This is a genomic window from Rothia sp. HMSC065C03, from assembly GCF_001837295.1.
Classification (GTDB): Bacteria; Actinomycetota; Actinomycetes; order Actinomycetales; family Micrococcaceae; genus Rothia.
Genome location: NZ_KV832006.1, coordinates 848819 through 906489, shown reverse-complemented (window position 1 = coordinate 906489; position 57671 = coordinate 848819). Strand labels below are relative to the sequence as shown.

General features: G+C 59.2%; 46 protein-coding genes and 1 other RNA gene (1 of these 47 cut by a window edge). 36 read left to right on the top strand and 11 right to left on the bottom strand.

What is annotated here, in order from left to right:
• Positions 1 to 1940, top strand: partial view of an S-layer homology domain-containing protein gene (locus HMPREF2605_RS09165; protein ID WP_070848129.1) — the 3' portion only. It extends 577 nt beyond the left edge of the window; only the last 1940 of its 2517 coding nucleotides appear in the window; its start codon lies beyond the left edge, outside the window; the stop codon is at positions 1938 to 1940.
• A gap of 121 nt (positions 1941 to 2061) precedes the next feature.
• Here the strand turns inward: HMPREF2605_RS09165 and HMPREF2605_RS09160 are convergent, their stop codons facing one another.
• The 4 genes from HMPREF2605_RS09160 to HMPREF2605_RS09560 form a co-directional block, all read right to left on the bottom strand.
• Entirely contained in the window at positions 2062 to 2826 is a 765-nt protein-coding gene (locus HMPREF2605_RS09160) for a PspA/IM30 family protein (protein WP_070543768.1), read from the bottom strand.
• 265 nt (positions 2827 to 3091) lie between these two features.
• The gene (locus HMPREF2605_RS09155; RefSeq protein WP_070848127.1) at positions 3092 to 5161 is read right to left on the bottom strand and encodes a TPM domain-containing protein; all 2070 of its coding nucleotides are present in this window, start codon (positions 5159 to 5161) and stop codon (positions 3092 to 3094) included.
• Between the two features lie 268 nt (positions 5162 to 5429).
• Positions 5430 to 7844, bottom strand: coding sequence for a non-ribosomal peptide synthetase subunit (locus tag HMPREF2605_RS09150; protein ID WP_070848125.1), 2415 nt, complete (start codon positions 7842 to 7844; stop codon positions 5430 to 5432).
• Positions 7845 to 8158: 314 nt separating this feature from the next.
• Positions 8159 to 8326 (bottom strand): hypothetical protein, encoded by a 168-nt coding sequence (locus HMPREF2605_RS09560; RefSeq protein WP_168167599.1) that lies wholly within the window; start codon positions 8324 to 8326, stop codon positions 8159 to 8161.
• Between the two features lie 380 nt (positions 8327 to 8706).
• Between HMPREF2605_RS09560 and HMPREF2605_RS09145 the strand changes: the two genes are divergently transcribed.
• Positions 8707 to 10035, top strand: coding sequence for a S1C family serine protease (locus HMPREF2605_RS09145; protein ID WP_070848123.1), 1329 nt, complete (start codon positions 8707 to 8709; stop codon positions 10033 to 10035).
• 210 nt (positions 10036 to 10245) lie between these two features.
• On the opposite strand, the gene HMPREF2605_RS09140 is transcribed toward HMPREF2605_RS09145, so the two are convergent.
• Together HMPREF2605_RS09140 and HMPREF2605_RS09135 are read right to left on the bottom strand one after the other, a co-directional pair.
• Positions 10246 to 10893 carry a uracil-DNA glycosylase family protein gene (locus HMPREF2605_RS09140; protein WP_070848121.1) on the bottom strand — a complete coding sequence of 216 codons (648 nt, stop codon included), beginning with the start codon at positions 10891 to 10893 and terminating at the stop codon, positions 10246 to 10248.
• Between the two features lies 1 nt (position 10894).
• Positions 10895 to 11362, bottom strand: coding sequence for a tRNA (cytidine(34)-2'-O)-methyltransferase (locus tag HMPREF2605_RS09135; RefSeq protein ID WP_070848119.1), 468 nt, complete (start codon positions 11360 to 11362; stop codon positions 10895 to 10897).
• A 201-nt stretch (positions 11363 to 11563) separates the two neighbouring features.
• On the opposite strand from HMPREF2605_RS09135, the gene HMPREF2605_RS09130 reads away from it, so the two are divergent.
• From HMPREF2605_RS09130 to secA, 10 genes are all read left to right on the top strand, one after another.
• A complete protein-coding gene (locus HMPREF2605_RS09130; RefSeq protein ID WP_070848117.1) occupies positions 11564 to 12811 on the top strand; it encodes a cysteine desulfurase family protein in 1248 nt (415 codons plus the stop codon).
• Between the two features lie 193 nt (positions 12812 to 13004).
• Positions 13005 to 14228, top strand: a complete 1224-nt coding sequence (mnmA, locus tag HMPREF2605_RS09125) for a tRNA 2-thiouridine(34) synthase MnmA (RefSeq protein ID WP_070848115.1) — start codon at positions 13005 to 13007, stop codon at positions 14226 to 14228.
• Between the two features lie 101 nt (positions 14229 to 14329).
• Positions 14330 to 14719 carry a chorismate mutase gene (locus tag HMPREF2605_RS09120; protein ID WP_049342203.1) on the top strand — a complete coding sequence of 130 codons (390 nt, stop codon included), beginning with the start codon at positions 14330 to 14332 and terminating at the stop codon, positions 14717 to 14719.
• A gap of 150 nt (positions 14720 to 14869) precedes the next feature.
• Positions 14870 to 16177: a uroporphyrinogen decarboxylase/cobalamine-independent methonine synthase family protein gene (locus HMPREF2605_RS09115; RefSeq protein WP_070848113.1), complete on the top strand. Its 1308-nt coding sequence runs from the start codon at positions 14870 to 14872 to the stop codon at positions 16175 to 16177.
• 55 nt (positions 16178 to 16232) lie between these two features.
• Complete coding sequence (gene mtrA, locus HMPREF2605_RS09110) at positions 16233 to 16934, top strand: MtrAB system response regulator MtrA (protein WP_012903206.1); 702 nt, start codon at positions 16233 to 16235, stop codon at positions 16932 to 16934.
• 34 nt (positions 16935 to 16968) lie between these two features.
• Positions 16969 to 18723 (top strand): MtrAB system histidine kinase MtrB, encoded by a 1755-nt coding sequence (mtrB, locus tag HMPREF2605_RS09105; RefSeq protein ID WP_070848111.1) that lies wholly within the window; start codon positions 16969 to 16971, stop codon positions 18721 to 18723.
• Positions 18724 to 18958: 235 nt separating this feature from the next.
• Positions 18959 to 20665, top strand: coding sequence for an LpqB family beta-propeller domain-containing protein (locus HMPREF2605_RS09100; RefSeq protein ID WP_070848109.1), 1707 nt, complete (start codon positions 18959 to 18961; stop codon positions 20663 to 20665).
• Positions 20666 to 20705: 40 nt separating this feature from the next.
• On the top strand, positions 20706 to 21632 hold the full coding sequence (locus tag HMPREF2605_RS09095) for a ComF family protein (RefSeq protein ID WP_083324875.1): 927 nt from the start codon (positions 20706 to 20708) through the stop codon (positions 21630 to 21632).
• A 209-nt stretch (positions 21633 to 21841) separates the two neighbouring features.
• Complete coding sequence (hpf, locus tag HMPREF2605_RS09090; protein WP_239662278.1) at positions 21842 to 22483, top strand: ribosome hibernation-promoting factor, HPF/YfiA family; 642 nt, start codon at positions 21842 to 21844, stop codon at positions 22481 to 22483.
• 372 nt (positions 22484 to 22855) lie between these two features.
• Positions 22856 to 25471, top strand: coding sequence for a preprotein translocase subunit SecA (gene secA, locus HMPREF2605_RS09085; protein WP_070848105.1), 2616 nt, complete (start codon positions 22856 to 22858; stop codon positions 25469 to 25471).
• A gap of 124 nt (positions 25472 to 25595) precedes the next feature.
• Here secA and HMPREF2605_RS09080 read toward each other — a convergent pair whose 3' ends face one another.
• Together HMPREF2605_RS09080 and HMPREF2605_RS09075 are read right to left on the bottom strand one after the other, a co-directional pair.
• Positions 25596 to 26273 carry an Rv3235 family protein gene (locus HMPREF2605_RS09080; RefSeq protein WP_049342198.1) on the bottom strand — a complete coding sequence of 226 codons (678 nt, stop codon included), beginning with the start codon at positions 26271 to 26273 and terminating at the stop codon, positions 25596 to 25598.
• 94 nt (positions 26274 to 26367) lie between these two features.
• Positions 26368 to 27330: a LysM peptidoglycan-binding domain-containing protein gene (locus HMPREF2605_RS09075; protein ID WP_070593942.1), complete on the bottom strand. Its 963-nt coding sequence runs from the start codon at positions 27328 to 27330 to the stop codon at positions 26368 to 26370.
• Between the two features lie 213 nt (positions 27331 to 27543).
• On the opposite strand from HMPREF2605_RS09075, the gene HMPREF2605_RS09070 reads away from it, so the two are divergent.
• Positions 27544 to 28206, top strand: a complete 663-nt coding sequence (locus tag HMPREF2605_RS09070; protein ID WP_236146102.1) for a histidine kinase — start codon at positions 27544 to 27546, stop codon at positions 28204 to 28206.
• Positions 28207 to 28389: 183 nt separating this feature from the next.
• Here HMPREF2605_RS09070 and HMPREF2605_RS09065 read toward each other — a convergent pair whose 3' ends face one another.
• Positions 28390 to 28623: a helix-turn-helix domain-containing protein gene (locus tag HMPREF2605_RS09065; RefSeq protein ID WP_044150292.1), complete on the bottom strand. Its 234-nt coding sequence runs from the start codon at positions 28621 to 28623 to the stop codon at positions 28390 to 28392.
• A 361-nt stretch (positions 28624 to 28984) separates the two neighbouring features.
• Between HMPREF2605_RS09065 and HMPREF2605_RS09060 the strand changes: the two genes are divergently transcribed.
• From HMPREF2605_RS09060 to HMPREF2605_RS09050, 3 genes are all read left to right on the top strand, one after another.
• On the top strand, positions 28985 to 29677 hold the full coding sequence (locus HMPREF2605_RS09060; protein WP_049337893.1) for an SAF domain-containing protein: 693 nt from the start codon (positions 28985 to 28987) through the stop codon (positions 29675 to 29677).
• Positions 29674 to 31329: a CpaE/TadZ family protein gene (locus HMPREF2605_RS09055; RefSeq protein WP_070848104.1), complete on the top strand. Its 1656-nt coding sequence runs from the start codon at positions 29674 to 29676 to the stop codon at positions 31327 to 31329. Before HMPREF2605_RS09060 ends, HMPREF2605_RS09055 begins: the two co-directional genes overlap by 4 nt.
• A gap of 338 nt (positions 31330 to 31667) precedes the next feature.
• Positions 31668 to 33242 (top strand): sensor histidine kinase, encoded by a 1575-nt coding sequence (locus HMPREF2605_RS09050; RefSeq protein ID WP_070634486.1) that lies wholly within the window; start codon positions 31668 to 31670, stop codon positions 33240 to 33242.
• Between the two features lie 153 nt (positions 33243 to 33395).
• Here HMPREF2605_RS09050 and HMPREF2605_RS09045 read toward each other — a convergent pair whose 3' ends face one another.
• The gene (locus tag HMPREF2605_RS09045; protein WP_005505386.1) at positions 33396 to 33644 is read right to left on the bottom strand and encodes a WhiB family transcriptional regulator; all 249 of its coding nucleotides are present in this window, start codon (positions 33642 to 33644) and stop codon (positions 33396 to 33398) included.
• 472 nt (positions 33645 to 34116) lie between these two features.
• Between HMPREF2605_RS09045 and HMPREF2605_RS09040 the strand changes: the two genes are divergently transcribed.
• On the top strand, positions 34117 to 34557 hold the full coding sequence (locus HMPREF2605_RS09040; protein WP_070848102.1) for an alpha-N-acetylglucosamine transferase: 441 nt from the start codon (positions 34117 to 34119) through the stop codon (positions 34555 to 34557).
• A gap of 50 nt (positions 34558 to 34607) precedes the next feature.
• Here the strand turns inward: HMPREF2605_RS09040 and HMPREF2605_RS09035 are convergent, their stop codons facing one another.
• Positions 34608 to 39140 carry an FtsK/SpoIIIE domain-containing protein gene (locus tag HMPREF2605_RS09035; RefSeq protein WP_246828198.1) on the bottom strand — a complete coding sequence of 1511 codons (4533 nt, stop codon included), beginning with the start codon at positions 39138 to 39140 and terminating at the stop codon, positions 34608 to 34610.
• Between the two features lie 644 nt (positions 39141 to 39784).
• On the opposite strand from HMPREF2605_RS09035, the gene glf reads away from it, so the two are divergent.
• From glf to HMPREF2605_RS08940, 19 genes are all read left to right on the top strand, one after another.
• Positions 39785 to 40972: a UDP-galactopyranose mutase gene (gene glf / locus HMPREF2605_RS09030; protein WP_070848099.1), complete on the top strand. Its 1188-nt coding sequence runs from the start codon at positions 39785 to 39787 to the stop codon at positions 40970 to 40972.
• Between the two features lie 2 nt (positions 40973 to 40974).
• Complete coding sequence (locus HMPREF2605_RS09025; RefSeq protein ID WP_070848097.1) at positions 40975 to 42981, top strand: glycosyltransferase; 2007 nt, start codon at positions 40975 to 40977, stop codon at positions 42979 to 42981.
• The gene (locus tag HMPREF2605_RS09020) at positions 42978 to 43859 is read left to right on the top strand and encodes an ABC transporter permease (RefSeq protein WP_070848095.1); all 882 of its coding nucleotides are present in this window, start codon (positions 42978 to 42980) and stop codon (positions 43857 to 43859) included. Before HMPREF2605_RS09025 ends, HMPREF2605_RS09020 begins: the two co-directional genes overlap by 4 nt.
• 4 nt (positions 43860 to 43863) lie before the next feature.
• Positions 43864 to 44637: an ABC transporter ATP-binding protein gene (locus HMPREF2605_RS09015; protein ID WP_044150294.1), complete on the top strand. Its 774-nt coding sequence runs from the start codon at positions 43864 to 43866 to the stop codon at positions 44635 to 44637.
• 439 nt (positions 44638 to 45076) lie between these two features.
• Complete coding sequence (locus HMPREF2605_RS09010) at positions 45077 to 46339, top strand: TadA family conjugal transfer-associated ATPase (protein ID WP_070848093.1); 1263 nt, start codon at positions 45077 to 45079, stop codon at positions 46337 to 46339.
• Positions 46339 to 47193 carry a type II secretion system F family protein gene (locus HMPREF2605_RS09005; protein ID WP_049345774.1) on the top strand — a complete coding sequence of 285 codons (855 nt, stop codon included), beginning with the start codon at positions 46339 to 46341 and terminating at the stop codon, positions 47191 to 47193. Before HMPREF2605_RS09010 ends, HMPREF2605_RS09005 begins: the two co-directional genes overlap by 1 nt.
• Positions 47190 to 48122, top strand: coding sequence for a type II secretion system F family protein (locus HMPREF2605_RS09000; RefSeq protein ID WP_049345773.1), 933 nt, complete (start codon positions 47190 to 47192; stop codon positions 48120 to 48122). Before HMPREF2605_RS09005 ends, HMPREF2605_RS09000 begins: the two co-directional genes overlap by 4 nt.
• 108 nt (positions 48123 to 48230) lie before the next feature.
• Positions 48231 to 48458: a hypothetical protein gene (locus HMPREF2605_RS08995; RefSeq protein ID WP_005505403.1), complete on the top strand. Its 228-nt coding sequence runs from the start codon at positions 48231 to 48233 to the stop codon at positions 48456 to 48458.
• The gene (locus HMPREF2605_RS08990; protein ID WP_049344011.1) at positions 48458 to 48913 is read left to right on the top strand and encodes a TadE family protein; all 456 of its coding nucleotides are present in this window, start codon (positions 48458 to 48460) and stop codon (positions 48911 to 48913) included. The genes HMPREF2605_RS08995 and HMPREF2605_RS08990 overlap by 1 nt, the downstream gene beginning before the upstream one ends.
• The gene (locus HMPREF2605_RS08985; RefSeq protein WP_083309201.1) at positions 48879 to 49385 is read left to right on the top strand and encodes a pilus assembly protein TadE; all 507 of its coding nucleotides are present in this window, start codon (positions 48879 to 48881) and stop codon (positions 49383 to 49385) included. The genes HMPREF2605_RS08990 and HMPREF2605_RS08985 overlap by 35 nt, the downstream gene beginning before the upstream one ends.
• Positions 49348 to 49908, top strand: a complete 561-nt coding sequence (locus tag HMPREF2605_RS08980; protein ID WP_083308755.1) for a pilus assembly protein TadG-related protein — start codon at positions 49348 to 49350, stop codon at positions 49906 to 49908. The genes HMPREF2605_RS08985 and HMPREF2605_RS08980 overlap by 38 nt, the downstream gene beginning before the upstream one ends.
• Before the next feature lie 260 nt (positions 49909 to 50168).
• Positions 50169 to 51296, top strand: coding sequence for a peptide chain release factor 2 (prfB, locus tag HMPREF2605_RS08975; RefSeq protein WP_049327697.1), 1128 nt, complete (start codon positions 50169 to 50171; stop codon positions 51294 to 51296).
• A gap of 19 nt (positions 51297 to 51315) precedes the next feature.
• Complete coding sequence (gene smpB / locus HMPREF2605_RS08970) at positions 51316 to 51810, top strand: SsrA-binding protein SmpB (protein WP_005508591.1); 495 nt, start codon at positions 51316 to 51318, stop codon at positions 51808 to 51810.
• Between the two features lie 127 nt (positions 51811 to 51937).
• Positions 51938 to 52402, top strand: a complete 465-nt coding sequence (locus HMPREF2605_RS08965; RefSeq protein WP_070848092.1) for a DUF4190 domain-containing protein — start codon at positions 51938 to 51940, stop codon at positions 52400 to 52402.
• A 238-nt stretch (positions 52403 to 52640) separates the two neighbouring features.
• On the top strand, positions 52641 to 53522 hold the full coding sequence (locus HMPREF2605_RS08960; protein WP_070848090.1) for a DUF4190 domain-containing protein: 882 nt from the start codon (positions 52641 to 52643) through the stop codon (positions 53520 to 53522).
• Between the two features lie 313 nt (positions 53523 to 53835).
• Positions 53836 to 54208: a transfer-messenger RNA gene (ssrA, locus tag HMPREF2605_RS08955) on the top strand.
• Positions 54209 to 54902: 694 nt separating this feature from the next.
• Positions 54903 to 55265: a hypothetical protein gene (locus HMPREF2605_RS08950; RefSeq protein ID WP_065425615.1), complete on the top strand. Its 363-nt coding sequence runs from the start codon at positions 54903 to 54905 to the stop codon at positions 55263 to 55265.
• A 167-nt stretch (positions 55266 to 55432) separates the two neighbouring features.
• Positions 55433 to 55882, top strand: a complete 450-nt coding sequence (locus HMPREF2605_RS08945) for an 8-oxo-dGTP diphosphatase (RefSeq protein ID WP_049333302.1) — start codon at positions 55433 to 55435, stop codon at positions 55880 to 55882.
• A 1118-nt stretch (positions 55883 to 57000) separates the two neighbouring features.
• Positions 57001 to 57603 (top strand): hypothetical protein, encoded by a 603-nt coding sequence (locus tag HMPREF2605_RS08940; protein ID WP_070738811.1) that lies wholly within the window; start codon positions 57001 to 57003, stop codon positions 57601 to 57603.
• The last annotated feature ends 68 nt before the right edge of the window (positions 57604 to 57671 follow it).

Below are 57671 nucleotides of genomic sequence, written 5' to 3'. Positions count from 1 at the left end.
CTGGTACCACCTCGCAGTACCACGTCTACGCTGAGGGCGTGGACTTCTCCAAGCCCGTTGGCGTGGTCTTCTACTTCGACGGCGACTACTGGCGTAACGACCAGTCCAAGGTCTACGACCCCTCCGGTGAGCTGGCTCAGATGGCTGCATCCGCAGCGGCACAGAACATGCTGTTCGTGCCCGTCATCTCCCCGGACACCAACCGTTACGATGCTGGCGTGACCTGGTGGGAAAACATGGACCGTAACGGCGAGTTCTTCCGCTCCTTCGCTTCCTCCTTCATCGCGGCTAACGGCGTGGACTCCTCCAACGTGTGGACCATGGGCTACTCCGGTGGCGCTGAGTTCATCACCTACGAGCTGAACACTAAGCCCCAGACCTGGCGCAATGGCGGCGGCTCCATTATGGTCGCTGGCGGCGGCCTGGACGAGGGCACCCCCTCGGATGCGCTGAAGTCCCAGCCCATGTTCTGGTACGCAAACTCGAACGATGGCTCCGGCGAGACCTACCCGCAGACCTGGAGCGCACGAGGCGCCGTTGAGGGCGGCTACAACGCCTACCGCAACGCCGGCTACACCAACGCTTCCGCGACCGTTCTGAACGGCTCGGGCCACTTCGACTACAACTTCTCGCAGATTCTGAGCAACTCGCTCTCCAAGGGCAAGGCAACCGCCGCTCCCAAGGTCGAGCAGAAGACCGAACAGAAGGCTGAGCAGAAGCAGCAGAACACTCAGCGTGCCCGCACCATGAGCTCCGCAACCTACCAGAGCTACACCTCCCCGGCGGGCACCACCTCCCAGTACCACGTGTACGCGAACAACCTGGACTACTCCAAGCCCGTTGGCGTGGTCTTCTACTTCGACGGTGACTACTGGCAGCGTGACGAGTCCAAGGTCTACACCCCCGACGAGGGCATGCTCGCGGCGATGGGCAAGATCGCTAATGCCCGCAACATGGTCTTCGTGCCTATTATCTCCCCGGACACCAACGCATCCGGCAACGGCATCACCTGGTGGGAAGACATGAACACCAACGGTGAGTTCTTCCGCTCCTTCGCTTCCTCCTTCATCGGCCAGAACAACCTGGACGCTTCCCAGGTGTGGACCATGGGCTACTCCGGTGGCGCTGAGTTCATCACCTACGAGCTGACCGACCACAACACCGCATGGCGTAACGGTGGCGGCTCCATCATGGTTGCAGGCGGCGACTCGGACGGCTCCGTGGACGCTGATGCAACCACTAAGGGCTTGCCTATGTACTGGTGGGTTGGCGCGAACGACACCTCCGGTAACACCTACCCCGTCACCTGGAGCGCACGTGGCGCAGTCGAGTCCGGCTACAACGCATACCTGGGCGCTGGCTTCTCCGACGCCCGCGTGAAGCTGATTGACGGCTTCAGCCACCACGACTACGACCTGCCGCACATCCTGGCGTCCTCCCTGGACTTTGCGGGTAAGACCCCCGCGCTGGGCTACAGCGACCTGTCCGACTCGAACCCGAACTACAACGAGATCAGCTGGAACTCTGATCACCGCATCATGCTCGGCTTCGCGGACGGCACCTTCCGCCCGAACGCATCGGTCAACCGTGCACAGCTGGCAACCTACCTGTACCGCGTGGCTGGTCGCCCCGCAGTGAACGCACCGGCTGTTTCGCCGTTCAGCGATGTTCCGGTCAACCACCCCGCGTACAAGGAGATCTTCTGGCTGAGCCAGCAGGGCATCAACGGTAGCGACTTCCGCCCCCTGGAGGCCGTCACTGAGTCCACCATGGCTGAGTTCATGTACCGTGCAGCTGGCTCCCCGGCACAGGCTCAGGGCGGCTACGCGTCCCAGGCTCTGGCATGGGCTGCCTCCAACGGCATCGGTACCGGCTCCACCTCCTCGGCAGCCATCACCCGTGACGCTATGGCAGGCTACCTGTACATCTACGCTAACTAAGGCGCACGGCCCCTAACGCATAAAGAACCGCCCCGCTCCTGAAATTCAGGAACGGGGCGGTTCTTTCTATAGGTTTAGCTCAAGAAGCTATACGCTAGACCAAGCTTAGAAGATCCTAGGCTTAGAGGGTCTGGGTGGGGGATTCCACAGCCAGGGGAGCCGGAGCTGCCGGAGCGTTCTTTGCCTTCAGAGCAGCCAGGCGAGCGTCCAGCTCGGTGTCGCGCTCCATCTGGTCCAGGGTGTTGAACTGTGCGTCCAGGGAGGAAGCTGCCAGCTCCTGCTGACCGATGACGCGTGCCTCTTCGCGGCGAACCTTCTCTTCGAAGCGGCTCATCTCGCTGGTCGGGTCCAGAACGTCGAACGCCTTCAGAGCGTCGTTCACCTGGGTCTGAGCTGCTGCAGTCTTCTGACGTGCGGTCAGCTCATCGCGCTTGTACTTGACCTCTTCAAGCTTGGAGCGCATCTTCTCCAGGCCGTCCTTGAGCTGGTTGACAACCTGAGTCTGAGAAGCCAGCTGAGGCTCAACAGCCTGCGCAGCCTTCTCAGCCAGCAGCTGCTTGTTCAGAGCAATCTTCGCGAGGTTATCGAACTTGTCAGCGTTGGCAACGTCGCCAGCTGCGCGGAACTCATCAGCCTTGTTAGAAGCTGCCAGAGCCTTGGTGCCCCACTCCTGAGCGGTCTTGACGTCCTCAGCGTGGTCCTTCTCGAGCAGACGCAGGTTGCCGATGGTCTGTGCTACTGCAGCCTCCGCCTCGCGGATGTTGTTGGTGTAGTCACGAACCATCTGGTCCAGCATCTTCTCCGGGTCCTCAGCTGCATCAATCAGAGCGTTGATGTTTGCCTTAGCGAGCTGTGCAATACGGCCGAAGATGGTCTGCTTAGCCATAATCTCCTACTTTCTGTTCACGGGCTGCGGGGGAGCACTACGCTCCTCGTGAGCCGTGCCCGTATAACTAATTATGTGGCAGATTTCTGGGTGCATGCTGTGAAAATGATGCACGCCTGATTTCTGCAACCTAAACTTTTGGTAAATTACCTCAGGTGTTTTCCGACTGGGGAAGAAAGCGGTGAGGTAAGCTATCCACCCCGCCGGTCAGACTGTAGAAAAACCTACAGAAACCGACCGACAGAATCGGTAGCATCGGAGGCGGTTAGAAGCTACCGCCGTCACCACCGCCGCTACCCCAATCGCCGCCACCGCCGCTGAAGCCGCCGCCCCAGCTGCCGCCGCTACTACCACCACTGCTGTGGCCGCCGCTGCTACCCCAGCTACTGGTGCCGGAGTTCATCGCGGTCATCAGAGCGCCCAGCAGCAGGCCCTTCGCCAGGTCACCGCCGAAGCTACCGCCGCCGCGGTCGTTCTGGTTGTTGTAGTAGTTGCCGACCTCGCTCTGAGCTCGGTTCTGCGCGTCGGTCGCCTTCTGAATCGCCATGTTGGCTTCCTTCATAGCGTTCAGCGGATCCGAAGAAGCCAGACGCTGAGCCTGACCCAGGTGACGCTCCGCCTCAGAAACAGCGGTCAGGGTCATCGGACCCACCGCAGCACGGCGGTTATTGATGTAGCTACGCGCACCGTTCACCGCAGCGTACGCAGAACGCATCGTACGATCCAGGTTCTGCGAAGCCGCACGAGAACGCTCACGGGTAGCACGCATATTCGTCATTGCCTTATCCAGCTCGGCGGAAAGCTGACGCAGCTGGTTCGCCAGAGTCAGCGGGTCATTCGGGCGAGCCGAAGCGCTCTGATTGACCTGGTTGAGCACCGCCTCCATACCGGCAGCGACCGCACCCAAATCATCGCGACGCTGAGATGCAGCCAGGCTCTTCGCCTCAGCCACGTCACGCTGAATGCTCAGCAGGTCGGTGCTCAGACCCAGCTGAGCCTGCTCCAGCTCATGCGAGCGGGTATTCACTGCCGCACCCAGAGTCTGAATCTGCGAGGCGGCTTCCTCAGCGGTGCGCAGGTGAGCAACTGCCTCCGAACGAGCGGTCGTAACGGTCGCCTGAGCCTTCTCAACCTCCGCAGCGCACAGCACCATGTTCGACTCCAACAGGGTAGGAGTCTTCGAAATGGGCTCCAGTGCGCTGGGCAGGTAACGTTCCTTCAACGCGCGGTACTGGGCGGCAATCTCCTCCACCGAGGCACGCAGCTGCGGCAGACGCTGAGCCAGAGCCTCAATAGCCTGCGGTGCCTCCTGCTCCAGGTTGCGCAACTGAGCCAGCTTAGCGTCCTGCTCCTGAGCAATACGGGTGACTTCCTGAGAGTTATCAATAATCTCAGTCAACCAGGCACGCTGCTCAGCCTCAGTATCCGGGATGCTATCGGTCAGAAGCTGCTGACGCTGGAAGGACTTACGCATCAGATCCTCAGCACGCGCAATCTCCTGAGCGAACTCAGCAACCTGCTGATCGCTGTACTGTGCGCGCGCAAAATCCAGTTCCTGCTTCGCGTGGCTCATCGTCGTATCAGCCTGCAGAAGGGCGCTACCGGCGCGAGTGCGCAACTCCTCCAGCGGAACCTCCGGAATGGGGGAGTAGTTACGAGGCGCACCGTAGGAACGCTGAGGCTGCTGCTGAGCGTTCTTCTTCTTGCGGCGGCGGTACATCGCGTAACCGCCAGCACCCACGGTCGCCGCAGCACCCACACCGAGCACGCTGGTTACAACACCCGAAGAGCTACCGCCCTTCTGGGCCTCGATACCCTCAACCGCGGCAAGCGCCGCACCCGAATAGTCGCTATTCTGCAGCTTCGGTTTGATGTAGTTCTGGTACACCTTCGTCTGCTGATCGCTCGACAGGGTCTTCGTGCTACCCGCCAAGAAATACGCCTGGCGAGACTCGGTAGCAATCACCAGCACCACATCGGCAGAACCCCAATTGTTCTTCGTAGCAAGCGCCTTCGTCCAGCTCGAAGAAGTAGACGGGTTCTCAAACTTATCGATGACCACAACGTGCAAATCCACGTTGTGCTTCTTCGACAGAGCAGAAATCTTAGACTTCAGGGTAGCGGTATCACCCAAAGAGTTCGTGGAATCGTACACGGTGGTGCCCGTAATCTGCATCGGGTCAGCAGCCTGCGCCGATGTGCTCAAAAACGCAGAACCAGCCGGCAAAACCACCGGGGCACAAGAAAGACCTGCCGCCAGCACTGTGGCACCCAAGATAGTGCGCAGGCGAGGGCGTGCGGGACGAATCTGACGCGCAAAGGCGTGCTCGGTCATGGTCTTTCCTCCGTTGTCGTGAAGTATGAACGGACCTGCACTTCACGGTGTGCTTGTTCAACGCACACCTTAGTGCTGGTCACATTATTAGTGTAGCGGTGGCATAGCTACACAGACGCACAGATACGAGAATATTGCGCCGCTGTTTGCCGACCGTTTACCGTCTTCCCAGGCTTTATACAGGAAAGCCGGTATACAGGAAAGCCGGTATATAGGAGAGCCGGGGTCTAGCCTCACGCCAGACCCCGGCTCACCGGCTATTCAGTGATTAGCGCCGACGCGCAATCTTCAGATTGCTCATCAGGTGCTCCACTACCTCTGCGGCATCAACATCGTGGATACTCTGCGCTATGCCGTTCACCACCTGAACTCGCGAAGACGAGGCGAACATCCAACCCAAGAACTGCACATAATTCAGCAACCTAGAACTGCGTTCTGCCTGCTTTCGCATCTGTGACCACAAAAAGGGCGTAGTCGGCACGCCACGGCCCTTATACACCTGGGAATTAGAATGGGCATCCAGAAGCTCAGCGAGCGCCTCAATATTTTCGGTCAGCTCCTTCAAATCCTCATCCCCGGCAGAGGAGCCGACGTAATACCGTTCAACCAGGCTCAAAGGCATGTAGCCGCTACAGCTACTCACCCACGCCAGCTCCAAACGCAGATTCTGCAGACGAAGCACCTGCTTCAGAAGTCTCGAATGGGTGCGCAACACAGACAACGGCATGGAAGATAGTCTCTTCTCCTCCGAAAGCAGACCCTCGAAGGAGCCTTCCCCGGAAAACGCCTTATACGGATCCGAGACGCCCACCAGAAGCACCGGTCCCTCGTAGTGAACGAACGCCAGAACCTCGGGAACACTCGAGAGGGAACGGATGCGCTCGCCAATGGTCGGAAGATCCTCCCCATCCGGGGCGTACTGTTCGCGGCTGAACGTCAACGTCTGGATAGGCTGCTCGGCAAGGTCGGGCGAGTCATGAGCAAGCGCTCGCAAATCGGTCACAGCCTCCGCCAGAACGCCGTCCTGCTCAACCTGCAGAAGCTCCTGGAGAAGCTCAATGACAGAGCGCGCCTGCAGGCACAAGACAGCGGCGCAGAACTCCGCATCCTGAAGCTCAAGACGCACCTTCTCCAGGCGCTCTTCCAGCGTGGACTGCACGCCCTTGAGCTCAAACTCGCTTAGCTGTTCCGGACGGAGCATACGGTGCGTACCATCATCGCCGGAACGGTAGAAAAGCTCGCTAAACTCCAACGTAGACTGAACGCCCTTCAACGCCCGCTCTCGCAACTCGGGCAGAACGTTAAAGGCGACTTCGGTCATCTCATTCCAGACCTTGGCCTCATCGATCTTCGAATCCTTACGAGCAGTCTTCTTCCATGTCTCGGCAAGCTGCATAGCGCGGTCAAATTCGCTCAGTTCCACAAAAGCCGCCAGCTTCTGTGCGCTCTCACGCAGATAACGCACCGCGTACAGGCGGTCGCTCAAAGAATCCGGGAGAGTATCCTCCAGCAGACGCCAACGGAAGGTACGCTCAAAGCACTCCTCCGTCAGGCTGATGACGGCGGCGCTCAGCGAGAGCGCATGATCGCGGGCAAAAGCGAAAGAGCCCGGAGCCTCCGCCAGACGAGGAAGGGACGTGTAGAACTCCAACGCCCCGCTCAGCTTCAGTCGAGACTTCCGAATCGTCTCTTCCAGCTCGGCGGCAAGCACCGCGCGGTCAGCCTGGGCAGTCTCCTTGAAGCTGTGTAGCGGGGAAACCTGCGCACGCTCCAGCGTCTGCAGGTTCATGACCGCACGCATGAGGTAGTTCTCCAGGATCCTGACCTGCTCCCAGCGCTGACGCTGATTCAGCGGAACATGATTCTCCTGCGTGCCGACCAACAGATGCTGCGGCACACCGCTAATCGACGGCAACGCAAAGACCTCATCCTCAGATTTACTGGCAGAAAGCACCATGGGGTAGCGGCTGCGCTGTGCGTTCTCTAGAGGGGGAATGAGCTTGAAGTTGGTGCTCAAAGAGAATGGGTCGGAGGGTGCCGGGTTACTCTTGGGAGTCTGCTGGGCGGCCTCCTGTTGCGGGCGCTTTTCAGGCTGCGCCGGGGTGTTCTGGGGCATGCTCTGTTGCTCCTGGCTTTCTGCTGAATGGTTCTGCCCCGAAGATGAGTCGGCGCTGCCCGCCTGCATTGGCTCCAGTGGGGACGGTGCCGCCACCGGCTGAGGAGGCTGAGGCGAGGGCGCCTGAATCTGCTGGGGGAGCGGGGACTGCGCCTGGGGCGTTGCAGATACCGGGGCCTGCGCGGGGTTCGGTACCTGGTTCTGAACAGGATCCTGCACCGACTGCTGATCGCTACTGCTGGGCTGTGCCGGCTTCGGCTGGTAGTGCATCGGGTAGCTCACCGCGCCCTGTACCTGCTGAGGCGGCATCTGCTGAGGCGGCATCTGCTGATTGGATACCTGCTGATTCATCGCCTGGTTCTGCTGCTGCTGTTGCAATACCTGCCGCCTAATCTCACGCGCGCGACGGCGCGACGGGCTCAACGACGCAAACAACGCCACCATCGCGCAGATCAGAACAAATATAAGCAACGCATACAGGCGGGTTGCGCCGTCCAGCGAAGACGCCACCGCCGGTAGGGTCGGCAGCGCGCCAAGAAGAGCGAAAACAGCAGAAATAATCCTCATGACTTCACCATAACCCAGCCAGCCACCTGCTGCTCGTAGCACCGTTGTCTTACCGCATGCTAAAAGGGAATAGCCGGGGTTCCGGGTACTCTCCGCCAGTGCTTTCCGCCAGTGCCTCCCGCACCAGCGTCACAGTTAAAAGACGATGCGGCGCAAGCCCTCATGCAGGGACCTACGCCGCATCAATCATCACTCAACTCACTATCACACCCGGGCCGGTCCTCACACCGACCCTTCGGGACATACTGGGGATTCTCACCCCTCCGGTGCAGGGCTCTCAACTCCTGCTCCGGAAAACTATCAAACTCTATGCGCTACCTACCGGCGGTCAATGCGTGGGTGGCAAGCGGCTGCGCCAGCTCGGAGGCCTTCTCTGCACGATGACGGCGGTACACCATTCCCGAGCAACAAGCCACAATACCCGCACCGATACCGATGGAGCTTGCCAAGACCGCACAGAAAATCAGGGTTCCGATCATCATGGGTTTCTCCTCGTGTTTGTCCTTTGCATTGGTTTTCGTTCCTATGTGTCTTCAACATTACGGACCGACTCTGTGCTGAAGCTGTGTATGCGGACGCATCATGCTGTGTAAACCATGGAGAAAAACCGAGTGCTTTAAAAGAGAAGCCTGAGAGCGACGAAAAATAGCGAACAAAGCCCCAAAATAAACCAGCCGTCGGGTGAATCGCCGAGCACCTCAGACCTGCTAATCGGTACCAAATGAAGGGGGATGAGAAAAATTCCCAGGGAACTCCCCGAAAACCAACAGCGAAAAGATATCGAACGCCCTGAAACACCCTCTACAGTAGAAAGGTAGCGTGCGCCCAGGGTGACGCATACGCACGACTTCTAGGAGAACTCATGACTCAAAACAACGGATGGTCCCACGGCGGCAATGATGGCGTCACAGATGCAACCCGTCCCATGCAGAACGTCAGCGGACAGGCAGGCTACCAGTCTGCAAGCCAGCAGCAGGGTCAGAACGCATATCCGCAAGCATATGCCTCTCCCGGCTACACCTACCCCCAGGCAGCTGCCGCTCAGGTTGCTGCGGCACAGTCTACGCCCCAGGACACCAACAATAACAAGCGTTACGGCGCAGGTGTTGTGCTCACCGCAGCTCTGCTCGCAGCCCTCGTTGGCGGCGGCGTCGGTGCGGGCGTCGGAGGCGGCATCGCAGCATCGAACAACAGCTCCTCCAGCTCCTCCTCCCGCGGTTCCGTTAGCTCCAATATCAGCAACTCTTCCACCGTGGCAGGCGTAGCAGAAACCGCGAAGAAGGTCCTGCCCTCCACCGTGACTATTGTTGCTTCGAACGGTTCCTCCTCCGGCGGCGGTAGTGGCGTCATCCTCGACAAGGAAGGCCACATCCTCACCAACCACCACGTGGTCACCCTCGAATCTTCCAGGGAAGCATCCACCATTGAGGTACGACTGAGCGATGGCACCGTGCGCACCGCATCCGTGGTGGGCCTGGACGCAGCCGCTGACCTGGCGGTCCTGAAGATCAGCCCCTCCGGCCTGGACCTGCAGCCCATCACCTGGGGTGACTCCTCCAAGCTGGTCTCCGGCGAGGCAGTGGTCGCTCTCGGAGCTCCCTACAGCCGCACCGAGACGGTCACCTCCGGCGTGGTCTCGAACGCAAACCGCGTGCAGCCCGCCGATTCGAAGGGCCAGAACTACATCCCCATGATTCAGGTTGACGCTCCCATCAACCACGGTAACTCCGGCGGCCCGCTGGTGAACCTCAAGGGCGAGCTGGTCGGCATTAACGCGCAGGGCCAGGCAAGCCAGGACGGCGGCACCGCTGACGGTATGGCGTTCTCCATTACCTCCAACTACGCCAAGCGCATCTCCTCCGAGATTATCGCCAAGGGCAAGGCAACCCACGGCTACCTGGGCGCGAGTGTGAAGAACAGCCCCGCAGACACCGGTTCGGGCTCCTCCAAGCTCATCCCCGGTGGTGTGGAGATTACCTCGGTGGCATCGAACAGCCCCGCGTCCAAGGCGGGTCTGCGCACCGGCGACGTGGTACTTGAAGCTGACGGCCACGCTGTGACTAAGAGCGACGAGCTCAACGGTACCGTGCGTGCCGCGGCGGCAGGCTCCGACCTGAAGCTGAAGGTTAAGCGCGGCTCCTCCACCCAGGACATCACCGTGACCCTGGGCGACGCCGACAGCCAGAAGTAAATAGCCAGAAGTAAAACGCCTCTCGCTTCTGAACGTTGAAGGGGCACGGCTGAGAATCACCCGCTCAGCCGACTCTACCGTTCAGCAGGACTAACCGCTCAGCAAGAGCGCAACATGGTGCATACAAAGAAAGCTCCCACCCCATATGCGGGGTGGGAGCTTCTTGCGTTAGTACAGCAAAATGCATTGGTGCCGCAGAGCGGGGGTGGGTCAGGCGCTCTCAAGAACCTCGCCCACGCGCTTCTGCAAAGCCGGGACAACCTCCTGCTCGAACCACGGGTTCTTCGCCTGCCACCTAAAATTCAGCGGCGAAGGATGCACCAGCGGCAGGAACTTGGGAAGGTAAGATTCCCACGCGCGAACCGTCTCCGTCAGGTTCTTCTGTGCCTTCGGGGCGTGCACACCATCCAGGTAATGCTTCTGAGAGTACGCGCCCATCAGCAGAATCAGCTGAACATCCGGCATGAGCTCGAGCAGCTGCGGATGCCACTTCGGCGCGAAATCCTTACGCGGCGGGTTATCACCGTGCGCGCCCTTGCCGGGGTAGTAGAAATCCATCGGCAGCAACGAGATCAGGTTGGGGTCGTAGAACTGCTCGTCCGTCACGCCCATCCACTCGCGCAGCTTCACACCACTCGGGTCATTCCACGGGATGCGGCTCTCCTGCGCGGTACGCCCAGGCGCCTGACCAATCACCACGATGCGTGCCTTCGGGGACGCCGAATAGACCGGCTCCCAACCCTGCTCCGTGAACTCCCTATTCTGCGGATCCTGGCGAATCTGCTCAGCCAGGGGAGGGGTAGTTTCCAGAATCTGCTGAACCAGAGGTGCCGGCAGATTATGGTGTGCAACAGCCATGCTAGATGGTGCCTCCCTCAAAACCGTTCTGACGCCACGCCTCAAAAATTGCGATAGACGCAGAATTAGCCAGGTTCAGCGAACGGCGGCCCGGCTTCATCGGAATCTTCACGCGCTCGGTCACGTGCGGGTCCTGCTGAACCTCAGCGGGCAGACCCACCGACTCCGGACCGAACATGAACACGTCACCCGGGCGGTACTCAATGTCCGCATACGAGGTTGAAGCAGTCGTCGTGAACGCGAAAACACGCTCCGGGGCGAGAGCTTCCCACGCCTCTTCGAGGGTCTCGTGCACCGTCACCACCGCGAGGTCGTGGTAATCCAGACCCGCACGGCGCAGATGCGCATCATCAAAGTTGAAGCCCAGCGGCTTGACCAGGTGTAGCTCAGCGCCGGTAATCGCCGACAGGCGAATAGCGTTGCCGGTATTGCCGGGAATTTCAGGGGTATAGAAAAGAATCTTGAACACGTTCCTAAGTGTACCGCGCAGCCCCTGAACGTCCCCTGATCAGCCCCGAGCAGCCCCGAGCAGCCCAGCGTAGCCCCCGAATAGCCCGGCGGAGTAGCGCCCGCCGTCCCCGCCGCAGGTGAACATGCCTAGAAGAGGCAAGATAGAGCGCGATAAAATAAGCGAGGCGAAAAACCGCCGAACAACCCAGCAGGAGGAACCATGAGCGCAGAAACCAACCGTCAGAACGGCCGCGTCTACCTCGACCACGCCGCCACCACCGACGTACTGCCCGCCGCCATCGACGCCATGGTCGAACAGATGCGCAACGGCGGCAACCCCTCCTCCCTGCACGCCGTAGGACGCGACGCCCGCGCCACCGTCGAGTACGCCCGCGAACGCATCGCCCGCGCCATTGGCGCCGACCCCGCCGAGGTTATTTTCACCTCCGGCGGCACCGAGGCGGACAACCTCGCGGTCAAGGGCATCTACTGGAAGCGCCGCGAAGAAGACCCGCAGCGCACCCGAATTCTCGTCTCCTCCATTGAGCATCATGCGGTGGAAGAAACCTGCGAATGGCTCGAAAAGGCAGAAGGCGCACAGCTCGAATGGATTCCCGTGGACGCGCACGGCAGCGTCAACCCGCAGACCGTTCGCGAGCTCATCGAAAAGAACCCCGAAGACGTTGCGCTCGTGACCGTCATGTGGGCGAACAACGAGGTCGGCACCGTACAGCCCATCCCCGAAATTGCCGCTATCGCCGCTGAATACGGTATTCCCGTGCACTCGGATGCGGTGCAGGCGTTCGGCGCGGTGCCCATCGACTTCCACACCAGTGGCGTGGCGACCCTCGCGATTTCTGGCCACAAGATTGGTGGCCCCATGGGTATTGGCGCGCTGGTCGCAACCCGCGCCGTGCAACTGACCCCCGTGCTCCATGGAGGCGGCCAGGAACGCTCCGTGCGTTCCGGCACCATCGACGCGCCCGCCATCGCGGGTTTTGCGGAGGCCGCAGTGCACTCGGTCGAGCACCTCGACGAAGAATCCGCCCGCATCGCCGCACTGCGCAACGAACTCGTTGCGGCAATTAGCGCGCTCATCCCGCAGGCACACCTGAGCGGTGAAAACCCGCTCACCGAGGAATACCCCGGCCAGAAGCGTCTGCCAGGCAACGCCCACTTCACCTTCGAAAACGCCGAAGGCGACACCTTGCTCTTCCTGCTGGACATGCAGGGCATCAGCAGTTCCACCGGCTCCGCCTGCAACGCCGGGGTGACCCGCCCCTCCCACGTGCTCATGGCAATGGGCATGGACGAAGACACCGCCCGCAGCGCCCAGCGCTTCACCCTCGGCCACTCAACCACCGGCGCCGATATTGCGCGCCTCATCGCGGCACTACCCGCAGCCTACGAACAGGCAGCGAAAGCGGGACTGTCCTCGCAGCTGCCGGACGCCTCCCGCTGGCACTAGAAAACCAGAAGAGAAGATACCAACCCGCTCTCAGCCTGCAATCTCAGCGTTCGCTGAGGGCGGGCTGAGGGTGCACTGCCCAATATTCCGCCGAGCCCCTGCGTACAATGGGTAGCTACAGTAACGGAAAGTCCGCCCGCACAGGGCGTGTTCCGAATGTTCCTAGAGGCTCAACACAACAGAAGGATAGGCAGTGAAAATTCTTGCAGCTATGAGTGGCGGCGTTGACTCCGCAGTCGCCGCAGCCCGCGCCGTAGAAGCAGGACACGAAGTAGTCGGCGTTCACCTCGCCCTATCCCGCATGCCCGGCACCCTACGCACCGGCTCCCGCGGCTGCTGCACCCTCGAAGACTCCATGGACGCCCGTCGCGTCTGCTCCCAGCTGGGCATCCCCTTCTTCGTCTGGGACTTCTCCGAACGCTTCAAAGAAGACGTGGTCGACGACTTCATCTCCGAATACGAAGCCGGACGAACCCCCAACCCCTGCATGCGCTGCAACGAAAAGATCAAGTTCGCCGCGCTGCTCGAACGCGCCCTCGCCCTCGGCTTCGACGCCGTGGTGACCGGCCACTACGCCCGCGTCATCACCACCGAAGACGGCAACCGCGAACTGCACCGCGCCGCCGACTGGGCTAAGGACCAGTCCTACGTGCTCGGCGTGCTCACCCACGAGCAACTCAAGCACGCCTGGTTCCCCCTGGCTGACACCCCCTCCAAGGCACAGGTACGTGCGGAGGCGGCAGAACGCGGCTTCTCCGTGGCGAAAAAGCCGGACTCCTACGACATCTGCTTCATCCCCGAAGGCGACACCCGCGCCTGGCTGGGCGACCACATCACAATGCGCCCCGGCCTCATCAAGGACACCCACGGCGAGGTGCTCGGTGAGCACCCCGGCGCGCAGGCATACACTGTCGGCCAGCGCAAGGGCCTGGCGTTGGGCCGTCCCGCCGCCGACGGCAAGCCTCGCTTCGTGCTTGAGGTGCGCCCCAAGGAAAATGAAGTCATCGTCGGCTCCCGCGAGCTACTTGCCGTGCACGAAATCCGCGGTATCCGCGCCACCTGGGCGGGTGTCCCCGTGGAACAGGCGGCACGTTTCCTGGAAGAGCCCGCGCAGCTGGGCGCCCGCAGCGAAGAGTTCGAGGTGACCGCACAGGTGCGTGCGCACGCCGACCCGGTCCGCGCCAAGGCGTACATGACCTGGGCACCCGACCCCGAAGCTGAAGAAGAAGGCGCGCTGCGCCTGGAAACCGTAGTGCGCCTCCTGGATCCGCTCTCCGGTGTGGCACCGGGGCAGACCATGGTGCTCTACCAGGGCACCCGCGTGCTGGGCCAGTCCACCATCGCCCGCGCCTACTCGCTGGACCGCGAAGACATGCAAGAAACCCTGTCTGCTGGCGCCTCCACCAGCGCCGACTAGCCGCACAGAATAGCCGCGTACCCCGCTATTCGCAGCTGTTGCCGCAACAGCCTGCTCGAGCGCAACGCACAGAAGACCACAACCGGACTGAGGAGAGACCGATGACTGCCGAACACACTTCCTGCGAATTTGACCCCCACGCCACCTCCATGGGCGATGAAGTCGCGCCGGAGGTTTACGAGGAGCTCTTCGCCATGCGCCGCTCCATCGATAACTTCGATGCAGCGTTGGTGCACATCCTCGCGGAGCGTTTTCAGGCAACTAAGCGCGTGGGCGTCCTGAAGGCTAAGCACAACCTGCCCGCTGGCGACCCCGGCCGTGAAGAGGCGCAGATTGCTCGCCTGCGTGCCATGGCGAAGGAATCCAGCCTGGACCCGGAATTCGCGGAGAAGTTCCTGAACTTCATCATCTCTGAGGTGATTCGCCACCACGTGCGCATCGCGAACGAGCACGCTGACCAGGACGAAGAGACTGAAAAGTCTGAAAGCTAAGACTTTCTAAGATTTCACCCTCTTCGAGATCTCAGCCTCTCCGAAAAGCCCCGCTCTCATCCCTGCTGAGCATCCATCGTGCTGAGCGTCCAGCGGCAGAGCATCGACCCGCCCGCACTTTTCCCTAACCTGTCTTAACCTCACTCGTTTATGCCCCCTCAATCTTCCTCCCGCCAGAATGCCCGCACCGAGCCGGTGCCGGAGCGCCTGCTACTGCCCGGTGAGTACCGTGCCCCCGAAGGCGACGAACTGACCGAGCAGGACCTTGCTACGCTCGCTACTGAGCGTCCGCTGGTGCGCGCTAGCGGTCGGGGTGATTTTCCCGGCGATGATCTGGCTGAGGCGATGTCCCGTGTAGAAGGTGAGCTGGGTTCCCCGCACTTGCCGTTCCTGCCGCATCTGCCGGCGTTGGGCTGGCGGGCTACCCCGCTGGCACGCACCCTGGCGGTGTGCGAGGGACTTGCCTTTGACGGTGTCTCGTTTGGCTGGCGCATGGTGCATAGCGGCGGCAGGGGAGCGCGCGAGTCTGCCTTGGCGAAGGACCGTCTGCTCTCCGATATCAACCTTCTAGCTGACCGTGTGGGCGCGCAGAAGAAGAGGTTCACCTCCGGTGTTGAGGGCTCCGCTGCGGTGTATAAGATTCAGCTGGTTGGTCCGCTGACCCTCGCAGCCAGCATCTACCTACCCGGTGGCGAGCGTGCCATCAGTGATGCAGGGGCGAGCCGTGACCTGCTGGAGTCGTTCCTGGAAGGCCTGGAACGCTGGATGGGTTCTCTGCGCGAGGCTCTGCAAGCTCCGCGGGCGCTGATTGCGGTGCAACTGGACGAGTCGGAGTTTCAGCGTCTGATGGAGGGCTCTATCCCTACGGTGAGTGGCTTCCGCTCCCTGTCGGCGTTGCAGCCTCACTACTATCAGCAGGTGTACCGCCGTGTGGCGGAGCGATTCGCTGAACTGAACCTGCAGCTCATCCTTGATGTGGACGGCACCGCGCTCAAGCCGGTGCAGGAGCTGAAGCTGCTGAGCCAGGCGCATCCTACCCTTGATGCTTTGGCGCTGGTGAAGGCGATGCAGGTTGAGGGCGCCGCCCCCTGCGCTTTGCTGTTGCACCCTGATCGCGCCCGCCTCAAGGGGCCCGGCACGCTGCAGGTTCCGCCGCTGAGTGACCCTCGTTCATGGGAACCCGTGGCGCAGCTTCTGGAGGCGCAGGCTCAGCTGTGGCTTCCGGTGGTGACCTCTGCGCGGGTGCCGGATCAGGTCCGCCGCCTGCATAGCCTGTGGCGTGAGGTTGGTCTTGAATCTGCCCAGCTGAGCGCGGTGGGTTTGATGCCTGATGAGCGTATTCAGCGGGGTTCCGCGTCTGCTGGGGCGGCTTCGGGTACGGTGAGTGTGCTGGATGCCACGGCTTCCCTGGCTCGTGTGACAGAGTGTGCCCGTGCTTTGGCTGAGCGCGCGGTATGATTAGAGAATCAGCATTTTTATGTAAGTATTTACGACATTTCTTTAGGGAGGTACTGTGAGCGCTAGCGATGCACACACCATTTTGGTGGTTGATGATGATGATGCTCTGGCGGAAATGATTGGCCTCGTGCTCGCGCAGGAGGGTTTCAACGCCGTTTTTTGCGAAAATGGTGCACGCGCTTTTGAAACTTTTATGCGTTCCACTCCCGATTTGGTGCTTTTGGATTTGATGCTTCCTGGCATGAACGGTATTGAAGTGTGCCAGCAAATTCGTCGTTCTTCTAATGTGCCGATTATTATGTTGACCGCTAAAAGCGACACTGAAGATGTTGTTAAGGGTCTTGAGGCTGGCGCTGATGATTACATTGCTAAGCCTTTTAAGCACGCTGAATTGTTGGCGCGTATTCGTACCCGTTTGCGTCCGCGTGAGAGCCGCCAGCTGGTGGTGTCTATTGGCGATATTGTCATGGATATGGACGGCCGTACCGTCAAGTACCACAGCACTGAGGTTCCGATGACTCCTCTGGAGTTTGACCTGTTGGCTGCGCTGGTGCGCCACCCGGGTCAGGCGTTGAGCCGTCAGGAACTGCTGGATATGGTCTGGGGTTACACTGATGTGAGCGATTCGCTGGTAAACGTGCACGTCCAGCGTTTGCGCGCTAAGTTTGATGAGCTGGGTGCGGATCGTTTTATCCAGACGGTCCGTGGCGTTGGCTATAAGATTCCGACCGAGCTGGTGGGATCTTCCGGTAGCTAATCGGAACCTATTCATAGGCGAAGGGATAACCTGATTGTCTGTTGCGAAGTCGAGCCATGAGCACGGCGCTTTGACGGCGGAGGCGGTAGCCTCCGCCTCTTCGCGTACCCGCACTTCCAAGCCGCGTAAGGCGAAAAAGCAGAGTAGTAGGAGCCTGATGCAGCGCGCTCAGCGTTTGTGGAAGGAATCTCTGCAGTTCCGTGCTTTGGGTACTGCGGGCATCATGATGTTCCTGAGCTTCTTGATGGTGGGTTGGTCCTTGTCGAGCCAGATTGCGACGAGTCTTTTTGAGAATCAGAAGGGTCAGGCGCTGGCGGAATCGGAGAGTGGTTTCCGTAACGTTCAGAGCGTGCTGGACTCCTCTGAGGCCCGTAGTGACAGCGAAATTCGCCGTAATGTGAGCCGTACCCTGACCGTGCTGGATGCGGGTAGCTCGGGTAAGCGCAATTGGATTCTTGTGCCTTTGGAAGGTCAAGGTAAGCAGGGTTTTATTCCTGAGCAGAGCAGTAATAATTCTTTGAATTCTTCGAGTATTCCGAATGATTTCAAACAAACTGTTCGCGATAAAGACGGTATTTTCTGGCAGACGTCTACGGTGACTACTGTCGAAAATAATCGTGAGCGCACCTATCCGGTGCTTATCGTTGGTACACATATTTCTATTTCTCAGAACCCTAATTACGGTTTGTTCCTTGTGTACGATATGACGGATTCTTCCGCCACGATTGCGCATATTAACTTTGTTCTTTTTGGTGGTTTCTGTGCACTGCTTACTGTGGTGCTTTCTGTGGTGTGGATTGTGACTCGTTTTGTGGTCCGCCCGATTACGCAGACCGCTATTACGGCGGAGAAGCTGGCTGCTGGCGACCTGGATCAGCGTGTGTCTGTACACGGTGAGCATCAGGCGGCGCGTCTGGGCTATTCCTTCAACCTGATGGCTGACTCGCTGCAGGAGAAAATTGTTCAGCTGGAGCGTCTGTCGACTCTGCAGCAGCGATTCGTTTCTGACGTTTCGCACGAGTTGCGCACTCCGTTGTCGACGGTTCGTCTGGGTACGGAGCTTCTGTACGATACGCGTAACGAGATGGAGCGCACGCAGAGCCGCACCGTGGAGCTTCTGCACGATCAGGTGGATCGTTTCCAGTCGATGCTTTCTGACCTGCTGGAGATTTCTCGTTTCGATGCCGGTAGCGCAATGCTGACCATCGACACTGAAGACTTCATGCGTGTGCTGTCGAATATTCTGCAGGAGGCTCTGCCGCACCTGGAGCGCACGAATACTAAGCTGAACGTGCATACGAGCCATGAGAGCATCATGGTTGATATGGACCGCGTGCGTATTGAGCGTGTGCTCCGTAACCTGCTGTACAACGCGATTGAGCACGGCGAGTCCCGCCCGATTGACGTGTACGTGGGTGCGAATGCCACGAACCTGGGTGTTGCGGTGCGTGACCACGGTATCGGTCTGTCTGAGGATGAGGCTGTTCAGGTGTTCAACCGTTTCTGGCGTGCTGATACTTCACGTAAGCGCACCCTGGGCGGTACGGGTCTGGGGCTGTCGATTGCTGCTGAGGATGTGCGTCTGCACGGCGGCACGATTGAGGCGTGGGGCGAGAAGGGCCGCGGTGCCTGCTTCACGATAAACCTGCCGCTAATTCACGGTGCGCCTTTGGGCGAGTCGCCGGTTTTGGTGACGGGTGAGCCTGAGGTGAGTGCGCATCGTTCGGCGACCGCGAAGGATACGCTGCCCAATATTGCTCCTCGAGCGAACCTTGAGGGCGAGCTCTAAGGGGTTCAAACGGGGAGAGGCTTTAGGCTTCTGTCATATATCGGTGCGTTGGTGTTGCTCGGCTGTATTTACGCTTATCCTTGCGTATTTGCACTGTTCACCCAGTACAATCAATGCAGATATGTTTTCACGGTGTTGCTATTTCGCTGTGGTCATCTTTTCACCGTGTTGCGATGGCCTGCAACGGTAGTTGGCGATTGTTTGTCTTTGTTCGTAGAGGAAGGTTAAGACCTCCATGGCTCACAGGGCTATTGTTTCTCGACGCGCCGCGCTGTCTTGGGGCGCGGTGTCTTTGGCGACGCTCGTGAGCTCTTGCGCGGGTCTTCCTTCGAACGATCGAGTGACTCAGCACAGCAGCGGTCTGGACGTGAAGAGCGTTAATACTTCTCCGGCGCGTGCGCCGGGACCGCTGGCGGGTGCTACCCCCGAGGCGATTATTGAGGGCTTCGTGCGTGCTGGTGTGGATAGCATTGAGAATTATGCTGTGGCGCGCCAGTATTTGAGTTCTTCTTTTGCGCGCCGTTGGAATCCTATGGGTACGACTCGCGTGTACCGTAATACGGTGCAGCCTCGCAGTGACGATAGTGGAGCTGCCGAGGGTACCTACCATGTGCGTTTCCAGCAGACGGCGACTGTGAATAGTCAGGGTATTACGAGCACCTTCCCGGAGGCTCAGACTGAAACTCAGGACTTCACCATGGTTATGGAAGATAACCAGTGGCGTATTAGCTCCTGCCCGGATGGTCTGTGGCTGGATGGTGCCGAGTTTGAGCGCGTGTTTAGCCCGTGCCGCCTGTACTTCTATGATCGTGCGTTCCGTTATGCTGTGCCGGATATTCGTTGGTTCCCGCATACGGACCGCTATTTTGAGTTGCTGGTGCGTACGCTGATGGCTGGCCCGGCCTCCTACCTGAAGGATGTTGCGTTCTCGGCGTTGAACGAGTCGATGAGCCTTGAGACGGCGACCATGAGCGATAACCAGGATGTGCTGGTTCGTCTTTCGGGTGAGCACCTGGACGATAACCGTTTGGCGCGTGTGCGTGAGCAGATTATGCACGGTTTGGAGAACTTCTCCGGTCTGGGTAAGACCGAGGTGTTCTACAACGGTACTTTGATTCCTGAGAATGCACCGAGCGGCTTTTCTGCGGTGAAGCTGAACCCGGGTGTTCCTGCCCGCACGGTTGCTATTAATTCGAACGGCCAGATGGTGGCGCGTGATGACTATATGAGCAATGCGGGTGAGCAATTGCTTCTGCGTGGCGTGACCCAGTTGAGTTCCCCGGCGATGGGCTATTCTGCGGATGTTTATGCCTGCTTGGCGAATGATGCTGCGAGCCTGTACACGGTGTATCAGGGCACTGCCCGCCGCGTGTGGCAGAGTACCGCGCTGACTGCCCCTAGTTTTGATGCGTACGGCTGGGTGTGGGCTGCTGATGGTGAGGGCGTTGTGCGTGCGTTCAAGCCGGACTCTGAGGACGCGAATGAGCGCGAGCGCGGCGTGGATATTGGTCTGTCGTGGCAGCGTAATTTGAGCTTTACGAGCGTGAACGTCTCTCACGATGGTGCGCGCATGGCGATTGTGGCGTCAACTGAGGGTGCGTCGGCTGTGATTATTTCCGGTATTGTGCGTGATGATGCCGGCAAGCCTCTGCGCCTGACGGAGATGGTTCGTCTGAGCTCTTCGGTGACTCCGCGTAATGCCCGTTGGGCTGGCGACCAGAGCGTCGTGGTGGTGAACGTGAAGAACGGTGAGTCTGAGGTGATTTCCCTCAGCGGTGAAGAGACGAAGCTGGACCGTCTGGATGGCGTGATGACCATTTCGACGGCGGATAATACGTCGAACATTATTGCCCACCGTTCTGACGGTTCGTGCTACCTGATGGAGGAGCGCGGCTGGATCCGTCTGGATACGACTCTGCACGAGATTAGTTACGCCGGTTAGCCTCGGGCACCGGGTATAGCGCGCGGAAAGGGTGCTTTCGGTGAGTTCAGTACAGCGTGGTTTGAACGATTCCGTGAATGGGTCCTGGAGCAAGTCTCTGGCCGGGCTTGCGGGCGCTCTCAAAAGCGCCGGCGGGTCTTTGGGTGAGGTGCTGATGCCGCGTACCTGCCCGTGCTGTGCGGTGCCGGTGGCGTACGGTGCCGGCTCACCGCTGTGTGAAAGCTGCCTGCCGCAGCTGCATTCGGCGTTGGCGCGTGTGGAGCGAGTGCAGGTTCTGCAACCTCTTGATGGCGCGGTGGTTCCTGAAGTGCGTGCGGCATCCCGGTATGAAGGGATGATGCCGCGTGCACTGTTGGCGTTGAAGAACGCTGGTCGCACCGATTTGTTGCCCCTGCTGGGTGAGGGTTTGGCGCGTAGCGTGTACGAGCTTCTTCGGGCGCATCGGATTGAGCTTCAGAGCGGGCCGGGGTCTTCTATCTCTTCTGTGGGCACCTCCGCCGCACCAGTTGAGGTTCTGCTGGTTCCGGCACCGTCCTCTGCGCAGAGTGTGCGCCGCCGCGGCTATGCGCCAGCGAATCTTTTGGTGCAGGAGGCGGCTCGGCAGCTCAATCAGCGTCTGCCTGCCTCGGTGCGAGTGCGTGCCGTGGATGTCATCGGGTATGCGCCTCGCAGCCGGCGGGGGAGCGGCGCCTCCTTATCTTCTCGTGTGGGCGCTTCTCTCCTCGGTGCTTCTGAGACAAAGAACGAGCAGAAGAGCCTGGGCGCTGGGGGTCGTGCCGAGCGGATGCACGGTGCCTTGCGCGTTATGGAGCCTGCCCTGTGCGCGGATCGGGTGAGCATTATTTGTGATGATGTGGTGACCACCGGTGCGACCGCCTCTGAGATGGTGCGTGTGCTACAGGAATCCGGTTCGCGGGTGCTGGGCGTGTGTGCTGTGGCGGCGGTACCGAAAAAGGCTCAGACATAGCGTTTCTTGTAGTTAGTTGCAAGAGGTACACGATTTTTAGCGAATAAAGTTCGCAGACGGACGAATAGCTATTATTTAGGCTAAATATTTGTCATATCTAGTGATATGAAACATGTTTCGTACTAAAATATATACAAGGGAACGGCATTGAAGTCGAACCCCCGTACCGGGTCCAACCGGACGCGGTATAAGCCCCCAACCTGGAGGGAATGATCGTGGAAGTCAACATCTACGGCCGCAATATCAAGGTCACCGAACGCCTGGAAGAATACGTGAGCGACAAGGTTCAGAAGTTCGCTCAGCTCGGCGATAACGTGAAGGACATCGACGTCAAGTTCAGCAAGGACGGTCATCTGGGTGGCGAGTCCATCCGCGTTGAGATTACCGTTGTTGGTACTGGTCCTGTCCTCCGTTCCGAAGCCCAGGGTCACGACAAGTTCGCGGTCTTCGATGAAACCTACGGCAAGCTCCTGGAGCGTCTGCGCCGTGCACGTGACCGCCGCAAGCTGCACAAGCGCGGTGGCAAGCACCCCGTCTCCGTGGCGGACGCTACCGGCTCAATTCCTGTGGTTACCGAAGCAATTACCGAGATTCTGCTGCCGGATATTCCGGTGGAAGAAGCAGCATTCGATAACAGCGAGGTCACCCTCGCCGACGAGGCAGCATCTCCCATCGAGATTCGCCACAAGAGCTTCAAGGGTGAGCGTCTGACTCCCGCAGAAGCTGTTGACCGTATGGAACTGGTCGGCCACGACTTCTACCTGTACATTGACAGCGAGACCGGCGCACCGGCTGCGGCATACCGCCGTAAGGGCTGGAGCTACGGCATCATTACTCTGGATAACGAGTAAAACCCAACGTACCTGCTGGTAGCTGAAGCGGCATGCCCAGCGAGCAGGCTAAAGACCCGGGCGGTCTGGAAACACGCACTGTGAATCTCCAGGCCCCCGGGTTTTTCTCTGCCTTCTACAGCTGAGGTTCTCGACTCGGATTCTCAGCGCGGGGATGCGCCCGCCCCCGGAACCCGGTGCTCCCTCCACCTCAGCCAGAGGATGAACGACGCGCAACGTCACCAAATGTCACCTCGTGGGCGTACAGCGTAAAAAATAGCTCGGACGGGCGAATTAGGCGGCTCTGCCATACAATATGTAGGAAGGCCTCACCGCGCGCACTCTCGCGCGCCCTTGGTGAGGGTACCGAAACAAGCAAGGAGTAGAAGCTCAGTGGCATCTTTCTTGGAGAAAATCCTCCGAACCGGCGATAAGAGGGTTCTGCGACAGCTCGAAGCGTACACTAAGGCGGTGAACTCGCTCGAGGACAGCTTCGCATCGATGACCGATGAGGAACTGCGAGCAGAGACCGACAAGTTCCGCGAGCGCGTCAAGGACGGCGAATCCCTCGACATTATGCTGCCGGAGGCCTTTGCGGTGGTCCGTGAAGCATCCAAGCGTACCCTGGGCAAGCGCCACTACGACGTGCAGCTCATGGGTGGTGCAGCGCTGCACCTGGGCAACATTGCCGAAATGAAGACCGGTGAGGGTAAGACCCTCGTCGCGACCCTGCCCGCGTACCTGAACGCGCTGAGCGGCAAGGGCGTGCACATTGTGACCGTGAACGACTACCTGGCTGAGTACCAGGCGAACCTCATGGGTCGTGTGTTCCGTTTCCTCGGCATGGAGTGCGGCGTGATTCTCTCCTCCATGGAACCTGATGAGCGTCGTAAGCAGTACGCCGCAGACATCACCTACGGTACGAACAACGAGTTCGGCTTCGATTACCTGCGCGACAACATGGCGTGGACCGTGGAGGAGCAGGTTCAGCGCGGCCACAACTTCGCCATTATTGATGAGGTGGACTCCATCCTGATCGATGAGGCGCGTACCCCTCTGATCATTTCCGGCCCCGCAGCCGGTGAGGCGAACCGCTGGTACGCAGAGTTCGCGCGCATTGCCGCGACCCTGCTCAAGCGCGGTGAAGACTACGAAGTAGACGAGAAGAAGCGCACCGTCGGCATCCTCGAATCCGGCATTGACAAGGTGGAAGACCACCTGGGTGTGAAGAACCTCTACGAATCCAAGAACACCCCGCTCATTGGCTTCCTGAACAACTCCATTAAGGCGAAGGAGCTGTTCACCAACAACAAGGACTACGTGGTCATCGACGGCGAGGTCCTGATTGTTGACGAGCACACCGGTCGTATTCTGCCGGGCCGCCGCTACAACGACGGCATCCACCAGGCGATTGAGGCGAAGGAAGGCGTCGAAATCAAGCCTGAGAACCAGACCATGGCGACTGTGACCCTGCAGAACTACTTCCGCATGTACGACAAGCTGTCCGGTATGACCGGTACCGCGGAAACCGAAGCGGCAGAGTTCATGAACACCTACGAGCTCGGCGTGGTGCCCATCCCCACCAACAAGGGTGTGCAGCGCATCGACAACCCCGATAAGGTGTACCGCGACGAAATCGCCAAGTTCAAGGCGGTCGTCAAGGACATTAAGGAACGCCACGAAAAGGGCCAGCCGATCCTGGTGGGTACCGCAAGCGTGGAGAACTCCGAATACCTTTCTCGCCAGCTGGCGAAGGCAGGCGTGCGCCACGAGGTGCTGAACGCAAAGAACAACGAGCGTGAGGCTGCTATTGTTGCGCAGGCGGGCCGTAAGGGCGCCGTCACCGTGGCAACCAACATGGCTGGTCGCGGTACCGACATTATGCTCGGCGGTAACCCCGAATTTGAGGCCGTCGAAAAGATGCGTGAGCTCGGCCTGGACCCGAACACCAACTCCGAAGAGTACGAGGCTCGCTGGCCCGAGGTCCTGAAGGCCTGCGAAGACGCCGCTAAAGAAGAGCACGAGGAAGTCACCAAGCTCGGTGGCCTGTACGTGCTCGGCACTGAGCGTCACGAGTCCCGCCGTATCGACAACCAGCTGCGCGGTCGTTCCGGCCGTCAGGGCGACCCGGGTGAGTCCCGCTTCTACCTGTCGCTGACCGACGAACTGATGCGCCTGTTCAACACCGGCATGGCAACCCGCCTCATGGCGGCAGCTCCCGAGGACTCCGCACTGGACTCCAAGATCGTCAGCCGCGCTATCGCTACCGCCCAGTCAAACGTTGAAGGCCGTAACGCTGAACAGCGTAAGAACGTGCTCAAGTATGACGACGTGCTCAACCGCCAGCGTGAAGCGATCTACAAGGACCGCGGCCGCATCCTGCACGGTGACGACCTGAAGGAACAGATTTCCGGCTTCGTGGACGAGGTGCTGACCACCATCATTGACGCCCGCGTCTCTGAAGGCCACGCCGAGGACTGGGACTTCGACGAGCTCTGGAGCGCCCTCAAGCAGGTGTACCCCATCTCCATCACCGTGGACGACCTGGCAGAGGACGCCGGCGACCGCACCAAGATCACTCGCGACCAGATCGTGAAGGAAGTTTTGGCGGACGCACACCTCATCTACGAGGAGCGTGAAAAGAGCGTCGGCGAAGAGAGCATGCGCGAAATTGAACGCCGCGTCATGCTGTCCGTCATTGGTGAGCGCTGGCCCGAGCACCTGTACGAGATGGAATACCTCAAGGAAGGTATCGGTCTGCGTGCAATGGCTCAGCGTGACCCGCTGGTCGAGTACCAGCGTGAAGGCTACGACATGTACCAGTCGATGCTCGGTGCGGTCCGTGAAGAGACCGTGACCTACCTGTTCAACCTGGACCTGTCCAAGCAGCGTACTCAGGCTTCTGCTGTGCGCCTGGCTGAGCCTTCGCGCCCGAAGTTCCTGCAGTACTCCGCCCCCGATGAGGACGGTCACGAGCAGGTTCACGTTGAGCGCACCAAGGAGAGCTAGCCTCGGTGTAAACCCGGCGTAAACCCGAAAACGCTATAGACGCAACAGAGAGGGTGCGAATCCAATACCGGATTCGCACCCTCTCTGTTTGTCTGTGTGTTTTGTAGGGGAAGCCGGGGAAGCCTTAGTCTTCGTCCAAGCGGCTCTGCGGCTGCTCGATGGAGGTAATCAGCCACATGCCGTGAATCAGCCGCATCTGCATGGTCACCACGCGAACCTTATCCGCACAACGCAATAGCGCCACCGCCTCGTAAAGCTCCTCGTGCACCTTCTGCGCTCGCACCCGCAGCAGAACCGGCGGAAGAGTCAACAGCATCTCCTTGCGCACCTGACGCGGATTTTTGGGGAAGAACGGTAGCAGACGGTGGAAACAATCTGCTGACACCCACTGCGCCAGCTGCTGACGCGAACGACGAGCCGACATGATCTCCAGGTAAGCAATCGCCACACCCGCGCAACGACCCTCCAACTGGCGAGCCAATGCATCCGCAGGACGCAGCGGGCGGCCCCTCTTCACTACCTTCGGGCGTTGCGCCGAATGCTGCTCATAACGCGGCAGCGGCAACAGCGAATAGACCGACGCGCTGTTCCGCCTCTGCACCAGAGCCATCGTGCCCTGCCCCTGCTCCGGTAGCGGAGCGACCTGCTCGGCACTCGCGGGCTGGGGCACCGACTGAGCCACCGGCTGGGAGGTGCGAGCCGCCTGACGCTTTGAATACGGGCTGGCAGGCTGGTTGTCGCGGGAGGCAGGCTGATGCGGCGGGGTCCACGGGGAACGGGGGAGAAGGTTGGAGAAGCTCATGACGGCTCCTTTCGGTGCAGGGGTATGTGAGGTGAGTCGAGCGAACGAAAGACTGTTGGGATGAGGCGGAATGGGGTGGAAGACGCGGGTGAGGTTAGTGAACGGGCTGTTCGGGGATCTGTAGAACCTGCCCCTCGTAGAGCAGCTCGGCGTTCTGACCCAGAGCGTCCTTATTCGCCTCGTAAATATCGAGAGTGTAGTCGTAAATGGTGGAGGCGTCGGTGCCTTCACCCAGCTGCTCGGCGGCAATTGACCAGAGCGTATCGCCCGCCTGGACCGTGTAGGAGTAGGTGCCCGCCTCAGCGCGGGGTGGGGAGAAGAACGGGCTGCGATCCTGCAGCGAGCCTGCCGCCTCCGAAGGCTGAGGAGCCAGGGGAATATCGGGAACCTCAGCAGAGAGTGCCAGAGGAGTAGCGGACTGATCCGGGGCCGTATCGGAGAGAGCCGCATCTGCGTTGGAGCCCGGGCTGGCATCTGCCGTCGCGGTGCCCATTGAAGCTGCAGCGCCCATTGAGTCTGTGGTCATGACCGCCGAAATAGTCGTTTGCGGCATGCCCTCCGTGCCGTTTACCCCGGTGTTGCTGGGCGTAACCACCGTAGCTTGCGCGGGAGCCAAGACCGCCCCCACTCCAAGAGCCGTGCCGCCAAGTGTCAGAACGATGCGGCGCATAAAACGCGGACGGAAAATTGCCGGAACCTTCAGCACCGCGCGGTCAGCGTTGTGGCTCGAAACGCGCAAAGACCAAGCGTAGAAGAGCGCGTAGATAAAACTGATGAACCACCAGGCGGTAATGAGGATTGCTACCGCGCCAGCGCAGAGCAACGAAGCATCTGCCAGCGGGTGTGCCGAGGGGATGCGGTGCAGATTCACGCTTAACGCGCCCAAGACCGCGGCGGAAAGTAGGGGAGGGGCGATGAAGAGCAGAGCATCCTGGTAGCTAGCTTTGGTGCTGGTTTCGTGACCTGCGTCAGCGCCGGATGCCAGAGAAGCAACGGATGCAAGGGGATGCGAAGCGAAGGCTGCGGGCGCCTGACCCGGCGTGGAAAGATGGTCCACAATGACCTCCAAATGGTGTGTTTGATGTGTTTTGGTGTTGCTTCATTTATACAGGAAGTCACGCTAAAAATGAAGCAAAAAGCATCAAAATGCATGAAAAACATATAATTTGGTGGAATTTGGTATAAAAATCAGGTTTGAGAATCATCATCTGACCAGAAAATGTCCCGGTTCGTATCCGCCCCCATCCTCAGGTAGGGTCATAGCATGAGAATGGAAAAGTTCCTACGAGACATTGAGGCGCGCCTCGCCTCCGAACGCGCCTGGGATATGGAACAGGACGCCCGCCAAGTCGCCCGCGTCCAGTACTCCACCATCACCCTCGACGACCGCCTCCTCGCGCAGGTCGGCGGCCCCATCCGCATCTGCGCCACCGACATGCAAACCTACGAAGGCAAACTCGAAATGGTTGGCGAAGAATGGGTCAGCATCGAAGCGCGCGGCGAGAACATCATCATCCCCCTGCGCGGAATGCTCTGGTGGGAAGGTGGCATCGCGCCTGGGCGCGCCGATATTCGCCCCGAACGCTACCGCATGAAAATTCAGCTCGCCCTCCGCTCCCTCGCCATGGCGCGCGAACCCGTCCGCCTCTCCCTCGAGGGTGGCACCGTCAGCTACGACGGCGTGATCGAGCGAGTCGGTGCCGACTTCCTTGAACTGCGCCTGCTCAACGGCGGCCAGTACCCGCGCATCTATGAACGCGACCAGTACGCGCGTGCAGCCTACAGCGCGCAGGGAACCTATGGTCAGGGTGGTTATGGGCAGGCTGGTTACGGTCAGGGTGCCTCCGGCTACTCCCGTGCACCTCGCGGCGCCGGCGTGCGCACCATTCCGCTGGCTCGCGTCAGCGCGGTGATTGCCCGCATTTCACGCTAAAAATATGCGACAAATAGCGGGTGATGCCGTCGGAAAGGGCCTTAGTGTAATGTCCTACCCGACAAGCATAAACACCCGCATCAAAGCATAAATACATACAAAAAGGTCCGCCCCTCTCATGCGAGAGGAGCGGACCTTTCTGAAACCACTCGAGCGTTACGCCCGCGAGGTGCATGTCGAATACTACTCAGCCTTAGCCTTTGCAGTGAGCTTGCCGGAAGCAATTGCCTCCAGAGTCTGCTCGTGGCGCTCGGTAATGTACTCTTCAAAACGAGAGCGTTCAATACGCCACTGGTTACGCCCACCAATCTGGATGGCGGGAAGTTCGCCGCTACGCACCAGAGCACGTACCTGCGAAAGCGAAACCTGCAGCTCCTCGGCAACGTCGCTCAGAGTGAGGAAACGAGGTGCAGTCATCGAATTGTTCCTTTCCGTGAGTGAAATCCTGGGCCCCTTAGCCACCGTTAGTGGCCTTTTACATAGAGTCCATACAGAACATCTATTGAGTACTTTCAGTATATGCCATCACCGTGAAATTTGCTCACAAAAAGCCTTATATGAGCTGAAAAGTTATCTAATCACCCCTTCAAAAGGGGCAAGACTCAAAAATATTTCATAAACACGACTCTTGTTGAGAGAGAGTACTAAATGAAATATGCTGTTAGGGTTAGTGTCAGAACCAACCAAAGCACTATCGAAAACACACCACTCGCTCATCGGTCAGTTGAACAACACCGGAATCACCGCCGGCTTCCGCACCGAAAGGCACAACCACATCATGCGCATACGACAGAACGCGACGAAGCGTTCCACCCTCACCGAGCCCCACGCCAAGCGCCTCAAAAGGCCCACCGTCAAGGATTGGCGATTCATCCTCGGTGTACTTCTCGTGCTCGTCTCCATCACCGGCGTGCAGCTCTACGTGCAAGCCAATAACAGCAAAACCGAGTACTACACCGCCAAAAGTGAAATCCGCCTCGGCGAGAAGATTACCGAAGACAAACTCGCCCGAGTCGAAGCGAACATAGACTCCGCCAAAGACAAGTACTTCACCCGCGCCGAAGCCGCACAGATGAACGGCAAAATCGCTACCCAGCGCATCCCCGCCGGCAACCTCATCAGCAAAGAATCGGTAGGCACTGAAACCTCCCCGGGGCGCCGCCTCGCCACCGTCAGCATTGACCGCACCGCCGCCTCCGCACTGAAGGCAGGCGAGCGCGTGGACGTGTGGACTTCCGGCCCGCGCAACCCCGACACCAAGAGCGATAACCGCACCGAAAACGGTGCCCGCGCCATCGTCACCAATGCCGAAATCGTTGCCGTAACGGTCGATGAGGGCGTGCTCGGCGCCAACGGCAAAGCAACCGTGCAGCTGTGGGTCAAGGAAGAAGCCCTCACCGACCTCGTGAAGGAAAGCAACAGCGACTCCAAGATCAGCCTCATCCCCGGCACCTACGGGGAGGGCCAGTGAATATCCCCGTCATCCTCTACGGCGATGACGGCTCGCTCTTGACCCGCATCGAATCCCAGCGCGGCCGCGTCTCCGTGGCGCGTACCGTGCAGGACTTCAGCGAAGCCGTCGGCATGGCGCACACCGGCATCGCCCGCGTGTTGCTCTGCGCGCACGTGCCCGCCGAAATGAGCGCCTCCACCGTGGATGCGCTCGCCGCCTCCGAAGTGCTCCTGGCGGTTATCGCCCCGGACAACCTGCCCCTGCCCACGCAGGCGCACCGCATCCGCCCCGAAGCTGCCCTCGATGAGATTCTGGGTTCGCTCGAACAGGCGGTGGATGCGGCGCTCGCCCGTCCCTCCGTCGGTTACGGCATTCCCGCACAGACCCCGAATCAGGCTCCCGCACAGGCGGTGCATCAGCCGGAGGCCGCCTACGGTCAGGACGCCGGTTACGGCTATGATGCAGGGTACGGCTACGACAGCGGTTACAGCGGCTACGGTTACGATAACGGAGCTACTGGCCATGGGGTGGGCGGCTACGGCTACGACCCCGCCGCGGGTACTGCTGCACACGCCGGCGCACCCTACGGCGCCGACTACGGAAGCTACGGAATCGACCCCCCCGCCCCGGCACCCGGTGCGCCTGAGCCGGCAGAAGCCTCGACCGCTCCCAGCAATGAGGAATCCGTGCTCAGCCAGGCAGCCGCCATCGTCGACTCGTTCGCGCCCGGCAACGACTATGCCCTGCACGTGCAGAACGAGAACAACGACGGCACCCTGCCGCAGCACCCTGACATCAACCAGGATCCCGCCGCGCCCTCCCGCTACCAGCCGGGCCACCGCCTCGGCAAGATTGTGACCGTCTGGGGTACCCACGGCGCGCCCGGTCGAAGCACCATTGCCTTCAACCTCGCAGCCCTCGCGGCACAGCAGGGCCAGCAGGTCTGCCTCATCGATGCAGACACCTACGCGCCCAGCCTGGATGCGCTCATGGCGCTCGAGGACACCGGCTCCGGCCTGGCGATTCTCTGCTCGGACGCCGACCGCGCCCAGCTTGACGAGAAAAAAGCCGGCGCCATCATGGAGCGTGTGCCCCTCAAGAACGGCACTTTCGACTTCTTGAGCGGCATCACCTCCTCCTCGCGTTGGCCCGAGGTGCGCGCCCGCGCCTTCGCCGAAGTACTCGAATGGCTTAAGCACCGCTACGACCTGGTCATCTGCGATGTTGCCGCACCCATCGAGGTGGACGAGGAGCTGACCTTTGACGGCCCGGCACCGCGCCGTAACGCCGCGACCCTCACCGCGCTCGCCTGCGCCGACCGCGTGATTGCGCTCGGCGAAGCGGACGTTATCGGCCTGCCGCGTCTGATCAACCTCGCTCGCGAGGTGCAGTCGCGCCCGGACCTGTTCGCACCTGAAACGGATGTGCAGTACTGGCTCAACCGCAGCCGCCGCGAAGCCGCCGGATTCAACCCGGAGGCGAAAATGCGCGATAACTGGGCACGCTACCTGTCGATTCCGCTCACCGGTGTGATTCCGTACGAGCGTAAGGTCATGGACCGTTTGCGCCGCAACGGTGAGGCACTGCTGGAGGTGGCACCCCGCCACGCAGTCGTGCAGTCCTTCGAAGCGATGCTCGAGGGCATGTACGCGGTGCGCCCCATCGTTTAACATCAGTCCCGGCGGGTAGGCCCGTCAGCTACAACTAATGCCCGCCAAAGGTGGGTGAAAGAGGCCCGGCTTATCGGTATTCCTCCCAGAACAGGGGAGCGCCGGTATGCCGGGTTTTCTGCATCTTCACCCGGGGCCAAGGCAGAGACGTGGTGCGAATGTCTCACTATCCAACTGAGGGGTGCATCTCATCTCTCTGCGTCATATTTGGGAATAAAAGCGTGCTTCAAGAAATGCTCTGTAAACTATTCCACATATTGCCGTTTGAATGGGACTCACGACGACCAAACCCGTAAAATGGTTGAATCTACCCGAACTCATGGGAAGCACACAAACATATGTCTTTTGCAGAAGGAATTATGAGCGCCTGCGACTTCGGTCCTGGCGACACTGAACGCGTTCACCTCATCATGGGCGAATGGCAGGTCATCTCTGACATCGCCCAGAGTGACCTGGTTCTATGGTTCCCCACCGACTACGTTGTTGCCGACGGCAGCTCCCCGGATGCCGTATCCGGCCCCAGCGAAACCAGTACTTTCCGTGCCTTCGCGCACGTGCGCCCCTCCAACGTCCGAACCCTCTTCCACCACGACATCATCGATCACGACATGGAAGACGGAATCCGCGACGAAGCATACCGCGTCTGGATTGACCAGAACATCAGCACCTACACCGACGAAGGAAGCGGTGAAGGCGTTGGTGCCCGCCCGCGCGTACACGTAACCTTCGTGCCCATCGTGCGCAACAACCGCACCATTGCGTTGCTGACCAGCCACAAGATTGCCACACCCAGTGGCTACCCCTCCATCAGCGACGAGGTCTACGAATATACTGCTGATACCATGCTCTCCATGGTGCACTCCGGCCTGTGGCCCGACCCCCTCGCCCAGGGAAATAACACTCAGGGCAACCCCCGCGTGATCGACGGCATTATTGTGCTTGACCCCTCCGGTCGTGTGGTCGTCGCTTCCCCGAACGCGAACTCCATGTACAACCGCATGGGCATGACCGGCTACCTCGAAAAGCAAAACCTTGCCGACGTCACCCGTGCGATGCTTCCTGCCGGTGAACAGGCGGATGAAACCCTGCAGCTCGTCCTGGCGGGCCGTAGTGACCTGCGCACCGAATTGGTTATTGCTCGTGCCCGCGTGACCATGCGCTCCATCCCGCTGCTGGCACAGAGGCGCGCCCGTATCGAGCGTGAAGGCGCCGTGATTCTTTGCCGTGACGTGACCGAGTTGCGCCGCCGCGAGCTGGAGCTTATGACCAAGGACGCGACCATCCGCGAAATTCACCACCGCGTGAAGAACAACCTGCAGACCGTGTCCGCTCTGCTGCGCCTGCAGTCGCGTCGTATGACCACGGATGAGGCACGTCAGGGCCTGGAGCAGGCGATGCGTCGCGTGGCAACAATCGCTACCGTGCACGAGGCGCTTTCGCAGGGTCTGACTCAGAACGTCGACTTTGATGAGTTGATTGAGCGTCAGTTCCACCTTGCCGCTGAGCTTGCTTCCCCGGGTCAGCACGTGTCTACCAAACTGATTGGCTCCTTTGGATCTTTGCCGAGCCAGTTTGCTACCCCTCTGGCGCTGGTGATCAACGAGGTTGTCGCGAACGCTGTGGAGCACGGCCTGGACGGTGAGACCGGTACCGTAACCCTCGAGGGTATTCGCGGCACCAACGATGAGGGTGAGAACATCCTCACCGTCGTGATTACTGATGACGGTAAGGGCATGGGTGATAAGAAGATTGAAGAGTCCGGCCCGAATGCCTACCGCCCGGTGACCGGTAAGGAAGGCCTGGGCATGCAGATTGTGCGTACTCTGGTGGCGAGCGAGCTGAACGGCTCGATCCGCTGGGAGGCTAACGAGCCGACCGGTACCCGCGTGGTCATCACCGCGGTGCTCGTCTAACCCCCTTCTCGTATGACATGTAGAACCGCCGCCGCCCCGAGTACGGGGTGGCGGCAGTTTGCTGTCTAGATAGGTCCTGTATATGGCAAAAGCGTGGTGCAGTGACAATGTCACTGCACCACGCTTTTGATGCCCTATTGAATACTCCGGAAGTTAGGATGCACGGCGGGCACGAGCTGCGCGACGCTTCATCGCACGACGCTCGTCTTCACTGGTGCCACCCCATACGCCGGAGTCCTGGCCGGTCTCGATGGCCCACTTCAGGCAGACGTCTACAACCTCGCAAGAGCGGCAGACAGTCTTGGCCTCTTCAATTTGCAACAGGGCAGGTCCGGTGTTTCCTACGGGGAAGAACAGCTCCGGATCCTTGTCCAAACAAGCTGCACGACTACGCCAATCCACGGTGGACCTCCTTCATGATTTACGGTCTCACGCGGTGGCAAGACACATCTATTTTCCTGTGCGCGTGTCAAATACATCCGCTGATGGGATGCACACCCTGGGTTAGGGTGAAAATTGACTTATCAACTTTCGCATGTTGGAGCGGATGTGACAAGTACTTTTCTCTAAAAACTTCAGTATTAAGCTGAGGCATCTATCACTTAGGTAAACCTTTGTCTAATTGAGAGGGTGAAGAATCGCATGCTGACACGCATATTCTGCACCCCGTCTCATGAGCGAGACGCGGGCGGGTGGGTGAGCGGCGCCTCAGGCATAATATAAAGCGGTACCTACCCCTGAAATGCCGCACCGACGACGAGGCAGTGCCCCCGAGGAGAACCCGAGGCAGGGGAGCACCCACCCGCTAACGCACCAGCACATCGGACCGAATACACCCCGGTCTGCCGCCCGCACAACCCATGAGGAGCCCACCGTGCCGTCACGCCCGTTCAACGTCATCTATGCATTCGCCCTGACCGAAACCTTCGCGGCATACATTCTGATTCGCGGTATCCTCTACCCCTTTATCGTCAGCGGTATGTCCACCGCGCAGGCGATTGTGGGTGGCGTGCTCCAGGTGCTCATTGCCTCGGGCATGACCTACTTCGGTCTACGTTTTTACCGTGGTCGCTTCGGCTCGCGCCTGCCCATGATCCTGATCACCCTCTGCGCCCTGTGGGTTACCGCAAGCACCCTCATCATGAACGTGAGTGCTTACGGCCTGAACATTAGCCAGTCCATCACGATTGCGGGTGTTATTGGCGCGGCGGTTGCCTTCGTCTTCGTGCTCATGCCCAGTAGCCGCCGCTATATTGAGGCGGTCACCGAGGCATCGGGCGAAGAAGCAGAGAAGTACAGCCGCCGACGCCGCTAAACCCCTAGCGCCGCTAACCCCTAGACGGCTTGGCTCTAGAGTGCTCAGCTCTAGACCGCTACCGGCACCTTCTGCGTAGCTGTTACAGCCTGTGCAGCCGTGCTCAGCGCCAGGGGAACCTGCGCCGCGCACACGGAGGCGCCATCCACCACCACGAGACGACCGGCGGGCTGCTCGCCCTGCGTGAATCGATCCAGAGGTAGCGCTGTCACCGTGCACATGTCGGCATCCGCTAGGGACGCGGGCGCGAGCAGAAGCGCACGCGAGCATCCCATGAGCGCAGCCAGCAGGGGTGAGGAGGCGCGCCTCGGCCAGGGCGTGTAGGCGACCAGCATGGCGCGGAACTCGCCCCGACGCTCCAGAAGTAGCTGCTGAACGGCGGGCTGCAGGTACTGCAGATCGTCAATGAGCACGAGTGTGCGCGCGGGGTTTGTCACTGAGTCCAGGAGTGCGCGGGTACGCTCCACGCTCGGCGGCTCACCCGACGCGCCGCCAGAACCCGTGGTGCCGCCAGAACCCGAGGCGCTGCCATCACCCGAGGTGCCGCCAGAACCCTCAAGGACGAGGGTATCCAGCTGCGGGTTGAGCTGAGCAATGCTTTCCAGCAGGGTACTTTTACCCGCAGACCGGGAACCCTGCACCGGAACTACCGCGCCAGCCGGGGCGCTCAACCACACCGGCATCTGCCGGCGGTCAAACGCGACCAGCAGCTTAGCTCCCTGAGGATTGCAGGCGGAGTGGGCGGCGGTCACGTACTCGGTGGAGGGCATGCGATAGTACTCGGGGAACTGCCGCAGAAGAGTGCCGGGGCGAGTATTCGACCCGCTAGAAGCGCTCGCGGCGTTACCCCGCAGAACCTGAACCAGCTCCTGGAAACCCGCAACGCAGGGCGAAAGAATCGACGCGCTCAGCGGCTGATCCCCGATTAACTCCTCATTGATGGCACCCTCCACGCAGTAGTGGCTCTGCGCCGGGGTCGGATAGTCCTTGCTCGTTGAACGCATCAGGTCGGCGTCCAGGAAGCGGCGGCTCAACAGTGTGGAATGTGCCGCAGCGGCGAAACGACCGCGCGGGTTCAACGCGGAGGTGAACACCACCGAATAGCCGCGACGGCACCCCTGCGAGAGTAGATCGTAGAGCAGGTTCTCCGTATCGGGTTGGCGGACCAGCGCCTCCAGCCAACTGTCCAGACCGTCCACGACAATGAGCGGGCGGGTGGTAGCCTCGGTGCCCCACAGGTTCGGGACGCGCAGCTCCTCCAGGCAGAAACGCAGATGCGAAAGCTCCTGCGCACCCACGAGCGTCTCAAAGGCACCGGCGTAGGGTTCCAGGTCGCGGTAGAGTGCACCGTCAGAGGTCAGCAGAACAACCGGCGTGCGGGTGGCGAACGCCTGCATCAGAAGCCCGTAAAGCATCGGGGCTCGTTCGGCGCTCTGCGCCAGCAGCGCCAGCGCTTGCTGACCCGACCAGCTGATCGGGCGGCGCACGCCGTATCGGGCAATCTCCAGCTCGCCCAGTAGGTACCCTGCGGAAGCGGTGCCAGAATTGGCGGGTTCCTTAGAATCTACAACCTGAGAGGTAGCCGCCGGATCAATACCGTAGGCTACAGGTTCGCCCACCTGCGCCTCCAGCACGGGCAGCGGGGTGCTCTCGGGAAGCTCCGGCGGAATCGGGCAGTACTCATCCTGAACCGCCGCATTCTTCTGAAGATTCTTTGGTGCGTACTCGAGTTCATAGAGCGCACGAATCTGCTGCGCTGAACGAATCAGCAGCTCATCCTCATGACCGCCGCCCTTCTGAACGGCAGAAGCGGCAGTCAGCTCACGCCAGCCGCCATCCTCAAGACCCAGCACCTGCACCGGACGGGCATCGCTACTTGAGGGGACCGCATCCACTAGCGGGGCGCGGAACGGCAGGGAACGGCCATCCGGCAGGCGCACATACCCGGCACCCGGATGCGCCGCCGAAATATACGCCGCAGACTCATGCTCCAGCAGGTTATAGGAATCCTGCGCGCTCGCCACACGCAAGCAGATACTCGTGGCAATATTGGCGCGAATATCCTGTGAAATAGCGCCCTGCGGACGCTGAGTCGCCAACACCAGGTGCAGGCCCAGCGAGCGGCCAATCGTGGCGATGCGCATCAGCTCAGCCATGGCGTCCGGCATGGAATCGATGAGCATGCGGAACTCATCCACCACGATCAGCAGCTCGGGGTAGCGCGGAGTCGTACCCGCCGCCTGGCAGGATGCCAGGTAGTCGCGGTAGGAGTTTACGCCGAGCGCCTGCAGATCCACCTCACGTCGGTGAATATCGGCGCGCAAAAATTCGAGTGCACGCTCCACGGCGGACACATCAAAATTGCTCAACACGCTGAGCGCATGCGGTAGCTGAGCCAGAGGACCCAAACCAGCCGAGCCCTTGAAGTCCACCAGAATCAGGCCGAGGCGCTCGGGCGGGTAACGTAGCGCAGCGCTGAGCACCAGCGAACGCAGCAGCTGCGATTTGCCGGCACCGGTCGTGCCACCGAGCAGCCAGTGTGGGCCGTGCTCAGACAGACCAATATTCAGCGAGCCACCCGAAGAAACACCCAGGTAGCAGCGAATATCGGAGGCGTAACGCTGAGCGGACCAGCGCTGCAGAACGGACTCCACCGCCATGTCATCGGTGCGGTTCTTCTGCCGCGCGCTCTGCGCCTGCAGGGAAGAGAATAGATGCGCCGACTGGTGCACCTGAGCCTCACCGAGCGCGCCCTGCTCCTGCTCGCGTCCGGTGCGGTACAGGTTCTCAAGAGCGGCACAGAACGCCTCAACGCTGAGCCCGTCGGCGTGCTGGCACAGACCCTCACATGCCAGCGGGTGCACCTGGTAGACACCCTCGGTGGGCTGCACCGGCGGCGCCGCGTAACCCTGTGTACGGTAACGGATGCTCTGACGGTGGCTACCCTCACTCGCACACTCAACCCAGGCGGCACCAAAAAGCGCACCGGGTGCATGGGCGGAACTATCACCCTCAGCACTGCCCAGCACGCAGAGCGCCGGGGCGTTCATCTTCTGCTCACGCGGGGAGGCGAACGCGCGGGACGGCGAAGAGTCAGCAACCGCCCCAGAGTTCAGCGCGGTCAGCAGGGGAGCGTAGATAGCGCTCGCCTGCAGGGGCATGAGAATCAGTGGCGGAACAGATGCGGAAAGCTCCGACTGCAAGCTACTCTGCAGAGCCTGCAGATACTTCTCATGCTGCACGCCCGGCAGGCAATGCACGCTCACGCCCGGCACCACAGCCAGAGTCTGCAAGAGACTATTGGTGCGCTGCTGATCAGCGCTTTCAGCACCCGCCAGCAGAACGTGCACCGCACCCGGATAGCCCGCCACCAGCTGCACCAGGTAGGCGCGCAGATGTGCCTCCTCCAGCTTCAGGTAGTGCCCGAGAGTCGGGGTGGGTAGCGGCAGATAGTGGGGTGCATCCTGTTTCTCCAGAGTGCCCAGCGGGAGGTTGCGGCCGCGCAGGTAGGGCTGGCGGGGACCGCACCCGAGCACAATAGCCGGGTAGGCGGCATCATGCAGGGCAGAGGTGCCCGAAATCGCCAGGTCGCCTGCGGTCGGCAGGGCGAGGGCACGTTCCTTTTCCTGCTCAGCCGCCTGATGAGTTTGCTGCGATGCGGCACGGTTCTCCGCCCGACCACCAAAGAAATGCAGAAGCATCAGCAGCGAAGACGCCGCAGACATCAGCAGAAGGAACCACATACCGGTCACCAGCGCAATAATCAGACCCACCACAATCGGCAGGCACACGCTCAACAGAATCTGCTTGAGCTTACGCGGCGCGGGAGGATTTACGACTACTGGCTCGAAGGGGTTGCCGGCGTCGCCCAGGGGAGCAAGCGTCTGCGCGAGCTCGCCAGAGGTCGTGGCAGGCGTGCTCGCCTTTTCTACGGTGCGTTCGCCGTCTGCGCTGGGGGAGGTGAGCATGCAGAGCGAGGAGCCGAGGCAGAAAGGTTCGTCCCAGCGCAGGATGCGCGGCTCGGCGCCCTGCGCCTTCATACTGCCCTGTGCGTTCTCGCTACCCTCGCTCGCAGCGGGGCGTTTTTCGATCCAGCGGATGCCGGAGCTGTCGGCGTAGAAGTTGCCGTGTACCGGCTTGAGGAAGGGGTCTTGCAGGTGAATGTGGTGCGGCTGTTCTCCTCTACGGGCAGGTAGTGCCGCCCTGCCGAGGCTGGTGCGGCCGCGGCTGATGGGGAAGGTTGCGCCCGCGTCGGGTCCGCGCAGAATGTGCAGGAGGCTGACGGCGGGCGCGCCCGGAGTTTGAGATTCGTTCGGAATGTGGCTGTTTGGCGCAATCGAGGCGCCGGCGGGGTTCTTATCGTGCGCGGGGCGTAGCTGGAACGTCGTTTCCTGTGCCTGAGCGTGCGCGCCGGGTGCAGGGTGCTGTAGAGCTTGGTTGAGTGCCTGCTCTAGAGCCTGCTGGTGTGCGCTACCGGGGCACAGCTGTATTCCGGTGGGTGCCGCCTCGCCGTCGAGTCGGAGTACGCGAGGGTAGGGGAGCGTGTCGGTGATGTTGTGGTGGTCGAGAAAGAAGAGAGTCATACCCTCAGAAAACATTAAAAAGCATTAAAGCTCAATAAATTATCTGTACATAAATTAACATGTTCGTATTTTTTGAATTTTTCGCCCCGTTTTTCGAAAAACTGTGGATAACTCACCGACATACTGCCCAGATTGCCGCTCGAAAGCCCGGCAGTGCACCCGCTGAAACATCCATGCTTGACCCTGCTCGCGCATCCTCATTGACGCCCTTAGAAGACTCCGATATCCGAATTGGGTCACGGCTTTGTCCCGTCGATCGTTTGGTGGTTCAGCAAAATCGCGATCGCTATTCACGATGAATATTTACCCGTAAACCAACTTTCCTCGCCGTTGGTGGAACGTCAAAGTCTGCAGAAAAAGGAACTCGCTCAGACCCGCTTGACCTCGGGGTTCGTGAAGAATATTCACTTGGGGAAAGAGTGTGCGAACAATAGTCCAAAAGCCACTAAAAACACGTCATAAGTATGCGTGAGGCATGATAAACGGGTATCTTAGATTATGACTATATCCATCATGGGTGGGGCTTTTTGCCCCTACCCGTGCGGATTGCGGCGCGACTGAGAACACTCGGATGTGTCCAATCTGGTAGGTGAATACCGCCCTCGCAGAAGCGGCGGTGCGCCGTGATAATACAGGAGAAAACATTGACCGCTGACCTCGTAGTAGTCGGTTCGGGCCTCTTTGGTCTGACCATCGCAGAACAGGCTGCCACTGAGCTGGGCCTGAAGGTTGCCCTGCTGGACCGCCGTTCCCACATCGGTGGTAACGCATACAGCGAGAAGGAGAAGCAGACCGGTATCGAGGTGCACCGCTACGGTGCGCACCTGTTCCACACCTCCAACGAGCGTGTCTGGGAGTACGTGAACCGTTTCACTGACTTCACCAACTACGTGCACCGCGTGTACACCCGCCACAACGGCATTGTCTACCCCATGCCGATTAACCTGGGTACCATCAACCAGTTCTTCAACGCAGCTTACTCTCCGGCAGAGGCAAAGGCGCTCATCGCTGAGCAGGCTGGCGAGCTGGCTGGTACCGACCCGCAGAACCTGAACGATAAGGGTATCTCCCTGATTGGTCGCCCCCTGTACGAGGCGTTCATCAAGCACTACACCGCTAAGCAGTGGCAGACCCCGCCGGAAGAGCTGCCCGCATCCATCATTTCCCGCCTGCCGGTTCGCTACAACTACGACAACCGCTACTTCAACGACAAGTACGAGGGTCTGCCCGTTGACGGCTACGCAGCATGGCTGGAGCGTATGGCGGCGCACCCGAACATTGAGGTGCACCTGAACACTGACTTCTTCGAGCCCGGTCACCAGTACTCTCGCGAGAACGTCCTGGGTCAGATTCCCGTGGTCTACACCGGCCCGGTTGACCGCTACTTCGACTACGCTGAGGGCGACCTGTCCTGGCGTACCATCGACCTGGAAGAAGAAGTCCTGCCGATTGAGGACTTCCAGGGCTGCTCCGTGATGAACTACCCCGATGCTGATGTTCCCTTCACCCGCATCCACGAGTTCCGTCACTTCCACCCCGAGCGTGACTACACCAAGGACGCAACCGTCATCATGCGCGAGTACTCTCGCTTCGCGAACAAGGGCGACGAGCCGTACTACCCGGTCAACACCTCCGTGGATCGTGAGAAGCTGCTGGCGTACCGCGACCTGGCTAAGGGTGAGAACAACGTGCTGTTCGGCGGCCGCCTGGGTACCTACAAGTACCTGGATATGCACATGGCTATCGGCGCTGCACTGTCCATGTTCGACAACAAGATCCGCCCGCACTTCGCTAACGGTGCGAAGATCGAGTCCGGTGGTGTTGACGCTTAACTATGGCTGATAAGACTTTGAAGAACCTGCAGCGGGTTATTTTCCCGAGCGCGGTTGAGACTGACGTCGTGCCCCTGTACGTGGACGCGAGTGTCGCAACCGGCGTTCAGCTGCCCACCCGTATTGACGGTGACGCTTCCACCTCCATTGCGGAGGCGATGAACACCTCCGGTCAGTCTGTATCGAACGCCAGCGCGAACCGTGATGCCGCGAACAGCCTGAACAGCCGCCGCTCCATCACCGTGAACGCGGGCCAGAGCCTGTCTTTCGGTACGTACTTCAATGCGTTCCCCGCCTCGTACTGGCGCCGCTGGACTGACCTGCAGAAGGTCGTTCTGAGCGTTCAGACTCGCGGCGAGGGCATGGTCATTGTGTACAAGTCCAACGGCCGTGGCGTGATTCAGCGCGTGGATGCGAAGCTGCTCTCCGGCGAGGAGACCAACACCTTCACCCTGCCCCTGGCACCGTTTGGTGACGGCGGCTGGTACTGGTTCGACCTGGCTGGCACCACTGACCTTGAGCTGATTGAGGCGAACTGGCTGGGCGATATTGAGCCCCGCGCTGATGTGAAGGCTGGTCAGGCGACCGTGCAGATTACCACCATGAACAAGGTGGAGTACTGCATCAACAACATTCGTGCTCTGGGTGAGAGCCCCGAGATTTTCGATGCTGTGCACGAGTTCCTGATTGTGGATCAGGGTACCCAGAAGGTGCAGGACCACGAGGACTTTGAAGAGGTCGTGAAGCCTCTCTCAGGTAAGTTCCGCATCATTAACCAGGGTAACCTGGGCGGTTCCGGTGGCTTCTCGCGCGGCATGTTCGAGGCTGTCAACAACGGCTCCGATTACGTGCTGCTGCTCGATGACGACGTCATCGTGGAGCCCGAGTCGATCCTGCGTATGGTGACCTTCGCGAACTACTGCAAGGAACCCACCATCGTGGGCGCGCACATGTTCGACATGTTCGACCGCTCGGTCCTGCACGCGTTCGGTGAGGTTGTTGACCCGTGGCGTAACTTCTACGCTAAGCCGCACGAAGACATGGCGATGGGCCACAACCTGGGCCACCACAACCTGCGTAACACCCCGTGGCTGCACCGCCGCGTGGACGTGGACTACAACGGCTGGTGGATGTGCCTCATCCCGACCGCCGTCATTAAGGAAATCGGTCTGTCCCTGCCTCTGTTCCTGAAGTGGGATGACGCTGAGTACGGTCTGCGCGCTAAGGCCGCGGGCTTCGCTACCGTGTCCTTCCCCGGTGCGGGCGTGTGGCACGTTTCCTGGACTGATAAGGATGACTCGGTCGGCTGGCAGGCGTACTACCACGAGCGCAACCGCCTCATTACGGCGCTGCTGCACTCGCCCTTCGATAAGGGTGGCCGCGTGCTGCTGGAGTCCCTGTTCTTGGACGTCAAGCACACCCTGTCCATGCAGTACTACACTGAGGCTGGCCGCCTGATGGCGCTGGAGGATCTACTCTCCGGCCCCGATCACCTGCACCCCTCGCTCTCGCAGCGTCTGCCGGTGATTCGTGCGATGGCTAAGGAGTACCCGGAGTCTCAGGTGAAGCCGAATGTGGATGACTTCCCGGCTATTCAGACGAAGAAGCCTCCGTTCCGTGGCCGTCGTTCCTTCGCGTCCCCCGGTTACAAGAAGCTTGCTTCCTGGACCGCAAAGACTGTTGCTCGTCAGCTGTTCAAGCCGGTGAGCGAAGAGGCGAAGGCTCACCCGCAGATTCAGCTGAACTACGGTGAGACCAACTGGTGGACCCTGTCGAAGTTCGATTCGGCTCTGGCGACTAACGCTGAGGGTACCGGCCTGTTCTGGTACCGCCGCGACCCCGAGCAGTTGAAGTCGAAGCTGGCTCAGGCCGCTAAGCTGCACGTTCAGCTGGTGACCGGTTGGGATAAGCTGCGTGAGCAGTACCGTTCGAAGGCTGCTGAGGTTGCCTCCTACGATGCGTGGGCTAAGACCTTCGCCGAGCATACGGATTCTGAGCTGACCCGATGAACGATCTGAAGTCTGTTCCCCTGAAGGCGCCCGGCCGTGGGCGCGGCATCCTGGATGCGGTGAAGAACCGCTACCTGCTTCGACTGCTGGTCGATAAGGAAATCCAGGTCCGCTACCGCGGCTCGGTGCTGGGCATTTTGTGGTCGTACATTAAGCCGGGTGTGCAGTTCCTGGTGTTCTACATTGCCATGGGTATGTTCCTTGGCTTGGAACGCGGTATGCACAACTATGCGGTGTACCTGTTCTCGGGCATGATTGCCATTAACTTCTTCTCGGAGGGTTTTGGTAATGGTGCTCGCGCCATGGTGGTTAACAGCGCGCTGATTCGTAAGATTTACCTGCCGCGTGAGCTGTTCTCGCTGTCGACGGTGTGGGTGGCTCTGGTGCATTTTGTGCCTCAGATTGCTGTGATGCTGCTGGCCTGCTTCTTGGTGGGTTGGTCCCCGACCTTCCTGGCGTTTGGGTCGATTCTGGCGGGCATGCTGATTGTGATGATGCTGTCCTATGGTCTGGGTTTGATTTTCGGTGTGGCGAACGTGTTCTTCCGCGATTCGGAGAACATTGTGGACATGCTGCTGATGGTGGCTACCTGGTTCTCGCCGGTGCTGTACTCCTGGACCATGGTGCGTGACACTCTCTATCCGTGGGTGTTCAACGTGTTCATGCTTAATCCGCTGACCGTTGCGGTGGAGCTGTTCCACTATGGCTTCTGGCATCCGACGCTCCGTCCTGAGGATTTGGCGCTTTCTGCTTCGCAGGTGGTTCCGCATCTTTTCAGCTTCTGGACTCCGATTGCCCTTGGTATTTCTCTGCTGACCGTTTTGATTGGTGATTTGCTCTTCCGTAAGTTTGAGGGCAACTTCGCCCAGGAGCTCTGATTCTGTGGATATTAAGAAGCTTGAGTTCCCGCCGGTGAGCCCGGACGCTCCCGTGGTGATTCACGTGGAGAATTTGGTGAAGCGCTTCGTTCTGCGCCACACCCGTTCGATGAAGGAAGCTTTTGTGTGGCTGATTAAGGGCCGCAAGGGTGATCTTTCGGAGAAGTTCAATGCGCTCAACGGCGTGAGCCTGGACATTCGTCAGGGTGAGCGTGTGGCTCTTCTGGGTCTGAACGGCTCGGGTAAGTCCACGCTGCTGAAGATGATTTCTGGCGTGATGCGCGCCGATGAGGGTGAGGTTCTCACTCGCGGCAATATTGCGGGTCTGATTGAGGTGGGCGCTGGTTTCCACCCGGATCTGACTGGCCGCGATAACGTGTACCTCAACGGCGCGATCTTGGGTATGTCCAAGGAGGAGATTGAGGCTTCCTTCGATTCGATTGTGGATTTCGCTGAGATTCACGACTTTATCGATACCGAGGTGAAGTTCTACTCTTCGGGTATGTACCTGCGTCTGGCATTCTCGGTTGCGGTTCATACGAACCCGGATATCTTCCTGGTGGATGAGATTCTTGCGGTGGGCGATGAGCCGTTCCAGAAGAAGTGTATTGCGAAGATTCAGGAGCTGTGCTCTGCCGGTAAGACTCTTGCCGTGGTGAGCCATGACCTGGATTTGGTTTCTAAGATTTGTGATCGCGGCGTGGTGCTGGAGCACGGTAACCTGCGTTTTGACGGTCCGATCAAGGAAGCCGTGAAGGTGATTCGTGGCGGCGACTAACCGCTAGATGATTGCTTGTGATGGGGCGTGTATTCCCGATGGGAGAGTGCACGCCCCTTTGCTGTGCCCGAGAAGCTGTTGGGCTGGATAGGGTTCTAGCGTTTTAGCAGGGGTCGCTGCGGCTTTTAAGACGAAATGTTACGTGTGCACCGAGTGCAATATAGCGGTGGCCAACGGTAATCGGTTCGAGGGGTGCACATGCATCTGTTCTGCAAGTCACAGCTGACTAGGCGTTTTGGATTTTAGTGCACGTTGGGTAACGATATGTGCAATTCTATGCATCAAAAATACTCAAATACTATACTCGTAAATATTAAGGGGTGTTTTATTACATTTTGATAAATTTGATGCGCTGAGGGTAGGGTGATGGTGGCATTGATGTATCAATGCTTCACCGTATTCCACACAACCACACCACACACAGCATCGGATCACTTCAATGGAGAACACCGTACTGGATACCCGGGCGGAGCATCTAACTCTGCTCGAAGAAAATATCCGTGAGGCAATGCGCCACCGCAGCCTGGACCCGCACGAGGACCAGCATGCGGCGCGCGGGCTCATTGACGAGCACCTGACCGATTACGAGCAGCGCCGCACCCGCATTTCCCTGCCGGATTTGGGTGACCGCGAATCCGTGATTCAGCGCCTGCACGATGAAATCTGCGGCTTTGGCGTGATTCAGCCGTTTCTCGATGACGAGAGCGTTGAAGAAATCTGGATCAACTCTCCCGACGAAATCTTTATCGCCCGCAACGGCGAAAGCGAATTGACCGGTCTGCACCTGAGCGCCGAGGCGATTAATAGCCTGCTGGAGCGCATGCTCAAGCCTTCGGGTCGTCGTGTGGACCTTTCCTCCCCGTTTGTTGATGCGTCCCTGCCGGATGGCTCCCGCCTACACGCGGTGATTCCGGATATTACTCGCAGGCACACGAGCATCAATATCCGTAAGTTCGTGGTGCGTGCCCGCCGCCTGCCCGACCTGGTGCGCATGAACTCGCTGAGTGCCGGCGCGGCGTCCCTACTGCACGCGGCGGTGGAGAGCGGCATGAACATCCTCGTTTCGGGCGCAACCCAGGCGGGTAAGACCACGATGCTGAACTGCCTGTCGGCATCCATTCCTCCGCGTGAGCGCGTGATTACGTGCGAAGAAATCTTTGAGCTCGCGGTTCCGCTACGCGATGTGGTGGGTCTGCAATGCCGCCAGCCGAACCTCGAGGGCACCGGCGCGATTGAGTTGCGCCGCCTGGTCAAGGAGGCTCTGCGTATGCGCCCGGACCGCATCCTTATCGGTGAGGTGCGTGAGGCGGAGTCCCTGGATATGCTCATTGCGCTCAACGCGGGTCTGCCGGGTATGTGCACGATTCACGCGAATTCAGCGCGTGACGCGGTGACCAAGATTTGTACCCTGCCGCTGCTGGCGGGCGAGAATATTTCCTCGGCGTTCGTGGTGCCGACCGTGGCGTCCTGCTTTGACATTGTGGTGCATTGCGGCCGCGATTCGCGCGGTCAGCGCCAGGTCGAAGAGATCAGCATGCTGGGCGGCCGCGTTGAGGACGGCGTGATTGAGATGTCCCCGCTGTTTGTGCGCCGTGACGGTCAGATGATGTGTGTGGCGTTGGAGCTGCCGAACCCGGACCGTTGGATTCGTGCCGGTCACCGCCCCGAGCAGGTGCTGGCTGCGGCGAAGGCGGGTCAGTAATGCCTCTGTTTCTGAGCCTGATTTTGGGGTTGGGCGTCTGCCTGATTTACCTTTCCTGCTTTCCTGATAACGGCAAGCCGCCGAAGCCGAGTAACGACCCGGCGCTGGTCGTGGCGTTGCGTAAGGCGGGTATGCACTCGCTGACTCCTCGCACGTTCATGTGGGTGAGCGTCGCTAGCGGCGTGAGCGCGTCGGTTCTGCTGCTGATGCTCACTCAGCTTTTGCCGCTGGGTCTGCTGGGCCTGATTGGTGGTTTTGCGGCGCCTCGCGTGATTGTGAATCATCGTGCCCGCGCGGCGGATGCCCGTATTTGGCAGCTGTGGCCGGATGCGGTGGACCACCTGCGTTCGGCGATTCGTGCAGGTTTGTCCTTGCCGGAGGCGCTGATTCAGCTCTCGTACCGTGGCCCGGAAGAGTTGCGTGATGCCTTTGCCCATTTTTCGCGTGATTACCGTGCGTCGGGTGAGTTTGTGCCGTCGCTGAACCGTTTGAAGGAGTACCTTTCTGACCCTGTGGCGGACACCATCATTGAGGCTTTGAAGATTGCCCGCGAGGTGGGCGGTTCGGACCTGGGCAAGCTGCTGGGCACGCTCAGCGATTTTCTGCGTGATAATGCGCGTACCCGTTCGGAGCTTCTGGCGCGTCAGTCGTGGACTGTGAATGCGGCTCGTCTCTCCTGTGTTGCGCCCTGGTTTGTGCTGTGTCTGATGGCGACTCAGCCTGCCGCGCGCATGGTTTATAACTCGTTTGCCGGTGCAATGCTGATGATTGCCGGTGCCGCTATTTCTTTGGCGGCGTACCGTCTGATGCTGCGTATTGGTGAGTTGCCGCGTGAACGGAGGGTTTTCGGGTGAACCTGCCTCTGATTTTTGGTCTGCTGTTGGCGACCGGCGTGGGTCTGATTCTTTCGTCGGTGCTGAATACTCGCAGTATTTCGTTTTCTGATCGTGTGGCGTCGCAGCTGCGCGGTGAGACTCTGCGTGAGTCGCTGTTGAAGGAGCAGGAGCGCCGGGAGCCGAGCCTGCTGGAGGCGATTTCGGCGTTCTGCGCGCCGCTTCTGCGTTCGCTGTCTTCGTCGTTGAGTGGCTCGTCGCTGAGCGATAGTTCGGTGCAGGAGCGTCTGCGTCGTGCTGGCTCTTCGCAGAGTGTGAGCGCGTTTCGTGCTGAGCAGCTGCTGTGGGCTCTTGCCGGTGTGACCGTCATGAGTGCCCTGACCGTCATTGGCGTGGTGCAGGAGCGTTTCTCCATCCTGGTGGCTCTTGTGCTGGTGCTGGTGAGCGGTTTGAGCGGCTTTCTGGCGCGTGACTGGTGGCTGGGTGAGGCGGTGACTAAGCGTGAGAAGCAGCTGGTTGCTGAGTTCCCGGCGCTGGCGGAGATGATGGCTCTGTCGGTGACAGCGGGCGAGTCGGCGCTGGCGGCCCTGGAGCGTATCTGTTTGACCTCTCGCGGCGAGTTGGCTCGTGAGTTTTCTGAGATTTTGGCGCAGACCCGCACCGGTGTTTCGCTGCTGAGCGCGCTGCAGGAGTTTGCGGAGCGTACTCGCGTTCCGGCGTTGAGCCGCTTCGTTGAGGGTATTGCTGTTGCGATTGAGCGCGGTACCCCTCTGGCTGATGTGTTGCGTGCGCAGGCTCAGGATGTGCGCGATAACGCTAAGCGTGAGCTGATGGAAACAGCCGGTAAGAAGGAGATTGCGATGCTCGCCCCGGTGGTGTTTTTTATCCTGCCGCTGACGGTGATTTTTGCGGTCTTCCCGGGCTTGTCGCTCATGCGTTTGAACTTTTAGATTTTGCGGCGGGTACACACCGTACCGGCTGCACCGCGGTGGGCTGGGCTGATTGCCCGGCGCGCCGCACCAACCACACACTACACCCTTTGATTGAAGGAGAAAATCATGTTCCGTCGTTTCCGCACCACCCTCACCGTGCTGATTGCCCTGGCTATCGCATCCGTGCTGGCTCTGCGCCTGAAGAACAAGCAGGATGACCCCGAGCGCGGTGACGTGCCCGGCTGGGTCATGATCACCATGATGAGCGCCGTGCTGGTTGCCGCTATCTTGGCGATTGCTCAGCCCGCTCTGACCAAGATGTTCAACGATGCGATTGCTCTGGTTCACCAGTAATGCGTAAGCCCCGCATCGCTTCTGAGCTGACTGCCGCTGAGCTATCCTCCGCGGAATATTCTGTGGAGGAGAGCGAGCGCGGTGATGCCAGCACGGAATTCGTCATGGTCGGTGCGCTGTTGGTGTTGCTGACTATGGCGATTCTGCAGGTTTCTTTCGCCCTGTATGCACGAACCATGTTGGTGGATGCTGCGGCGGCTGGGGCACGTTACGGTACGATGCGTGACCGCACTCCGCAGGAGGGCATGGAGCGTACCCGTCAGATGATTGAGGGGGTTCTTCCGTCTTCGTATGCTGAGAATATTTCGTACCGTCAGAGTAGTGATTCTACGGGTGTGCGCACTTTGGAGGTGACGGTGAAGTCTCCGTTGCCGGTGCTGGGCCCGTGGGGTTTTCCGGATTCTATTGAGGTGAAGGGGCATGCGATTTATGCGGAGCATCGTTCCGGTGATTAGTGACTTTTCGCTTCGGCAGCGGGTGAAGGAACGCCTGAAGAGCCGCTCTGATCGGCACAATCCTGAAGAGGGCAGCACCATTGTGGAGTTCCTGGGTTTGGGTATTACTCTGCTCATCCCGGTGCTCTACGGCATTCTGACGATTTTTAGCTTGCAGTCTTCGGTGATGGCGGCTCATGCGGCGAGCGCCCAGGTGGTGCTGTATGTGCAGGAGCAGCCGCAGGATTCGTCGGTGGGCCCGGATTTGGCTCAGCGTCTGGCGGTGCATGCTGCCGCCGATTACGGGGTTGAGCCCTCCGATGTGAGCGTGTCGTTGAGCTGTGCGTCGGGGGAGTGCGTCTCGGGTACGAAGGCGTACGCCACGGTGACGGTTCAGGCGCGTCTTCCGCTTCTGCCTTCGTTTATGGGTGGCGGCGTGATTCCGGTGAGTTCTCATGCGACGAGTTGGGGGTCTGGTCATGCTGATTCCTAATGGTTTGCTGGCTCGTGCCAACATGAAGATTCGAGCCCGTGCGCAGAGCCGGGCGCTCGCCGCTGACCCGATCGCCTCAGACCGCCTCGCCGCTGACCCGGTCGCCTCAGACCCGGAAGAGGGCAGCATTGCCCCGCTGATTGTGGGCATGCTGGCGTTGCTTTTGCTCATCGGTTCGGTGACGGTGGCGATTACGGGTGCGTATCTGCAGACTCAGCATCTGCAGGATATGGCGGATGCTCAGGCGAACTCGATTACCCGCACGATGCGCACTCCTGATGAAGCGAGTGGTTCGGCGGCGTGGGAGTATGCGAGCGCGTACCTGGCTGAGGTTCAGCCGGGGCAGGATTTTCAGGCGTTGCGTCTGGAGAACGTGTCCGTGGATTCTGATCACAGTGTGCACGTGTACCTGTCGGCTCGTATTCGTCCGCCGCTGCTGTCGATTCTGGTGCCTGATGGTATTGAGGTGACCGCTCACGGTTCGTCGCGTTTGAAGACGAGCCAGGGCCCGTCCACCGATTAGTGCGTCCATCAACGGCGCACGGACGTATCGGCGCACGGGCTTATCGGCTCACTCGCTTATTGGTGTGTTGTGAGCCCCTAGACTGCGAGGGCGCATCCGCAAGGTAGTGTAACGGCTAGCGGATGTGCCCTCGTTTTATGCCTTTTTATGTCTTCGTTGCGCGGGTTCTTCCCTCTGCCTGCCTTATCCTTCTGCGCTGTGGGCTGTTGCGGACTGTAACGGCGGGACTTTCTGGCCGTTTCGCGATAGTGTTAAAAGCTATGGCATCCTTCGACTTTTCTGCTGAGATTAAAGAGCTTCGCGCGATTTTCACCTCTATTGCTGCTGTGAGCGATATTGAGGGGATTGAGCGCGCCATTGAGGACCTGTCTGCGCAGGCTGCCGCACCCGATTTGTGGGATGACGTGGAGAACGCGCAGAAGGTAACGAGCGCACTGTCGTATAAGCAGTCGGAGCTGAATCGTCTGCGTTCGCTGTCTTCTCGCATTGATGATGTTGAGGTGATGGTGGAGCTTGCCGAAGCGGAGGACGAGGAGACTGCCGCCGAGCTGCTCGCTGATGCTGAGCGTGAGTGCGGTGAGATCCGCGCCAAGCTGGAAGAGCTTGAGGTGCTGGTGCTGCTGTCGGGTGAGTACGATCAGCGTGAGGCTGTGGTGACGATCCGTTCGGGCGCCGGTGGCGTGGATGCTGCTGATTTCGCGGAGATGCTGCTGCGCATGTATCTGCGTTGGGCGGAGAAGAACGGCTACCCGACGAAGGTGCTGGACACCTCCTACGCTGAGGAGGCGGGCCTGAAGTCGGTGACCTTCGAGGTGAACGCACCGTACGCTTTTGGCCGTCTGTCGGTGGAGGCGGGTACTCACCGCCTGGTGCGTATTTCGCCGTTTGATAATCAGGGCCGCCGCCAGACCTCGTTCGCGGCGGTTGAGGTGATTCCTCTGATTGAGCAGACGGATGCTATTGAGATTCCCGAGTCTGAGATTAAGGTGGATGTGTTCCGCTCCTCGGGCCCGGGTGGTCAGTCGGTGAATACGACGGATTCGGCGGTGCGTATGACTCACTTGCCGACCGGTATTGTGGTGTCGATGCAGAATGAGAAGTCGCAGTTGCAGAACCGTGCGGCGGCCCTGCGCGTGCTGCAGTCTCGCCTGTTGCTGTTGCGTAAGGAGCAGGAGGACGCGAAGAAGAAGGAGCTTGCCGGTGATATTAAGGCAAGCTGGGGTGATCAGATGCGCTCCTATGTTCTGCATCCGTACCAGATGGTGAAGGATCTGCGTACCGGCTATGAGGAGGGTAACACCTCTAATGTTTTGGATGGCGGTTTGAACGCCTTTATTGATGCTGGTATTCGCTGGCGTGCTTCGGGGCGCGCGGCTGAAGAGAGCTAAGACGTATAAGGATTGAGTGATGGCTCAGAAAAAGAAGAAAGACGCGAAGAAGGACCCGAATAACGCGATTATTGCCCAGAATAAGAAGGCTCGCCACAACTACAACATTGTGGATACCTATGAGGCGGGTATTGTTCTGCTGGGTACTGAGGTGAAGTCTCTGCGTGATGGTGGGGCGTCCATTGTGGATGGTTTCTGCCAGGTGACCGATAACGAGTTGTGGCTCGAGGGTATTCATATTGCGGAGTATGGTTACGGTACGTGGACGAACCATGCGGCTCGTCGTCGCCGTAAGCTGCTGCTGCATCGTTCTGAGATTAATAAGTTGGCGCAGAAGTTGAAGGAGACCGGTTACACGGTGGTTCCGTTGAAGCTGTACTTCTCGAATGGTCGTGCGAAGGTTGAGATTGCTTTGGCGACCGGTAAGCGTGAGTACGATAAGCGTCAGGCTTTGCGTGAGCGTCAGGATGACCTGGAGGCGCGCCGCGCGATGCGTTACCGCAACCTCGGCTAGGGCTGAGGCAACGGCGGGATGCACCGCTGGTTCGGTGACTGCCTGTAGGGGCGGGGCGCGGTTCCTCGCGTATAATGGTTGAAAATTCGCGGTGTACCGCGAGCACCATACGTTTTTGAGGAGACACATGTCTGAGAACCCGAACTACCAGCAGAACCCGGGCGAGTTCATCCCCGCACCGCAGCAGGCACCCGCATACAACATGCAGGGCGGCTACCCCGGCTACCAGCCGACTCCGAGCTCGGCTCTGGCGATTGCTTCGCTGATTCTGGGTGTTATTGGTCTGCTGTCTGGCTGGCTGATTTTCGGTGGCGCGCTGGGTCTGGTTGGCGTGATTCTGGGTATTGTTGCCCTGGTGAAGGTGAAGAACGGCACCGCTTCCGGTAAGGGCATGGCGATTGGTGGTATTGTCACCGGTGCGCTGGGCATGATTGTTGCTGCTGTTGTGCTGATTCTGGGCATGATTGGCCTTGGCATGCTCGGCGACTGCGCTGAGAAGGCCGTGCAGGATTCGAACGGCAACTACGTGTGCACCATTCATGGTGAAACCATGACGATGAGCCCCGATGAGTACAAGGTGTACCGTCGTTAAATCGCGTTGAGTCTTTGAACCGTTGAGGGACCGAATAGTGTTGAACTATTCGGTCCCTTGCTCTTTTTCTGCGCTGAATCTGTTCAATTGGCGGGCTTAAAGTGCTGATTCTGAAATCTTGGACTTCACAGATGCCTCAGATGATGGCTTATTTATATAATGGAACCGAACTCAGCGCGCAATGGTGCGTTGGGCGAGTATAAATTGTTCGCTGCAACTGTGAAGGAAAGAACGACGGATGTCTGAGAATAACTACGGAAACAACCAGGGGAACGCACAGAACCCCTACGCTGCTCAGCAGCCTAATTCTTCCGCCCAGAGCTCGTACGGTCAGGATTATGGCCAGGCTCCTTCGGCACAGAACACCTACGGCCAGGATTACGGTCAGAGCGCATCCGCTCAGAACACCTACGGCCAGGCGCAGCAGCAGAACGCTACTCCGCAGAACTCGACCCAGCAGAACCAGTACGGTCAGTTCGGTGCGCAGCCTTCTTCGCAGAATGCTTACGGCCAGAACGCTGCTCAGGGTACCTCTGCCCAGGGTGCTTCGGCTCAGAACACCTACGGCCAGCAGCAGTACGGCTACGGTCAGGACGCCTCCTACCAGGCGCAGCCCGCTCAGCAGAACCAGTACGGTTACGGCCAGGACGCCTCCTACCAGGCGCAGCCCGCTGACTACAACTACCAGCAGAACTCATACCAGCAGCAGCCTCAGCAGGACGCTTACGGTTACGGTCAGCCCGCGGGTTACCCGTATGCGGCTCCCGTGACGAAGAAGGCTCCCGGCATGGCGCTGGCGGCGATGATTCTCGGTATTGCGGCTGTGCTGACCGGTTTCTTCGTGTTCGGTGCCCTGCTGGGTATCGCTGCGATTATTCTGGGCGCCCTGTCCCTGAAGAAGACTAAGGAAGTTGGCGCGGGTAAGGCATTCGCACTGACCGGTATTATCACCGGTGCGGTGTCTGTCCTGATTTCGATTTGTATGCTTTTCGTATTCATTTCTTTCTATCAGACCACTGAGAAATGCCTTGAGGTTGGTACCGAGGACGGTCACGGTAACGTGGTCTGCCAGATTGGTGACAACCCGAACAACCGCATGACTGTTTCTGCGCGCCACTAAGGTTTGACCGCCTAATTTTGACTGCCTAATTTTGGCTACCCAGTGCGGTACGCGAACGGGGTGGGGCTCCCAGATGATCTGGGGAGCCTCACCCTATTTTTTATGCGCTGTGTCAGGCTATGGTGTTGCTGCTGCGCTGATCTGTTCGCTTTATTCGCCTCTAGCGGAGGGTGTACCTGCGTGGGTGGGGGACTTGCACGCCGTTAAACATCTTAGATATACTGAATCTCTACCGTGTTTGAATGGCACCGCGGCATCAAGGTATGTCGAGGAAAACTTTCAGAAGACGGTGGGCTTTTTGATAAAAGCATAGGGGGATGATCGGTTTCGACGATGTGAGTTGAGATGGGTGAAGCGTGCCGAGGATGCAGGGTTATCTCGTTAACGCCCTCTGCAAAAAATTAAGTGCAGAATCTAAGCGCACTGACTTCGCACTCGCTGCCTAAGCGCGAGTTGCCGTCTGTCGGCCTGAGCATGCCTTTGGCTCAGTTACCGGCATCGACTTAAAAGGCCACTGCTGCTAGCCCTTGTTGCGGGGGTTAGCGGGACTTTTACGTGACTAGGTTCGTCGGTATATGTGTTTATGCAAGTACCGGAGCCGAAAAGTAGCGTTCGCATAAACTGCGCACGGAGAAGCCCCGTTGACGCCACATCGGACCGGGGTTCGATTCCCCGCATCTCCACGATCTCCCAACCGTCCGCTATCCCGTATGGGGTGCGGCGGTGATTATCGGTTCCAATCCAGAGGAAGAACCGCGGTAGGTTTCTACCACCCGGCAGGACGCCCCACGGCGTCACCTGCCGGGTATTTTTATGCCCAATTGGTCGGTCCTGTATTGTCGGTCTGTTCTGGGGTGTACCGGCGTGCCCGAGGGTGCTCAGGTGACCGCATCGTAATGAGAACGCCATCAGAGAATGACGACTCATATGTCGTTGACTTCGAGGGCCTGTCTATCTCTCCTCATCCGTTCGAGGGACGATATCGGGGTAGCTGGTCCTCATTCAGAGACTACCTCACTGACGAAAATAAGGATGAGTGGCACAGCTGACTCGACAAAGATGTGTGCTATTTCGATGGGGCTGTCTATGAGCGAAATGCACGCTTTGAGTACAGCACCATCAATGTCTCGGATAGGAAGGTTTTCAGCTTTGCCTTGCTATGAGCCTCAGCCCGATATCCGTCGCCCACATGGTAATTTGGGTCTTGCCTCCCCGCTAGAAGTATTTGATATCGATAATGTTGTCAATGATGATACACTCAGGTGGTCAGACACCGATTATGGGACAGATTCTGAGGCTTACTGAACCCAGCAGCCTACATTGTTCCTAGGGGTTCAGAATCGACCGATTTATTGTGACATGGGTAGCAAAGGAGCGGCGATGGCGGAGGACCTTACCGAAGATCAGGTGCGCGACAAGGCCAGGGGAATCCTCGACTTCGTGGACAGGCCGGGGGTCGTCTCTGGCGTCGGACAGCTCATGACGTTCAACCGGGTGGGCTTCAAGGGTGTGGCGGACAAGCCGGACGGGTGGTATCTGCCCGACAACGTGAACAACCCCGCCGTCGTGCTGGAAACCAAGGCCAGCCGCATCGTGCTCAAAAAAGACCAAGTCGATGAACTGCTCAAGAACATACGCATCCTCATAGGCTCAAGGATATGGGCTATCAGATGTTTCATACGGCGATTCATTCGGTTCTGTCGAAATCGCTTGAGAGTGCCGCAACCAAAACACGAAGATTGACATCCTGCTGGAGGAGTATTCCAACATCAAGATGAACACGACGGACAATCAGAAGGCAATCAATGATTTCATTGATTGGGTGATTGAGATTAAAGAGTTTCTCTGTGAATTGCTGGAAGCGATGTACGAAGAACTTCCTGTTCCGAAAAAGAAGAAGTGAGAATAATATGAGCAGAACGGAAAATGTTGAATTGACGGTATTGTGTCTCATCACGGATGGGGACAGAATGCTCCTTCAGAACAGAGTAAAAAATGACTGGCAGGGATATACGCTTCCAGGCGGTCATGTGGAACCGGGAGAATCTTTCGTTAATGCGGTTATCCGTGAAATGAAAGAGGAAACGGGGCTGGATATAAAGAATCCACGGCTTGTGGGTGTGAAGCAATTTCCAATCAAGGACGGACGCTATGTTGTTATTTTGTTCAGGACTAACGAATATAGCGGGACGGTCATGTCTTCTGACGAGGGTCAGATGGAATGGGTGGAAAGCAATCGCCTATCAGAGATAAACACGGTCGATGATTTTGAGGATTTGATGCGAGTAATAAACGATCCGGCTCTGACGGAATTTCAGTACCTGGTCGATGGGGATACATGGACAGTCTCTATAAAATAGTATGAGTACACGAGGTTGAAAAATGAGCAGACCTATAACAACTTTATTTATGCTTATGTCGGTAGACGGCAAAATCAGCACAGGCTCCTCGGACGAATTGGATGTAGATAAGGATTATCCTACTATAACTGGCGTGTCGGAAGGTTTGCATCAATCACTATGATTTTGCTCCTGAGAATGGGAGCCCAAGACTGAGCTGGAAACAGTAGAGTCGTAGATACCGACAAAATATCCGGCATCCTCCGTTGTCTCACAGAAAGCAATGGTGGCCTCCGTAATACCAGCCTTGGAAGAGGTCGAATGCGTGCGAAGAATATATTTACACTAGGATTTTTTCTCACTATTGTTCCGGTGTTCTGGGTGATTATCTCATTTGCCAGAGACTGGGAGTTCTTCGATCCAGTATCAATTCTAAGTGCAATTTTAGGAGGTCTTTTGGTCACTTTTGCAGCCAGAAGGACGCTTGAGAGTGATTCAAAGTTCCCTAAAGGACCTAGTGTGTAAAACATCGCTTAGAAGTTTCTAAGTGGTCAACGAGATGTGGTAGCAGTTTTAAAACTGCTGCCACATCTTGCTGTATATAAAGGTAATATATGAGTCTTTTATCTTGGTTTGGTCTTAAAACACCTGCTCCATCAGCACCACAGAACACCTGGTCTTTGACGAACACCGCGTTCCCCGCATCTCCACGATCTCCCAACCGTCCGCTATCCCGTATGGGGTGCGGCGGTGATTATCGGTTCCAATCCAGAGGAAGAACCGCGGTAGGTTTCTACCACCCGGCAGGACGCCCCACGGCGTCACCTGCCGGGTATTTTTATGCCCAATTGTCGGTCTGTATTGTCGGTCTGTTCTGGGGTGTACCGGCGTGCCCGAGGGTGCTCAGGTGACCGCATTGTAATGAGAACGCCATCAGAGAAGGCGAAAACGCACCCTATGGCGTAGTATCGAAGGGTAGATATCGTTGTTCGGCGTTGATTGTTCATTCAAGCTCACCGGCAACATTCGAGAGCAACCACAGAGCCACCAAACGAGCCACAGAATAGCCGGTCATAGGGACGCCACCGCTACGACGCGGTAGCTACACAGCCGCTATGACGACCACTCAAGGACACACCATGGAAAACCAGATTCCCGCCCCCTCCTTCCCGGAGCAGAATAACGCAAACTCCCCGCAGCCGGTACCTGCAGGCGTCGCACCCGGCGCTCCCCTCGGCGCAGCACCCGCACCCGCCCTGGGCGTGGCACCCGCTAACGTGCGCGACCGCGATGACAGCTACCAGCGCATCCCGGACATCTACCGGGTACCGGCTGAGCACCGCCGCCCCTACGGCGAGACCACCGGCGACTTCCGCGGCCCCGGCTACTTCTACTCCATCGGCGCGTTCGGTGCCTCCCTGGGTGCCCTGGCGCTGACCCTCTACGCGTGGGTTCAGGTCGCGGCACTCCACGCTGAGGCAAGGACCAGGTCCGGCGATTACAGCTCCTCTGCTTATAGCTCCAGCCTGAGCCTGAGCCCCAACATCATGGTGATTGCTCTGCTGCTCGTGGGTCTGATCCCGGTAGGCGTGTCTATCTGGCTTGCCATCTACTCGGCAAAGGTGAACGCCGGTCACACCACCAAGTACACCTCGAAGATGACGACCTTCAACATTCTGGCGTACATCATCTCGGGTCTGAGCCTGCTGGGTCTGCTCGGCACCCTCACGATGCTGTCCTAAAACAGGCAACGCTTGCTCTCATAGCGATAATAGCGAGGCGGCGGCTTTCCACTGACCGGAAAGCCGCC

Coding starts and splice junctions, on each gene's coding strand:
- HMPREF2605_RS09160 (WP_070543768.1), bottom strand. CDS start 2,826: ATGGCTAAGCAGACCATCTTCGGCCGTATTGCACAGCTCGCTAAGGCA.
- HMPREF2605_RS09155 (WP_070848127.1), bottom strand. CDS start 5,161: ATGACCGAGCACGCCTTTGCGCGTCAGATTCGTCCCGCACGCCCTCGC.
- HMPREF2605_RS09150 (WP_070848125.1), bottom strand. CDS start 7,844: ATGAGGATTATTTCTGCTGTTTTCGCTCTTCTTGGCGCGCTGCCGACC.
- HMPREF2605_RS09560 (WP_168167599.1), bottom strand. CDS start 8,326: ATGATGATCGGAACCCTGATTTTCTGTGCGGTCTTGGCAAGCTCCATC.
- HMPREF2605_RS09145 (WP_070848123.1), top strand. CDS start 8,707: ATGACTCAAAACAACGGATGGTCCCACGGCGGCAATGATGGCGTCACA.
- HMPREF2605_RS09140 (WP_070848121.1), bottom strand. CDS start 10,893: ATGGCTGTTGCACACCATAATCTGCCGGCACCTCTGGTTCAGCAGATT.
- HMPREF2605_RS09130 (WP_070848117.1), top strand. CDS start 11,564: ATGAGCGCAGAAACCAACCGTCAGAACGGCCGCGTCTACCTCGACCAC.
- HMPREF2605_RS09120 (WP_049342203.1), top strand. CDS start 14,330: ATGACTGCCGAACACACTTCCTGCGAATTTGACCCCCACGCCACCTCC.
- HMPREF2605_RS09115 (WP_070848113.1), top strand. CDS start 14,870: ATGCCCCCTCAATCTTCCTCCCGCCAGAATGCCCGCACCGAGCCGGTG.
- HMPREF2605_RS09100 (WP_070848109.1), top strand. CDS start 18,959: ATGGCTCACAGGGCTATTGTTTCTCGACGCGCCGCGCTGTCTTGGGGC.
- hpf (WP_239662278.1), top strand. CDS start 21,842: ATGATCGTGGAAGTCAACATCTACGGCCGCAATATCAAGGTCACCGAA.
- HMPREF2605_RS09080 (WP_049342198.1), bottom strand. CDS start 26,273: ATGAGCTTCTCCAACCTTCTCCCCCGTTCCCCGTGGACCCCGCCGCAT.
- HMPREF2605_RS09070 (WP_236146102.1), top strand. CDS start 27,544: ATGGAAAAGTTCCTACGAGACATTGAGGCGCGCCTCGCCTCCGAACGC.
- HMPREF2605_RS09065 (WP_044150292.1), bottom strand. CDS start 28,623: ATGACTGCACCTCGTTTCCTCACTCTGAGCGACGTTGCCGAGGAGCTG.
- HMPREF2605_RS09060 (WP_049337893.1), top strand. CDS start 28,985: ATGCGCATACGACAGAACGCGACGAAGCGTTCCACCCTCACCGAGCCC.
- HMPREF2605_RS09050 (WP_070634486.1), top strand. CDS start 31,668: ATGTCTTTTGCAGAAGGAATTATGAGCGCCTGCGACTTCGGTCCTGGC.
- HMPREF2605_RS09035 (WP_246828198.1), bottom strand. CDS start 39,140: ATGACTCTCTTCTTTCTCGACCACCACAACATCACCGACACGCTCCCC.
- HMPREF2605_RS09025 (WP_070848097.1), top strand. CDS start 40,975: ATGGCTGATAAGACTTTGAAGAACCTGCAGCGGGTTATTTTCCCGAGC.
- HMPREF2605_RS09020 (WP_070848095.1), top strand. CDS start 42,978: ATGAACGATCTGAAGTCTGTTCCCCTGAAGGCGCCCGGCCGTGGGCGC.
- HMPREF2605_RS09010 (WP_070848093.1), top strand. CDS start 45,077: ATGGAGAACACCGTACTGGATACCCGGGCGGAGCATCTAACTCTGCTC.
- HMPREF2605_RS09005 (WP_049345774.1), top strand. CDS start 46,339: ATGCCTCTGTTTCTGAGCCTGATTTTGGGGTTGGGCGTCTGCCTGATT.
- HMPREF2605_RS08995 (WP_005505403.1), top strand. CDS start 48,231: ATGTTCCGTCGTTTCCGCACCACCCTCACCGTGCTGATTGCCCTGGCT.
- HMPREF2605_RS08990 (WP_049344011.1), top strand. CDS start 48,458: ATGCGTAAGCCCCGCATCGCTTCTGAGCTGACTGCCGCTGAGCTATCC.
- HMPREF2605_RS08985 (WP_083309201.1), top strand. CDS start 48,879: ATGCGATTTATGCGGAGCATCGTTCCGGTGATTAGTGACTTTTCGCTT.
- HMPREF2605_RS08980 (WP_083308755.1), top strand. CDS start 49,348: ATGCGACGAGTTGGGGGTCTGGTCATGCTGATTCCTAATGGTTTGCTG.
- prfB (WP_049327697.1), top strand. CDS start 50,169: ATGGCATCCTTCGACTTTTCTGCTGAGATTAAAGAGCTTCGCGCGATT.
- smpB (WP_005508591.1), top strand. CDS start 51,316: ATGGCTCAGAAAAAGAAGAAAGACGCGAAGAAGGACCCGAATAACGCG.
- HMPREF2605_RS08965 (WP_070848092.1), top strand. CDS start 51,938: ATGTCTGAGAACCCGAACTACCAGCAGAACCCGGGCGAGTTCATCCCC.
- HMPREF2605_RS08960 (WP_070848090.1), top strand. CDS start 52,641: ATGTCTGAGAATAACTACGGAAACAACCAGGGGAACGCACAGAACCCC.
- HMPREF2605_RS08950 (WP_065425615.1), top strand. CDS start 54,903: ATGGCGGAGGACCTTACCGAAGATCAGGTGCGCGACAAGGCCAGGGGA.
- HMPREF2605_RS08945 (WP_049333302.1), top strand. CDS start 55,433: ATGAGCAGAACGGAAAATGTTGAATTGACGGTATTGTGTCTCATCACG.
- HMPREF2605_RS08940 (WP_070738811.1), top strand. CDS start 57,001: ATGGAAAACCAGATTCCCGCCCCCTCCTTCCCGGAGCAGAATAACGCA.